Here is a 54,931-nt window from a genome sequence, read left to right as displayed (position 1 = left end):
CCTTGGATCATGTTCTTCATCGCCGCGCTGCTCACTTCGGTGGGAGCGGTCAGCCCCGCGGCGGTGGCCATCATCGCGCCGATCGCGCTGGGCTTTGCCGCCAAGTACGGCATCAATCCACTGCTCATGGGACTCATGGTCGTGCACGGCGCGCAAGGCGGCGGCTTCTCGCCGATCAGCATCTACGGCGGCATCACCAACAAGATCGTCGCCAAGGCCGGCCTGCCGCTCAACGAGTTGGCGACCATGCTCGCCAGCCTCGGTGTCAACCTGTCCGTGTCGCTGCTGCTGTTCTTCCTCATGGGCGGCATGAAACTGCTGCGCCAGAAGGCCGACGTGACCGGCGCAGTGCCGGCAACGCGCCGCACGGCGCATGCACAGGGCGGAGCGCAAGTGTTCGGCGGCGCAGAGGCCGAATCGTTCGCGGAAGAGCGGCGCGTCGCGACTGCGGCTGGCGAGTCGCTCATGGACGCGGCGCCGGCGGTCCCGGCCGACCAGGGTTCGCGCCTCTACCAGATCGTCACCGTGCTGGGTCTGCTGGCGCTGGCCGTGCTGACGCTGTTCTTCAAGCAGGACATCGGCTTCGTCTCGATCACCATCGGCCTCTTGCTGACGCTGATGGCGCCCAATCTGCAGAAGCGCGCCCTGGGCCAGGTGTCATGGCCCGAGATCATGCTGATCGTGGGTGTCAGCACCTACGTGGGCGTGATGGACAAGATGGGCACGATCGATTTCGTCGGCCACAGCGTGGCCGGTCTTACCTCGCCCATGGTGGCCGCGTTGCTGCTGTGTTTCGTCGGCGCCGTGGTCTCGGCCTTCGCCTCGTCGACCGCGGTGCTCGGCTCGCTGATCCCGCTGGCGGTGCCGTTCCTGCAGGGCGACGCTGGCGTCAGCGCGGTCGGCTTCATCGCGGCGATGGCCGTGTCCTCGACCATCGTCGACGTCAGTCCGTTCTCTACCAATGGCGCGCTGGTGCTCGCCAATGCCAAGGGCGTGGACCGCGACGTGTTCTTCCGGCAGCTGATGGTGTACGGCGCCATCGTGACCCTGGTGGCCCCCGTGGTGGTGTGGCTGCTCTTCGTGGTGCTGTGAGGCGGCGCTCTCATTCGGCCGACATCCATTCAACCCCATCGGACTCCAATGAACTCCAGATCCTGGACCTCCAAGGCCGACGACCGCGCCGCCCGGTTGGCGCGCGCGGCCGCTGCCCTCGGGACTCGGCTCACCGGCAAACGCGTCGAAACGCAAGCGATCGCCACCCTGCTCGAAGCGGTGCTCTCGCCCGGCGACCGCGTCTGCCTCGAGGGCAACAACCAGAAACAGGCCGACTTCCTGGCGCAAGCGCTGGTGCAGGTCGATCCCCAGCGGGTCCATGGCCTGCACATGGTGCAGTCGGTGCTGGCACTGCCCGAGCATCTGGACATCTTCGAGAACGGCGTGGCCGCCCGGCTGGACTTCAGCTTCTCGGGGCCGCAGGGTGCACGCCTGGCCAAGCTGGTGTCGGCCGGCCGGATCGAGATCGGCGCCATTCATACCTACCTCGAGCTTTTTGCGCGCTACTTCGTCGACCTGACACCCAAGGTCGCGCTGGTCGCGGCGCAAGCGGCGGACGCCGAAGGCAATCTCTACACCGGCCCCAACACCGAGGACACGCCGGCCATCGTCGAGGCCACGGCGTTCTCGGGCGGCATCGTGATCGCCCAGGTCAACGAACTGGTCGACGGCAAGACCACGACGCTGCCGCGCATCGACATCCCGGCCGACTGGGTGAGCTTCGTCGTGAAGGCGCCTCGCCCCAATTTCATCGAGCCGCTGTTCACACGCGACCCCGCGCAGATCAGCGAAGTCCAGATCCTGATGGCGATGATGGCGATCAAGGGCATCTACGCCGAGTACGGCGTGCAGCGTCTGAACCACGGCATCGGCTTCGACACCGCGGCCATCGAGCTGCTGCTGCCGACCTATGCCGAGTCGCTCGGCCTCAAGGGCAAGATCGGCAAGCACTGGGCGTTGAACCCGCATCCGGCGCTGATCCCGGCGATCGAGGCGGGATGGGTCGAATCGGTGCACTCCTTCGGCTCCGAGCTCGGCATGGAGGACTACATCCGCGCGCGCTCCGACGTGTTTTTTACCGGCCCCGACGGCAGCCTGCGCAGCAACCGGGCGTTCTGCCAGGCGGCCGGCCACTACGCCTGCGACATGTTCATCGGCTCGACCTTACAGATCGATCTCGACGGCAACAGCTCCACCGCGACGCTGGGCCGCATCGCCGGCTTCGGCGGTGCGCCCAACATGGGCGCCGATGCGCGCGGCCGGCGCCATGCCAGCCCGGCTTGGCTCAAGGCCGGGCGCGAGGCGCGTGCCGGGCGTACCGGCGCCGCCGGCACGCCGCGCGGCCAGAAGCTGGTCGTGCAGATGGTCGAGACCTTCCGCGAGCACATGCAGCCGGCCTTCGTTGAAAAGCTCGACGCCTGGACGCTCCAGGAGCAGGCCGGCATGGCGCTGCCGCCGATCATGATCTACGGCGACGACGTCTCGCACATCCTGACCGAGGAAGGCATCGCCAACCTGCTGCTGTGCCGCAGCGACGCGGAGCGCGAGCAGGCGATCCGCGGCGTGGCCGGCTACACCGCGGTCGGTCTGGCGCGCGACAGGCGCGCAGTGGAGAACCTGCGCGACCGCGGCGTCATCCGCCGGCCGCAGGACCTGGGGATCGACCCTCGCCAGGCCACGCGCAACCTGCTGGCCGCCCGCAGCATGCGCGACCTGGTGCGCGCCTCGGGCGGGTTGTACCAACCACCCAAGCGCTTCAGAAACTGGTAGCAGGAGATCCGACCATGAGCGACGTTCCCGCAGGGCTCGAAACCCTGGACTTTTTCTTCTCCGGCGGCCGGCCGGCCGGCGCCTTCGCGCCGGTGCTGGTCGGCGTCGTCGGCTCCGGCAACCTCGAGGTGATGCTCGAGGCCGCCGACGGCAACGACTGCGCCGTGCGTGTCGAGACCTCGGCGCGCGGCTTCGGGCCGATCTGGCAGGCCGTGATGAACGACTTCCACGCGCGCCATCCGCTGGCAGGCGTGCGCGTCTCGATCAACGACATGGGCGCCACGCCCGCGGTGGTGAGCCTGCGGCTCGACCAGGCCGTAGCCGAGATCACCGGAGGCAAGCCATGATCAGCTATGCCGAATGCTCGGCGCGCGAGCGGCTGGCGCTGCTGCTCGATCCCGGCAGTTTTCATGAGTGGCTGCCACCGAGCGAACGGGTCACCAGCCCGCACCTGGCGCAGCTCGGCGTGCCCTCGGCCTTCGACGACGGTGTGGCGATCGGCCGCGCGACGCTCGACGGCCGCGAGGTCTTCGTGGCCGCGCAGGAAGGCGCGTTCATGGGCGGCGGCGTCGGCGAAGTCCATGGCGCCAAGCTGGTCGGACTGCTGCAGCGCGCCCTGCGCGACCGGCCGGCCGCGGTGCTGTTGCTGGCCGAATCGGGCGGCGTGCGATTGCACGAGGCCAATGCCGGACTGATCGCGGTGTCGGAAGTAATGCGCGCACTGCTCGATGTGCGTGCCGCCGGCATCCCGGTGATCGTGCTGATCGGCGGCGCCAACGGCTGCTTCGGCGGCATGGGCATCGTGGCGCGCTGTGCCGACCACATCGTGATGAGCGATGCGGGGCGCCTGGCGATGTCGGGGCCCGAGGTGATCGAGGCATCCCACGGCGTGGAGGAATTCGATTCGCGCGACCGTGCGCTGGTCTGGCGCACGACCGGCGGCAAGCACCGCTGGCTGACCGGCGACTGTGACGCGCTGGTCGAGGATGACGTCGCGGACTTTCGCGCGGCGGCTGTCGCAGCGATCGATGCGTCGAAGCCATTGACCCTCGCGGCGCTGGAGGAGGAGCACGCGTTGCTCACGGAGCGCCTGCACGCACTGCCCTCTGACACGGTCGGCCGCGATGAAGCGACGCTGCTCTGGAGCGCACTCGGCATCGCCGACGCGCAGCGGGTCCCGGAGCTTCCGGTGGAAGCCGTGCGCGCGCTGCGCGCTTACTAACCGAGGCGCATCACATGCAATGGAATTCCCTTGTCACCCAGCTCTTCGGCTCCTACCACGGCATGCGCGCGGACGGCGACTTTCTACAGGGCGAGGTGATATTCGAAGGCGAACCGCTCACAGTGATCGGCACCACGAATCATGCGCCGATCGGGGTCCGTCTCGCGCTTGCGCAGGCCCGCGTGGTGCTCGACACCATCACGCAGCACGCAGGTCGGCCGATCCTGCTACTGATCGACACCCAGGGTCAGCAACTGCGCCGACGCGATGAATTGCTCGGCATCAACCGTGCGATGGCGCACCTCGGCGCGAGCATCGACCTGGCGCGGCGCCGCGGCCATCGGGTGATCGGCCTGGTGTACGACCAGGCCCTCTCCGGCGGCTTCATCACCTCGGGGTTGATTGCCGACGCCTGCTACGCGCTGCCGGATGCCGAGATCCGGGTGATGCGCATTCCCGCCATGGCACGCGTGACCAAGCTGCCGGAGGACAAGCTTACGGCGCTGTCTCAATCCAACCCGGTGTTCGCACCGGGCGTGCGGAACTACGTGGCGATGGGGGGCGTGCGTGCGCTGTGGGAGGGAGACTTGCAGGCCGCGCTGCACGATGCGCTGGCCCATACGCCGACGCAAGATCGGCGCGCGCAGGACGGCGCCGAGCGCGGTGGACGCCAGCTTGCCGCCGCAGTCGTTAAGCGGGTGCTGGACGCCGCCTGACCGTCGCAAGCGCCATGGTCTTCCTGCGCCGCCACCAACTCGCCCGGCTCTCGGAGGCTGGGTGGACCGCCGTCCTCGCCCGGCCCTGGGACAGGCATGCGCGCGACTGCCTGACGCATTGGGCGACGCATCGACTGCCGCTGGTGGTGACACGTCAGTCAATCGACGCCGCCGCCAACGGATGGATCGCACTGGGTCTGCCGTCGCCTGCGCGTTGGGAAAAGCGTCGGCTGGCGCTGCAGGTGCCGCGCGCTGCGGTGCTTGGCCTTGACGAGTTCCCGCGCCTTGCCGAAATCCAAGGGCTGCTGCCGCCGTCGGCGCGACGCGCGGTGAGCGATCTTGGTGACGAGCTCGACGCGTGCCATGCGGCAGCGCGCGTCTTCGGAAGCTACGGCTGGCAAGCGATCAGCGGTCTCGATCACGTGCGGCCAGACTCCGATCTCGACATGTGTTTGGCGGTCGACGGAGCGGCGCACGGGGATGCTGTGACGCGTGCGCTCCAGTCCTTCGGCACCACACGGCCCCGGCTGGACGGCGAGCTCGTGTTCGGCGACGGCGCGGCGGTGGCGTGGCGCGAATGGGCCGCATGGCGCGCCGGACGCACGCGGGCGGTGATGGTCAAGCGAATGGACGGCGTGACCCTGCAGCGCGACACCGCATGGTGCCAACGTGTCGCATTGCCGGAGTTGGACGAATGACGACCGTTGCGCTTTCATTGCAACCGGATCCGCGGCTCACGCCCGCGGCGATCGGGCGCGCGGCCACGCTTGCGCTGTATGACGAGCTGTCGCTGACACCCAAGCCCGGACTGGTGACATTGATCGACCGCGGCAGCCACGAAGACATGGACGCGCACACCTTCATGCGCAGCCTGTTCGCGCTGCGCCGCTACTTCGCCCAGATCGCCGAAGCCGGCTTCGGCGGCGCAGATTTCGCCCTGCTGGAGCGGTACGGTATTGCCGCGGAAGCACGCATGCTCGCCGCCACCGGTGGCATCAACACGCATCGCGGCGCGATCTTCATGCTCGGCCTGCTGTGCGCCGCGGCGGGCGCCGCCCTGCGTGAGCACGGCGGCGCATTGCATCCACTTCAACTGCGTGATGCGTTGCGCCGGGACTGGGGCGATGCCCTGGCCACGCGCAGCCGACGCCCGCCCACCCTGCCCGGGGGCATCGCCGCACGCCGTCACGGCCTGCGCAGCGCGTCCGAAGAGGCGGCGCTGGCGTTCCCGGTGCTGTTCGAGACGGCGCTACCCGCGCTGAGGGCCGCGCTGGCCCGCGGCCTGACGTCGCAACAGGCTCGGCTCGACACCTTGTTCCACATCATGGCCGTCCTGGACGACAGCAATCTCGCGCACCGCGGCGGCCTCGACGGCCTGCGCCACGCCCAGCGTGCTGCGCGCGGCTTTCTGGATCGAGGGGGCATTGCGCGGCCGGACGGCATTCAGGAGGCGAGAGCCATTGCAAAAGCCTTTGTCGCGAGGCGACTGTCGCCCGGTGGCGCGGCAGACACGCTCGCCGCGGCCTGCTGGATCACTCGCGTGTGTTCAAGCCAATGAGCTTTGCTCTGGTTTTTTCCGGCCAGGGAACCCAGCATCCTGCGATGCTGCCCTGGTTGGCGGACGATGAACACGTGCGCGACACGTGCGCGCGCCTCGGCGTCGACGACTGGCGGCGCGCCCTCGCGGATCCTGACTGGGCAGAGCGCAACGACAACGCGCAGACGCTGCTGACGGGCCTCGCCTTGGCGGCCTGGGGTCAATTGGCGCCACTCATTTCGTCGCCGGCGGCAGTGGCCGGCTACAGCGTCGGCGAGTTGGCGGCCTTCAGTGCGGCCGGCGTGATCGAGCCCGCCACGGCTGCGGCCCTGGCGCCCCTGCGGGCCGAGGCCATGGATCGGTGCGCTGCTCGCGTGCCCGGCGGGCTCCTCGCCGTCAGCGGTATTTCCGAGCCGGAGCTCGAGCGGCTGCGCGTCGAGGCCGGCCTTGAGCTCGCCATCCGCAATGGCGGCCCGAACGCGATCCTCGGCGGCCCGCTGGTCGCGTTGGAAAACGCCGAACGCATGGCCCTGGCCGCCGGCGCGCAGTGCACGCGCTTGCGGGTCAATGTGGCATCGCACACGTCCTGGATGCGCGATGCAGCAGAGAGTTTCTCGCCCACGCTGGCGGACGTGCCGTTTCGCGCACCTCAAGTCGTGTTGTTCAGCAATGCGGGAGACCGCATCCGGGATGCAGCGTCGGCCCGGGCTGCGTTGGCCGCCCAGATCGCCAGAACTGTTCGCTGGGACGAATGCATGGAAAACGTCATGGCGCGTCAGGTTCGTTGCGTGCTGGAAATTGGTCCTGGCCAGGCGCTGGCGCGCATGTGGAATCAGCGCTACCCCAGCGTCCCGGCTCGCGCTTGCGACGACTTCCGCAGTGCTTCAGCGATTGCAGCTTGGCTGAACAGCCATGCGGACCGATAAATTGGCCAGTCCGCCCGACTTCTTGAATCGAGGCCATAGGAGATCTACCGTGAACGAGAACGATGCAAAGACCCGTCTGTTTCCAGTCCCAGACATGAAGGATGCCCATGTGTGCGGCATGGCCGCCTACGACAAGCTGGTGGCCGAGGCCGAGGCCGACTACAGCGGCTACTGGTCGCGCCTCGCCCGTGAATTCCTGCACTGGAGAACGCCGTTCACCCAAGGACTCGACGACAGCCAGGCGCCCTTCTTCACCTGGTTCGAGGACGGCACGTTGAACGTGTCGTACAACTGCCTCGACCGCCACGTCGAGCGCGGCCTGGGCGACAAGACCGCCATCATCTTCGAAGCCGACGACGGACAGGTGATGCGGGCCAGCTACCGCGAGCTTCTCGCGCGCACCTGCCGCATGGCCAATGCCCTGAAGGCGCTCGGCGTCAGGAAGGGCGATCGCGTCGTCATCTACATGTCGATGGGCATCGAAGGCGTGGTCGCGATGCAGGCCTGTGCGCGCATCGGCGCCACGCATTCGGTGGTCTTCGGCGGCTTCTCGGCGCAAAGCCTGCGCGACCGCATGCAGGATGTCGGCGCGGTGATGGTCATCACCGCCGACGAGCAGCTGCGCGGCGGCAAACAGCTGCCGCTCAAGGCCATCGTCGATGACGCCATCGCACTGGGCGGCTGCGAGAGCGTGAAGAACGTCGTCGTCCATCGGCGCACCGGCGGCAAGATCGGCTGGGATCCGTCGCGTGACCGCTGGCTGCACGAGGAGATGCAGAACCAGGCAGAGACCTGCGACCCCGAATGGGTGGGCGCCGAGCATCCGCTGTTCGTGCTCTACACATCGGGCTCGACCGGCAAGCCCAAGGGCGTGCAGCATTCCAGCGGCGGCTACCTGCTGCATGCGGTGCTGACCACGAAGTGGACGTTCGACCTGAAGCCACAGGACGTGTTCTGGTGCACCGCCGACATCGGCTGGGTCACGGGCCACACCTACATCACCTACGGCCCTCTCGCACTGGGCGCGACCGAGGTCGTATTCGAGGGCGTGCCCACCTATCCCGATGCGGGCCGCTTCTGGAAAACGATCCAGGATCACAAGGTCAGCGTGTTCTACACCGCGCCCACTGCGATCCGCTCGCTGATCAAGGCGGCGGAGGCCGACGAGGCGGTGCATCCGAAGCGCTACGACCTGTCGAGCCTGCGGATCCTGGGTTCTGTCGGTGAGCCGATCAACCCCGCGGCCTGGGAGTGGTTCCACCAGCACATCGGCGGCGGCCGCTGCCCGATCGTCGACACCTTCTGGCAGACGGAGACCGGCGGCCATATGATCACGCCGCTGCCGGGAGCCACACCGCTGGTCCCGGGTTCCTGCACCCTGCCCTTCCCGGGCATCGCTGCGGCCATCGTCGACGAGACGGGCACTGACGTGCCCAATGGCCAGGGAGGCATCCTGGTGGTGAAGAAGCCTTGGCCGAGCATGATCCGGACGATCTGGGGCGACCCGGAGCGCTTCAAGACGAGCTACTACCCGCCCGAACTCAAGGGCTACTACCTCGCGGGCGACGGCGCGATTCGCGATGCAACGACCGGCTACTTCACGATCACCGGCCGCATCGACGATGTGCTCAACGTCTCGGGGCATCGGATGGGCACGATGGAGATCGAATCGGCGCTGGTGTCTTGCACCGATCTGGTGGCGGAAGCCGCGGTGGTCGGCCGTCCCGACGAAACCACGGGCGAGGCGATCTGTGCCTTCGTCGTGCTGAAGGGTCCCCGCCCGAGCGGCGAGGAGGCGAAGAAAATCGCCAATGAACTGCGCAACTGGGTCGCCAGGGGGATCGGCCCGATCGCCAAGCCCAAGGACATCCGCTTCGGCGACAACCTGCCGAAGACGCGCAGCGGCAAGATCATGCGCAGGCTGCTGCGCTCGGTCGCCAAGGGCGAAACCATCACGCAGGACACGTCGACGCTGGAGAACCCGGCGATTCTGGAGCAGTTGGCCACGAGGAACTGAGGGAACTGAGACGGTCGATGTGGCCTTCGGCCCGACCGATGTACCTCTCGACCATATGGCGCGACTTCACCTCGACCCTGCGTGGAAGTTCGCCAACCCATCAATCAACATCCCATGCCCTTCGACAAAGTCTCCCCCGGCAAAGACGCTCCTGAAGCCTTCAACGTCATCATCGAAATCCCGATGAATGCCGACCCGATCAAGTACGAAGTCGACAAGGAATCCGGCGCGATCTTCGTCGACCGCTTCATGACGACCGCGATGCACTACCCGACCAACTACGGCTACGTGCCGCAGACGCTCTCGGGCGACGGCGATCCGGTCGACGTGCTGGTCATCACCCCGTGGGCGCTGGTGCCGGGCGTCGTGGTGCCGTGCCGCCCGATCGGCATCCTGATGATGGAAGACGAGGCCGGCGTCGACGGCAAGGTGCTCGCGGTGCCGACCGACAAGGTGCTGCCGATCTACAGCCACTGGAAGAAGGTCGAAGACGTGAACCCGATGCGCCTGAAGGCCATCACGCACTTCTTCGAGCACTACAAGGACCTCGAAGCCGGCAAGTGGGTCAAGGTGCTGGGCTGGGAAGGCATCGACGCCGCCAGGAAGGAAATCATGGACGGCATTTCCCGAAACATCCAACGCACGCCGGAGACACCATGAGACTGATTTTGTTGGGCGCCCCCGGGGCAGGCAAAGGCACGCAAGCGGCCTTCATTTGCCGGAAGTACGGCATTCCTCAAATCTCGACCGGCGACATGCTGCGCGCCGCCGTCAAGGCCGGTACACCGCTCGGGCTCCAGGCCAAGGCCGTGATGGATGCCGGCGCCCTGGTGAGCGACGACCTGATCATCGACCTCGTCAAGGAACGCATCGCGTTGCCGGATGCGCCCAGGGCTTTCTGTTCGATGGCTTCCCGCGCACCATTCCGCAGGCCGAGGCCATGCGCTCGGCGGGCGTCAAGATCGACTACGTACTCGAGATCGACGTGCCTTTTGCCGACATCATCGAACGCATGAGCGGGCGCCGCTCGCATCCGGCGTCGGGGCGCATCTACCACGTCAAGTTCAACCCGCCGAAGACCGAAGGCAAGGACGACCTCACGGGCGAAGACCTGATCCAGCGCGAGGACGACAAGGAAGAAACCGTGCGCAAGCGGCTCGAGGTCTACAGCCAGCAGACCCGGCCGTTGGTCGACTACTACTCGGCCTGGGCCAAGGCGGACCCGGCCGCAGCGCCGAAGTACCGCGCCATCAGCGGCGTCGGCACGATCGACCAGAAGAACAACATGGTGAACACAGACGATGCACGAGCCTCGATTGAAAACGGCGAGCGAATTGAATCTGCTTACCGCAAAGCAGCCGCCTGTCGCCGACCGTTGATTGCCGCCAACCACTGTCCCTCTGACGCGGACAAGCATCGACTCAGCAGCGCATGGCTGCCGCTCATGCGCCAAGGGCGGCTATTGATGGTAGGGCGCCCCTCAGTGATCTTGATCGAGCGGTCGAGACCGACCCAAAGGAGCCTGTGGCGGCCTTCTGGCCTACAGCGGTCGTTGGCGAGGGCGTTGCATCGGCCGGGATGAGCTCGAAGTCGAACAGCAGCTTTCCGGGTGCCCGATCAAATGGCCTCCTCCCAGAAGCGAGTTGTCGGGAAAGGGTCAGCAAGCTCGCTTGTTGCGAACGTTTCTCACAGCACCGCTGACCCATTGCATGCCCAGCGACACGGGCGAGCGCTCCGCCGGTTTAGAAATTGCGGTGAAGATCGCCCAAGCGGCATCTGCCTCGGCTGGCACCATCCTTGGCGAAACGCCTTGGGTCGAAAGAGCCGGCTATAGCAGAGGTCGCTCCCGCTGGGGAATTCATGTCTGTGATGGCTGTCGTAGGCGCTCAAGGGGTCGCGTAGTTCCTCTTTCGTAGCAAGTCCGCGAAAGCTGTGCGGTGCTACCAGGAAGCGTCCCGTTAAGTCCGTGCGCCCTCGTCTTAGCAGACTGACCTTGACCTTCCGGTCGAGGTTGGGATGCGCGAAGATGATTGTCACGCACACGACGCGGCGACAGATATGTTTACTATCCTGAACTATACTCTGATCAATATATTGACCATAATTTAGTAAAGTAAATTATACTTTCTGCACCATGCCTATCCTCAACGAACTCGCCACACTGGTGAAACGCCAGCGCGCCGAGATGGGCCTGACGCAGGAGCGCCTGGCCGAGCTTGCCGGTCTTTCCAGGGTAACCATCAACCAACTCGAAACCGGAAAAATTGGCAACCTGAGCCTTATCAACGCAGAGCAGCTCGCCAACGTTGTTGGCTATGGGTTGGGTGTGATCGGTGTGCGCAAGGCCAAGGATGACGTTTCCCAAGCATTGGAAATCGCTGCGAAGACGGCAAGCGTCAGCTACACCGATCCAATCCCGCCAGAAACGCTTCGATTGGCCATCCTGCATGGGGTTGTTGCTCCGAATTACATTCCGCAGTTGAGGGTGCTCCTGGACGAGGCCCCGGTGGGCGTGCTTTCGGACATCACGAGGCAACTCGAGCGAGAAGACGGTGTGCGCCCCCGGTCGACGTGGCAAAAAATGCGCCAGTTGGCGGCTGCCCTGGGTTGCACACGAGGAATCTGGTCGTGAGTGCCCCAGACTTCACGCGCCCGGGAGTCTGGCAAGAGTTGCTCGCGCAAGCGCTGCAACTTACCGATCACCTGGCCGATGTAGTGCGCAACCCAACCTGGAGTTTCGGTGGCGGCACCGTTCTCATGCTGCGTCTGAATCACCGCTTCAGCAAGGACATCGACCTGTTTGTGCCCGACCCGCAGTACCTTGGTCACTTCTCCCCTCGCCTCACAGACGTCGCCGAAGCCCTGACCACGGAGTACGAGGAGGCTGCAGAGTACACAAAGCTGTTCCTGCCGGCGGGCGAGATCGACATCGTCGTGGGCACTTCGCTGACCGACAACGCCTGGGACGCCGTGCAGTACCAGGGCCGAACCATACGCGTGGAATCCTGCGCGGAAATCGTCGCCAAGAAGATGCATCACCGCGGAAACTTGGCCAAGGCGCGAGACCTTTTCGACCTCTGCGCCGTCGCAGACATGGAGCCGGAGGCGATTGAAGTCGCGCGACCGTTCTTTGTGAAGCACGGGAAAGCATTCCTGCAGCGCCTGCGGGATTACAAGGACTTGGCGAATGACGAGTTCGACAAGATCGACCGGCTCGCGTACGACCGATCGTTTGACTACTGCTTGGGGCGTGCGGAAGGCCTATTGGCCAGTCCAGGATCCGGGCGGCCTTGAGTTCGCCGACACCCGGCACCTGATGCGTTCGACCACAGCGAAAAGCGTCGACACGCCGGCGCGCTCGAGCCGGGCGGCGAGCGAAGGATGGAGCCAGGCCGCAACGCTGTCGCCCTAGCCGCGGATCCTGCCCACCGGGCCCTCGCGCCGCTTGCAGTTGGTGGTCGATGACTCGGGCGTGACGCTTGGCCCCCCTTGACCTCTTCTTGGCCAAGTGCGTTGCGAACCGAGAGAAAGACCGGAATTTCAATCGTGCGCTGCTTGCGTCGGGCATCGTGAAGTTCGATGAAGCGGTCCAACGGGCTTCGTTGTTGCCGGTCAGCAAGGATGCCCAGGAAAGGGTCGTGGCGCTCATCCATCGGCTCGCAGCGTAGGCCGGTGTCAAGGTGCCCTAGGACAGCTGGCCCTGAAGTCGACAGCCTGATGTCCGGGCGGGTCGCAGGCCTCAGTCGGTACTCTGGAACGACCCGGATAAAATAGTTGGTGATGACGACCTCCGTGACCACGAACAAGCTTTCCAACGACGGCTTCCGCTATGTCAAGAAGACCGTCGGGACCATCATCGACACCCCCCGCGCCGAATCCATGATGTCGTGCTTCCGCTGCGGCAAGTTCAAGCTGCGTAACCTTCTGGTCTCCAAGCGATTTCTCGGCAAGAACATGCTGGTGTGCGCAGAGAAGTGCACGGGTTAATTCCTGCGCGGCGACTCGCTCAATAGCAGCCCGGGTACACGGCTGGTTGACGGTCGAGCGTTCAGTTCCCTTGCTCGACGGCAGTGCCCTTGAGCTCCTGCCCAACCTCCTCGCACCGACGGCACAACGCCGACAAGAGCGACAACCGGTCATGTAGACGGCATCGCGGGCAGAGACCGCGGCTCGTTCGGCGAACACGGACTCCGACCGACGCGCCCGCAGCCACCCCGACGCGTGCGACACCGAAGAAATCCCTCATCTCGTCCGGCATCACCAGGAAGAGCTCCTCTGAGCAAGGCAGTGTGACCTCCAGCTCAAGCTGGGCTGCGCTCTTCAAACCGTTGGCCAGACCCGCCTCCACATGTTGGTGGACCCGGTGTTTGACACCGCTCAGCTGTTCGTAGGCCGCCCGCAACTCGACAGCTCGCTCCACCTTCGGCATTTGCAGTCCCTCGAGCGTCAGAAGCAAGGCCGAGGCCTCGGCACAGCCCATGGGCTTGCGGACCAACTGGAAGACCTCTTCAGCCGTGAATGGCAGCACCGGCACCAACAGCCGCATGAGCGTGTCCAGCACCCGGCCGAGCACAAACTGCGCTTCACGCCGGCGGGCAGAGTTCGCGGCGTCACAGTAGAGCGCATCCTTGACGGCCGTGAAGTAGTCGCTTGAGACCGCGTCGGCGTACTGCATCAGGGCAGCCGTTGCACCTGCGAAGTCGTAGCGTCCCGCGGCGGCCTGCACCGTGGCCACGAGCTGTTGGAGTTTGACGAGCTGCAGCCGATGCATCGAGTGCGTGAGCTCGACCGGCGCTTTGAACTCGAAGTCGACCAGGTTCTGCAGGCAGAACCGCAGCGTGTTACGCAGCTTGCGATAGCGCTCCACGGTACGTTCGAGCGACTGCGGGGATAGCTTCAGCTCCTTGGTGAAGTCTTGCTGCAGGGTCCAGAGCCTGAGCACGTCAGGGCTGTATCGCTTGAACATCTCGTCCATCGGCAGATAGTTCTTGCTCGACTTCGAATACTTGCGGCCGTGCTCATCCACGACAAAGCTATGGGTGAGCAGCGCCTTGTAAGGCGCCGGCCCGCCTGCGGCCACCGCTGTGAGCAAGGACGACTGGAACCAGCCGCGGTGCTGGTCAGAGCCCTCCAAGTAGACGTCCGCCGTCCTGCCAAAGCGTTTGCGCATCACGAGCTCGTGAGTCACGCCACTGTCGAACCAGACATCGAGGGTGCGACGTGGTCCGTCCGCCTGCCAGGCCTCGACGCCCTCCTCCACCACCCGCGCGAGCAGCGCGGCGTCCACTGCGTTGCCCGGGTCTGCAAGGGGTGTGCCCCACAGGCGATTGCGCGACAAGCACCAGGACGTCCGCGACCGCAGCATGCTCCCAAGCCGCTCGCGCGCCGTCTCCGGTACGAACTGCACCTCCTTCAACGCCGCGAGGGCGCGTGGCCCCACTTCCGCCAGTTCAAGAAACCATTCCTCTGATGCCTTGAAGAAGACGGGCCGCTTGTGCCGCCAGCAGTGCGGGTACTCGTGCTGGAGGCTCGTGCGGGAGTGCACCAGATCGCCCACACGCGCGAGGACGTGGTCCGACCCTTCGCGCAAAGTCATGCCCGCCATGTCGCCGTGCAGGAAGCGGCCACCCTCGTCGACGTAGTGCTCAACGCCCAGCCCGTGAGCTTCTCCGACTCGGAAGTCGTCCATCCCAAAGGCTGGCGCCAAGTGCACCAGGCCGGTTCCGCTCGACGTCACATAGTCCGCCGCCAGCAGGGGCACGAGGTCGCCCGTGTAAGGGCTGCGCGCGCGAAGGCCGTGCAGGTCGACGGCCACGCCCGTCATTGCTTCACCTGGCGGCTGTGCTCGGACAAGGGTCCTGCCGCCCTCCTCGACCGCTGCGTAGTCGAGCGCGGGATTGAAGGCCACCGCCTTGTTGGCAGGCAGGGTGTAGGGCGTGGTGGTCCACACCTGCAAGAACGTGTTTTCCTGTCCCTCCAGGGCGAAGAGGACCACCACGCTGTCTGATGTCCGCTCCTTGTACTCGACCTCCGCTTCGGCCAATGACGATGCGCAGTCCGGGCACCAGTGCACCGGACGCAGACGCTTCACCACCGACGGCAGCGCGCTGAAGAGGCGCGACGCGCCGGCTTCGAATTCGGGGTCGAGCGTGAGGTACGGCTGCTCCCAATCGGCTGCGACGCCGAAGGTGCGGAACTCGGCCGTCTGGCTGGCCACCTGGCCCTCGGCGTAGGCTCGGCACGACTCGACAAAGTCGCGCGTGTCGGCTTTGGAGTGCCCGAGCTTCTCCACTTCGAGCTCCACGGGGAGCCCGTGGCAGTCGAAGCCCGGCACATAGGGCGCGAAGTAGCCATCCAGGCGCTTGAACTTCACCAGGGCATCCTTGAGTGTCTTGTTGACGAAGTGACCAAGGTGCAGGGCACCGTTGGCATAGGGCGGCCCGTCGTGCAAGAGGAAGGTCGGCCGCTCCCCGGGGCTGCGATGTAGCGCATCGACGGTGGCGGGCGCGCCCCACAGGGCGAGATAGGAGGATTTGTCCGAGTGCACTTGCGCGAGCTCGAACGACGACTTGAAAAGATTGAGGCTGTACATGATTTCGGGTCCAGAAAAGCAAAAAGGCAGCGAGGGTGAGTCGCTGCCTTGGGAGGTCGAGGTCGAAAGTGGGGCTAACCGCCCAACGTAATTCGCCCCCGGTGCTCGTTGGCAGCGGAGGTCGGAATAATCGGCATGGACCAGTGCTTGGACACGGTGAAATCGGGCGATGAGTTTGGGTCAGACGCGTTGTATCGCGTAGCCATTCTAGCGGGACGCCATGGTGCCGCGCAAATGCGCACCCCGAGCCCCTTCGGCCCTATCCGTACCCGGAACCCGATCGACTTCATCGCGAATTTCACGGGTCACAGACAAATACATGGGTTCTTGTCGCTACTTGGGCTGCATCATTTTCTTGATCTCGTCCACGTGCTCGGCGGCACGCTGCGTGATATGGGCCATCGCATCGGACTGAGAGCGGCGCGCCATCTCGGCGAGTTCTTTCATATCGGCGATCGTCTTTTCGAATGCGCTGCGAACCACTTCAGTTTGCTTTGCCGGGTCTATGCCCCCGCTGGTAGCGCCCTTGGCAACTTCCTGCACGACTTGCATCGCCTCGGCCATCATTTCGCTTTGCTTGCGGACCATGGCCTGCATGGATTCATAAGCGGCCTTGTTGGCCTCAACCAATGCTTCCACATCCTTGCGTCGCGCCTCGACGATGGCCGTCATGTCGACGCCCGGCATCTTCAACTGCTCGAGCATTTTCTTCATATCGCCAAACGGATTGATCTCTGTTGCCATAGCGTCTCTCCTGGTGATGGGGCCGGAACAAAACCTGCGCCGGCGCAGCATCATTGCATATGGTGGCAGCTGTGGCATCCCCCGTCCGCCTACGGTGTCGTGCCGCTCTCCGCTGCACCCGCGGCGTTCGACGGGCCGAACGGCTACGCGCGCAGCAACACGTTCAGCTGATCCACAATCTCGGCCCAATCGGCGTCCTCGCCGATCTCTTCCCGCAGGAACTGCGCTTGCCCAGGAGTCCAGAACGGAGCGTCCGCCAACTCGATCTCGCCGCGCAAGGGCCGATGCCTTGAGATGAATGAATCAATCTCGGGCTGAGTGCTTGGCAACCCAAGCTGACGAAACAGGTTCGGGAGGCTGTGGTCGGTGAGGTCCATTGACGGATTCTCCATCGAACGCGCATCTCTGATCGCGTCCAGGTGTGCCATTTCGCTCGACGGCAACCCTGGTTGTTGCAGCTCGAAGCGCGACGTGGCGTCCATGACATACGACCAATGCCAGGCTTCCTTCTCACTCGACCAATGTGATCGCAACGTCGTGACCGTTGTAGTGGAACTCGGTCTCCAGCTCCGCCATGGGCTCCTCCACGGGATTGAGCCCACAAGTATGACCTTCGCGACCATGGCGCGCGGCCTGTGCGGCCGCCATGGTCAGATCCGGTGCACAGGCGCAGCGCGTCCGCCCGCAGGGGTCCTGGACGCAGATCCGCAGGGGTCCCGCCAGTGCTCAGGCGACGATCCGGGCCTTGCAGTTGAGCGGCGCGCACGAGACATCACGAAGGCGGATTGACTGCCCGAAAGGCGCGCCACCTCATCTGTGACTATCGTGCGCCCACCACTGCTTCAAGCGGCGCAGCAGCTGAACCGGACGCTTGTCCGCTCGAACGCGGCTCAGGTGCTCGCGATAGAGCGCACGCTGGGTAGTCAGTGCTGCCCGGAGCGCGCCAAGATTGTCCTCTGTGTACAGCCAAACGCCTTGGAGCACGAAGTTGCCGGGCTTGCTCGAGTCCGGCTTCGGTCGAACATGGACGTCCGTGGCGCCGATGCTTCGCAACAGGTCGGATCGGGCTGCGGCAACCATCATGCCCTCGCCATACATCTCTATCTCCCGCGTCAAGGTAAAGCACACGGTCTGGATGCTAGGGAAGCGCTCAGCCAGAAACATGGTGACCTCGACCAGCAAGAGCGGGCCGAAGTTGCGTTGCTCGCTGCCCAAAGCCGGCGAAGCCAAGAAGCGACTGACGTGAACATCCGACCTGTCGGCGCTGACTTCGATCGGATCGAGCGAGCCAAGAAAGCGACCCCGGTCATAGACGAACACGGGTTCGCCCAGTTCATAGTTCGACAGGTCCGGGCCCGCGAGGTGCAGTTTCTCAAAGATCAAAATTCATCAGGGTCGATTTCAAGTCATCCGGCGGCTGAAGGTCAAACCGAGGATGACACATCCTCTCTCGGGCAGGTATCGCGCGTTTCGGTGATCAAGGCGGACAATGTGCCCCACTTCACGTTCGGGCCGAGATCGTTATAGAGCATAAGCACCGGCAACGCCAACGAGCCGCCTCGGTTTAGCAATATGCACCGGGCCGCCGACGCCGATCTTGTTGAAATCCGCATTCGTGCGAACCCAGCCAATCTCCAATTTGGCCGAAGCCTCGTCCCTTTCCCCGCGGCGATGGCCGCTTGAACGGCCATGCCTCCGGCATCACCCCGTACTGTCAGCGCTATGGCTGCGAGACGCGACACGCATAGCTTGACTGGTCCACGGCCGACTGGCCCAACCGGGCCACCACCGCCTTGTAGTACTCGATGCCCATCAAGGCGCTCGGGCCCGATCGGCCGCGTTCTCGCGAATGATCAGCTTGCCGCCGCGCGCAAAGAAGGCCGACAGATCCGTGATCGCGCGCCTCGATGGCGGCATGCGTTCCAAAAAAGCATTGGGGTCTTTGATATCCCTGAGCAAATGGCGCGACACGGCACCCGCGTGCCTGCCGCGCCGACCGCGCCAAGGACGCCCCTCGGCTTGCGGCGACCGCACTGCGCTTCAGCGAGCATGCGGTCTGACCCGGTCGAATTGCCAGCAGGGCTGCGCGCGTACAGCTGCGCTTCATTGAGGCCTTCGAAGCGGTTCTCCGTCTTGGCCTGGTACATGGGTGTCACTCGTTCAAGCGCTCGCCGTCGGGCAACCTCACCGATCACCTTCTGCTAGCCTGAGGGCGATGGATGGACCTTGTCCAACTCGGCGGCGATTCGGCATGTGGACTGCGGTCTGCGCAGCTCTCGCCGCTTCCGGCATGGCCAGCTGCAGCTATCTCCCGCGCGCCACCGTGGTCCCCATGTCCACGCGACTGGACAAGAGCAATTGCACGGCGGATGCCCGGACTCTCCTGGTCATCCTGCCGGGGCGCGGCATGAACTTGCGCGAGTTGGAGAGGGAGGGCTTCGTCGCGGCGGCCCGCTCGCTCGGGCTCGCAGTCGATGTACTGCGCGCCGACGCACATCTGGGCTATTACAGGGACCGCAGCATCCGCGAGCGCCTGCGCACCGACGTCATCGCGCCCGCGCAGGCGAAGGGCTACCGGTCAATCTGGCTGGCGGGCATCTCGATGGGCGGTCTTGGCGCACTGCGATATGCCGAGGCGCACCCTGCAGACGTGGCCGGGATCCTGGCGCTCGCGCCCTACCTCGGTGAGCCGGAAATGACCCAGGCGATCGTCGACGCCGGCGGTCTGATGCAGTGGAAGGCACCGGTCGGCCCGCTCCTCGACGGGGAAATCGCTCCGCAGGCCTGGCGCAGCGTACGGAGCGTCTTGCTACGGGGTGAAGCATCCGCACGACCTCCCCTCTACCTTGGCTACGGGCTCTCCGACAGCCTCGCGCCCAGTCACCGCGTGCTTGCGCAGGTGTTGCCGCCTGGCCGAGTCTTCACCGCACCGGGCGGGCATGACTGGAAGCCGTGGCTGGGCTTGTGGCAACGCATGCTCGCAGCGTCGGAGCTGCCGCGCTGCTAACCCACCGGAAGGCTCAGGGCTGCGCGAATCTGCAGAACAAAGCCGCACCCCGCTCGTTGCAGCTCATCTGCGCGAGGATGGGAGGTTCTGTGAGTTTCAGGGCGGCGCACGTGGGCGCAGCCCCCCAGCACGGCCACGCGCTTCATCCCCTTCTGATACACCAGCAGCTCGCCTGGCACAGGGTCAGCCTCGATGTCCTCGGGGTGCGTCTTTTGTCGCTCTCGCCGGCAGCGGCAAATGATGGCGAACACATGCGGAACATACTGTATGGGCGCATGGGGTTTCCGGTTAGCTCCAGTGAACGGACAAGAACTGGATGCGCATCCATGCTTCAGCGCCAAACGCAAGTCGGATGCGGATGGAAACGACCGCCATTGACCGCCCGCCCCTTGCATACTATGGTGCGCTCGCGACCGGCACTGAGCGCGAGCCGCACCAGCAGGTCGGAGGTGTCTGCGCTGAAAGCAAGCGGGGGATGAACAAATGTTTGTCGACCTCTCTCACGTATTCCACGACGGGATGCCCGGCGTCCTCTTCAAGGGTGAGAACGGCGAAACAGTCGAACTCACGGCGCACATTCGACCCTACATGACGCATGCGCAGTCGCTCCCCCACTACGAGAACAAGGCCTCGTTCGAGATCTCTGACGTGGCATTCCAAAGCTCCGTCGGCACGAAGATGGATGCCCCGCGTCACCGTTTCGAAGGCGCGAACGATGTCGCTTCCATCGAACTCAGCCGCCTGATTCTGGACGGCGTAGTCATCGACGCCCGGCACACGGGTCCCAGGCAGCAGCTGAGGTTGACAGACCTGCAGTTTCCCGAGCATCTCGCAGGCCGGGCAGTGCTGGTGAACTTCGACTGGGATCGCCATTGGGGAACGGAGACCTACCGATTGCATCCGTTCGTCTCGCATGAAGTGGTGACCTGGCTCTGCGATGCGGGAATTGCCCTTTTTGGGGTGGACTGCGCGAACGTCGACTCCACGCAGGATCCAGAACGTCCAGCACATACCCGGTTTCTAAGGCAAGGCATCCTCATCGTGGAAAACCTCACCGGACTGTCGCGCCTGCACGGCGCGGCGTTCCGCTTTTTCTCCATCCCGCTGAAGGCGAGGGACGCGGCAGCCTTCCCGGTCCGTGCTTTTGCAGAGGTGCGTGAATAAACACAGGCGAAACCGCATCTTGTCACGGGCTGGTGAGCGCAAGCTGCGTCGACCCGCTGCAGCTGGAGGACATTGCCGCGGACCTTTGGCGCGACGCCCGTCTGCGCGCCATGACGCCGGCCGAAGCTGCCGAAAACTGGCTCGAGCCGGTAGCATGTGCCGATGGCCATCCTCGTCGGCACAGCCTCCTGGACTGACAAGACGCTGATCGACTGCGGGCGCTTCTACCCGAAGGAAGCGAAGACGCCCGAGGCGCGTCTGCGCTACTACGCGTCGCTCTTTCCTTTGGTCGAAGTCGATTCGAGCTACTACGGGATCCCCACGCCGACCAACGCCCACAACTGGGCCGAGCGCACGCCCGAGGGCTTCGTATTCAACGTGAAGGCCTTTCGCCTGTTCACCGGCCACCAGACCGACCCGAAGGTGCTGCACAAGGACATCAAGGAGGCGCTGGGCACGAGCCAGACGCTGTACTACCGTAGCACGCCGCCGGAGATCCGCGCCGAGCTCTGGCGCCGGTTCGTCGATGCAATCACGCCGCTCAAGGCGGCAGGCAAGCTCGGCCTGGTCCACTTCCAGTTCCCGCCCTGGCTGATGTGCAACCGCGAAGGGCATGCGCATGTCGAGCACTGCATCGAGCAGATGGAGGGGCACACCTGCAGCGTCGAGTTCCGGCACAAGTCCTGGTTCGACGAGGCGAGCCGCGCCGGCACGATCGACTTCTTGCGCGCGCTCGGCGCCGTGCACACCATCGTCGACGGGCCGCAGGGCTTCGCCAACAGCGTGCCGCTGCTGGCGGAAACCACGAACCCCGACTACGCGCTGGTGCGCTTGCACGGCCGCAACGTGGACACCTACAACATCAAGGGGGCGTCTTCAGCAGCCGAGCGCTTCGACTACGACTATCCGGACCAGGAACTGCGCGAGATCGTGATCGAGGTGGTGCGGCTGGCCTACAAGGTGCGAAACACGCACCTGATCTTCAACAACTGCGACGAGGACAAGGGCCAGCGCAACGGGCTCACTTTCCTGAAGATGCTGCTGGCGCACGGTTGAGCGAGCCAGGGCGATGGGGCGTCGGCTCTTGATCCTGGCGTAACACCGGTGCCTCATGCTTGGAGGTGACAGTCGATCGGCGCTGGTAGAGGATGCTTCGGCGCCCACCCATTGATGGGTGGGTCCTCGATGCCGGCGACTGTCGCGACCTATGGAGTGCAAATGTAAAAGGCGCATCGCAGAAATTCGCCAGTTCTCGCGAGTCCTCGTGAGCTTCGTGGCGCTCACGCGATCACTGTGCGGCGACAGCGATGCCGCGGATCTGCCCTGCCCTCGCCGCGGACACCGGTCGAGGATAGCGCGCAGGCGCAAAGCGCTGCAGCAGCCGCGCCTCGCGTCCGCGCGCCGACGCCAGGTTGGCGAGCTTCACATGGCCGAATCCCCGGATTGCGAGCGGTATGGCGGCAATCTGCGCTGCGAGCGCCTGATTCTCGGGTGAGAGCTCGGCCACCAGCTCGTCCAGCCGCGCCTCGAACTGGGCGATCAGGCTGCGTTGCAGGCGACGCTCCTGCGTGTAGCCGAAGACATCGAAAATGCCACCGCGCAGCACCTTGCCCCGCGCGAGCCACGTCATGGACGACTTCTCATACTCGCCCCTTAATTCACGATTCTTCGATCGCCTTGATGTAGTCCATGATGTCAATCGCCGGCATCTCCAATGCCTTGCGACGATCTCGCTCCGGCAAGGTATCGCGCACGAAGTCGATCTGCTTCCAGTTGGGAAACGGCGTTTCCCGCCCTGGCGCGGGCACGAACGGCGAACTCGAGACTCGCTGAAGCTTGGGGATGTATCGAGGACAGTTCAGGAAGATCTCGCTGACGGCAACCCGGACCACGAACTGGGCTTCCGGGTACTCGGAGATCAACAGGTCATCCCTCATCACGGACGCCTCTCCGCTGATCCGCAGGCGGTTGGGCTTCTCGAAGTCGATGAACAGGATGCCGACCTTTGGATTGGCCAACACGTTGCCCATGGACAGGTACATGCCGTTCCCATCGTAGCAAGGGAAGGCCAGAGTCCGTTCGTCGACCACCTTGACGAAGCCCGCCGGACCGGCCTTGAAGGAGCAGCTTGGCTTTCCCGAGCCATCGGCCGTCGCGAGAAAGAAGAAATCCTTCGTCGCGATGAACGCGGTGTCCAGCGGGTTGAAGGTGTCGTGCAGGTTGTGGGTCTCGATGACATCCGCCAGCCGGCGCGTGTCGAACGCGTCCTGCAACTGGCGCTGTTGGTCGTGATAGATGCTCATGCGGTACTCCGCTCAGGCGGACAGGGCCTGCGCCGCGGCGGGTTCCGCCACGGGGGTGGCCTCCGTCATCTCAGCCGCGGGAGAAGTCTGGACCACGACGGCTTCCCGCCGAGTCTTGTTCAAGAGCAGCTGCGTCACGTCGGGCCGCGCGTAGTGGCCGCTGGGGTCGGCGGCCGCCTTGGCCAGTGAGATCAGCCCGAGGTCGATGTCCGCGACGACGAAACCCTCCTCGGTCTCGGCCAGGTTCGTGCCGAGCGGAGAGCCGTCCGGCCCGTAGATGCGCGCGAAGCCACCACCGGCGAGCAGCAGCTGCTTCTTCGTCGGGTCGGTGCACAGCAGGTCGACCATGGGGCTCGATACCGTGGCGCATGGCGCGATCACGAAGCACTGGCCCTCGGCGGCATAGAGCTGGCTGGCGCCGTTGTTGACCTCCGGGCCGAGCGCGTAGGCGCCGCCCCGATAGAGGGAGAAGCTCGGCCAGGCGGCGCAATGGATCTGCTCGTTCTGCGAGTACATGGCGTACTTGGAAAGCGGCTGCAGATGCTCCCAGCAGCACAGTGACCCGATGTTGCCGATCTCTGTTTCGCACACGCTGAGGTCGGAGCCGTCGCCCTCGCCGAAGACGGTGCGCTCGACGTGGGTGGGCTTGAGCTTGCGGCGCGTCTGCACGACGTTGCCCTTGTCGTCGATCAGGAACTGAGCGATGTAGAGGCTGCCTCCGGCCTTCTCGCTGAAGCCCGACGAGATCCAGATGCGATGCTTGCGCGCGGCGTCCCTGATGCGCTCGAACTCGGGCGATCCGATCACCAGCGAGTTGTCGTGGTAGCGCTGCACGAACTGCATGCCCCAGGCCGGCGAATCCAGCCAGATCCACCAGGGGTAGCCCGGCAACCAGGTCTCGGGGAATGCCAGCAGCTGGATGCCATCCTTCGCCGCACGGCCCATCAGGTCGATGGTCTTGTCGATCGTCGCGTCGAGGTCGAGGAACACGGGGGCGGCCTGGACCGCGGCGACGCGTAGCCTGGGGTGGGTCTTGCTTGCCATGATGGAGAACTCCGGTGGATTTCGTGCGTGGTGCCCAAGGGCTGAGGGGTTGTCCCCGCCTTGTCAGCAGGTTGACCGAAGACTAGGGCGGCTTCGGCTTTGACGCTTGTCCAGGCGTTGCAGCGTTCTTGTCTAAAAATCGCGCATCGTCGGATTTCGCTGCTGGCACATCCGGCACAGAATGCGGCCGATCAACACCCCTCCGTCGTCGCCGCAGCCGCTTACGTATGGCGGCTGGCTCATGACCTGATCGACCAAACGCTCGAAGGGCGCGATGCCTGTGGTTGCTTCGCAGCGGCCGAACACCTTGGCGCGATGCACGCCCAACGCCGCCAAGTACGCCCAGGCGCCGGCGCGTTCGTACTCGTGCTCCACGCGCATTGACTTTCCCGCCTCGGTAGGCAGGCTCGGATGCATGCGCAGCCGAGCCTGGATACTGGTCTTCTCGTCGGTAGAGATGACGAACTCGTCCTTGCGCAGTGACTGCCCTTGCCAGCGTCGCTCGTACAGATCCAGGATGCGGCCGGCCTTGGCATGGAAGTCCGGGTCCCGCGCAAAGATCCAGCAACGGTGCCGCCAAGGGCGAATCGCGTCCTCGTGCAACCAACGCCAGACCGTGCTGTCGCTGATGCGCGCCACCAGGCCCGAGCGCTGCGCGTGTCGCGCCACGTCGGCGACGCTCAGGCGCGACAGCGGCAAGCCCAAGGTGGCCGGCAACTCGCAGGCGAGCGCCTTGATCTCAACCGTGACCTCTGGGAGGAAAGACCCGAGGGCGGGCGGGCTCTCTCTTCGAGGCCCGCCAATCGCTCCTTGAAGAAGCGCTGGCGCCACTGACTGACCACCTCGCGCCGGGTGTCCAGCCGCGCGGCGATCTCGTCGTTGTCCAAGCCGTTGGCGGCCATCAGGATCATCTTGGCTCGAACAACTTCGAAATACGGCAACGCATATCTGGTTGCACGACGATTCAACTCGGCCGACTCATCCAGCGTCAACTCGATATGGAACGGACTCTTCCTTGGCATATGCAACCCCTGGTCGAAGGATTGCACAAGACGCCATACGCGGCCGAACTTATCAAGAATATACGTGGCCGCATTTATGAAACTGCCTACTTAGTCAGGCAATTGCTGGAGTTCGGCCAGCGTCGCTCGCAGGGTGCCCAACGCTTTCACGGCGGCAGCGAACTCGCCCACTTCCACGCCCTGATCGCTCAAGCTCTGTAGCACGAACTGCTCAAAGGCGTCGCCGGTCTTTCCCTCAAGCAACTGGTGATCTTCGAGGATCACATTTCCAAGCAACAGCAGCTCTGCCAGCGCGCGAGCAGGCCGGCGATGGGAACGTTCGAACTCGACTCGCAGGGCTGCGATCTCATCACTGGTGGCCGTCATGAGCGTAGTTTGCCCCAGCCTTCCGCCATTCTCCAAACGAGATATTCCGCAAGCGGTTCGCACCAGCTAGCTGGCAAAGGATGTACTGACCTAGGCCGGAAGTGCAGCGGACAAACACCATCGCTCGAAACATACTTTCCTATCCAAGTCCTGATCGGGCCGGCGGATGGAAACTGGAAAGCTGCTCGCGATTGTGGAGGTTGCACAAGCCAGACGGTTTGCATGTCAGGCCGCAGGCTGTGGCCGCACTGTTTTTCGGCAGCTTTACGTCGTCCACAGCGAGGGAATCATCGTCCTGGGCGCAGGCTGCTATCGAAAGATGCTCGGCACCGAAGTCTCAGCTCGGCCGCTGCATGGGACGCCTGATGTCCGCCGTCTCACCGAGCGGGAGTGCAGCTTGCTCGCGGAGAATCCAGCTCAGCTGATGGCGGAGTTCGACGCGGGACACGCATCCGCCTTCGGTGCTCTCTCGGCGCGTCCGAGCCCGCGCGAGGCCACCCCGCGCGCGCGAACTCCTCGCTTGCCCATTTGGACCAGACGCCAGTTTGGTGCGCAGGCGGAGAAAGAGGTTGAAGCGCAATACGGGCGAAGCTCGGACCTCAAGGGCTGGCGTTCGCTGGTCGACCTCCGCATCAGGGAGCTCGCGGACCGGGTCACCGCGTCGAAGGCGTAGCGGCCCAGCAGGTGCTTGGGTGCAGATCTGACTCAAGGATGGCGGGTGCCGCAACCCTCCATGGCTCAAGCTGTCGATCGGCGGCAAGGATCGAAGGCCGTGGCGTTGCGCATCAAGGACTTTGGAGCAGCTCTGCCAAGCTACTTTGAACGCGCTGGGCAACACACTTTGAATTTTCCGGTGGGTTTTTCACCCATCTTTGAATTTTCCGGGGCCGCGAGGGGATCACGAGCCGCCGCCGGTTAGGTCGCAACCGCCGGTTGGGGCCCAAAGGAGCCCGTGGCGATTTTCTGATCGACCGACAGCTCCACCTTGGAACCGGTCGTTGGCGACACGATTCAACTATCGAACTGCTCTCCTGTGATCCAACAGGCCGCGTGATGCCTGTATGCCCCTTCTTAAAACGCGAGCGCTAGCATCCCGGCACCGCAGACGAGCAGAGCGACGCCGATCGCGTAGCCGAACCAGTGTCCCGCAGGGACAGTCTTTTCGCACAGTACGAACAGCGCGAGGCCCGCAATCCAGTAGAGGTTCATCACGCCGCCGAAAAACATCAGCCCCATCAGGAGCCAGCAGCAGCCGACGCAGAAGGCGCCGTGCAAAAGACCCATGCATAGCGCGCCACGGGCGCCCCGCCGCCAATGGGTACTGAGGAATGCAAGCGGCGATCGGCATTGGCGAAGGCAGGCATGCTTGATCGGGGTGAGTTGGTAAACGCCGGCGGCGAACAGCAGGAAGCCGCCCAAGGTCGCGTTGGTCGCGACGAGCGTCGGTGAAAGGACACCGGTGAGCTCGAACCCCCACTGCACGATGACCGCGACCAGGCTGAAGCCAGCCCAGGCGGCGAGATAGCCAAACGCGAAAATGCTCGTCGCGACGTAGGGATGGCCGGTGTCGCGCTGCCTGCGATTGACCGTCGCAAACAAGAGGATCACCGGCGCCGCGCTAGGCAGCATCATCGCGACCATCATGACCCACCACATGAAGAACATCAGGACTGCATAGCCGGGCGTCCAGGCCGCGCGCGTCATCATCGCCATGCCGGCCATACCCCCTTCGGACATGCCCCTTGCCATCCCGAGCTGCGACACGCGGGTCATCTCGAAAGCCGACATGCCCATGCCGGCGCCGGCCAGCAGATACGCCCACGACAGAGCGATAACCGCAGTCAGCGCGGTAACGACGACCAGGCGATCGCGCCTGACCAATGCCTCGAGTGTGGCGTTGATGGGGCCGTCCTTACTCTTCACCCGATCGTATGGAGGTCACGCGTCAAGCCATGCTGTGAGCCTTGATCTTTCGCGGACCAAGCCATGCTGGTTGAAGTGGTGAACACAATAGTGCGCCCATGAATCTTCGAACGCCATCTCCATGTCGCCCGTCACCGAGGTCGTCCCCAGCCCGATCTCTGCGTAGGTGAACTCGAAGCTGCCACTCGGACGCGCCAACGCAATGTGGAACGGTTCACCGTTGAACTCGTTGATGATCGGTCTGCCACTGCTCTGCATGACGCCCGGGATGTCGACCCTTGCAGTTCTGAGTTCCAGGTTCGCTTCGAGACTGATCGGCAGGAACAATGTCCTGCAAAATTCCGAGCATGTGGACGCAAACACGGCGAATAGATTGCTCGACAGTTCGCATGCCCCACCCGAGATGATCGTTTCAAGTGCTGCCCGTTGAGCTTCATCCGCACGTTCGTCGATGACGATCTGGCGTTTTCCGTTTCCGTCCTTGATCTCGCCGGGCCACTTGTACAGCGCCGCCCAATGCAGCCCCGCGAGCGGCGTATCGTTGAAATGGCCTTCAACGACTTTGCCGACGAAGGCCGACTGGCAATATCCATGTGTACTCGGCAAGTTGAATTGGCAACCGCAATTCACGGCGCAATTGCAGTTGTCATAGGTTTCGCTCTTGAATAGCCATTGATGGGTCATCTCGAAAGCCATGATGCTCAGCTCCCGTTCGCCGGAGCGATGTTCTGGTTGATGTGGAAGAGGTTGTCCGGGTCATAGGTCGCCTTCACTGCGGCGAGCCGCTCGTAGTTGGCGCCATAGTTTGCGGGCGCACGGTGATCGTCGTCGCCCGACATGAAGTTGACGTAGCCCCCGTCGCCGCCCGAGTGGGGATGAATCGCTGCGTAGTAGTCTTTCACCCACTTGATGTTGGCCTCGTTGTCGGCCGGGTCCGACCAGATTCCCAGGATCAGCGGGACAAAGCTCTTGTCCCGGTGACCGAACGCGGTCTCGTTGGCGCCGACCCGTTGCGCCGCACCGTTGATCGGCTGGAGATGCATGCTCGAGCTGATGTGCGGTGTCCTTTTCCCATGCTCGACGTGAGCAGCGATCGCCGCGTCGGTGAGCTCGGTGATGAAGTCTGCTTTCCAGTAGTACTGCATGCCCTTCGGGACCAAGAAGTCGAAGGCGCTTTGCAGGGCCGGGTACGGCATCACGCCGAACTGCTCCGCCTTCACTTCGGCAGCGTCGCGCAGTGGCTTGAGTACTCGCTCGGCCTCCTCGTGTGGACCGTTCCAGCACGTGACCAGTACACAGAACAGATCCCCGACCCGGTTCTTGGGGATAAACGGCAGGTCAGGGGCAATCTGCCAGCCGAAGAAGCAGCCGAGCTGTTCGGGCGCATCCGCAATGTATTCGCGGTAGCACTCCAGGACCGCCGCGGCATCGTCGAACTCGTAGAACAGCGGGCCGCCCACGATGTCGCCCACCTCGTGGAGCTGAAACACGAAGCTGGTGACGACACCGAAATTGCCGCTGCCCCCGCGCAGGGCCCAGAACAGGTCTTCGTTCTGGTAATCGCTCGCGGTGACCTGCCGGCCGTCGGCGAGAACGACATCGGCTGCCAGCAGGTTGTCGATGGAGAGACCGGCGCCGCGGGTCAGGTAGCCGATGCCGCCGCCCAGCGTCAGGCCGCCCACCCCGGTCGTGGAGATGACCCCGCCGGGCGCGGCCAGGCCGAACGGGTAGGTCGCGTGGTCGACATCGCCCCACGTCGCGCCGCCCCCGACCCGGGCGATCTTCTTGACCGGGTCGACCCGCACGTTGTTCATCCTCGACAGGTCGATGACCAGGCCGTCGTCCACCGTGCCGAATCCGGGAACGCTGTGGCCCCCACCGCGAATGGCCGGGTCCAAGCCGCCGTCGCGGGCGGCAGCGACCGCGGCCATCACGTCGGCCGAATCCACGCAGCGGATGACGGCGCGGGGCCTGCGGTCGTGCATGGCGTTGTGGACAGCACGGGCGTCGTCGTAGTCAGAATCGGACGGGGTGATGACGAGGCCGCGTACCGCTTCGGTCAATGCCTTGATCGTGTCGCTCATTGGGCGCTCCTGCAGCTTCGTCTTACCGAGGTTGCGCCCGCAGGCGTTCCCGAATCGTTCCCTCTCAGCCGGACTCGCTCAGAAGGCCGGTGGCTGCCCGGAACGCCGGGAGATCACGCATCGGGAGACGCTTCCCCAGGAGCTCAGCGATCGGGCATGCTTCGGGCGGTAAGCTTCAAATCGGTGAAGATCACCAAATGGGAGTACGGATCGCGCCATGCTCAACACGCTCGAACAGGGTCGCGCGGCGTATCGCCGTCGCGCGTGGAGTGAGGCCTATGGGGCACTCTCGCTTGCGGATCAAGCCCGGCCGCTCGATCACGACGACCTCGAGCTGCTGGGGACCTGTGCCTACTTGACCGGTCGCGACCAGGATTTCCAGAGAGTCCTGGAGCGGGCACATCACCTGAACCTGTCCGCCGGCAACCAGGCACGAGCGGCACGCGCGGCATTCTGGTTGGCCCTGACAGCTCTCCTCCGGGGCGACAAGGGGATCGCGACCGGATGGCTCTCGCGCGCGGGACGATTGATCGAATCACGCGACTGCGTGGAGCAGGGGTACTTGCTGCTGCCGCTCGCCGAGCAGCATCTCGCCGAACGCAACGGCGCCGCCGCCCACGCCGCCGCGAGCCGCGCCGCCGCCGTTGGTCAGCGTTTTGGCGATGCTGATCTGGTTGCTTGCGCCCGTCACCTGCAGGGACGTGCTCTCCTCGACAAAGGAACGGTCAATGCTGGCCTCGCGTTGCTCGACGAGGCGATGCTTGCGGCAATGACCGGAGAACTATCGCCCATCTTCACCGGTTTGATCTATTGCAGCGTGCTCGACGCCTGCCAGAAAGTGTGCGCTCTGAGCCGTGCTCGCGAGTGGACCGCCGCGCTCTCCAAATGGTGCGAGCAGCAGCCGGACATGCTGGCGTTCACGGGCACGTGTCTGGTTCACCGAGCCGAGATCCTGGAGTTCGAAGGAGCCTGGCCGGACGCACTGTCGGAAGCCACCCGCGCTTGTGAGCGTCGCGCGCCGACCGACCGACAACCGCCTGCCGCAGCGTTCTACTTGCAAGGTGAGATTCTTCGGTTGCAAGGCAACGTTCCCGCGGCCGAAGAGGCGTACCGCAACGCAAGTCGGTGGGGATGCGAACCGCAACCCGGACTGGCGCTGCTCCTCATGGCCCAGGGGCGGTGGGACGCTGCGTGCGCGACGATTCGCCGCGTCGTAGACGCGACGACCGATCCATTCGAGCGGGCGAAGCTGCTACCCGCCTACATCGAAATCATGCTGTCCGGGTCTGCAGTAAAGGAGGCCAGCTCCGCATGTGCTGAGTTGGAGGAGCTCGCCGAGACCATCGACACAGACGTCCTGCACGCGCTCGCCGCGCATGCCCGCGGTGCCGTCGAGTTGGCCGACGGCGATGCCCGGACAGCGATCGCCCCTCTACGTCGCGCGTTCCAAATGTGGCAGCAGCTCGGGGTGCCGTACGCCGCTGCTCGCGTTCGCGTGCTTCTCGGAGGAGTGTGCCTGTCGCTGGGCGACGCCGAGACAGCTGGACTCGAGCTTGGTGCCGCCAGGGCGGTCTTCCACCAGCTCGGGGCCTTACCCGATCTCGTCCGGCTCGATGCAATCGAGAAACAGACACGCAACCATCGGCCCTTGCTGACGTCCCGCGAGCTTCAGGTGCTTCGGCTGATCGCCGCCGGGAAAACCAACAAAGGCATCGCGTGCGAACTGTCGCTGAGCGAGCGGACAATCGACCGACACGTGAGCAACATCCTCACCAAGCTCGGCGTTCCCTCGCGTGCGGCCGCCACCGCCTACGCCTACGACCACAAGCTCTTTTGATCGCCGACAGTCCTGGCGCAAATTACCCACCCGAGGAATCGGGCGGAGTTGGGTGATTTCGCCGAAGCACCACGGCGGGCATGGTGGCAGATTTGGTCGGTAGAGGAACGACAGCGCGGACCACATCCGGCAGTGTCGTTCGTGCTACCGATTTAGAAAGGAGGATTGCCATGAGTACCAGTGTCGACATCGTCCGCAACGTTTACGACCTCTTCCGTAGTGGCGACATCCAGGGTGTCCTCGCCAATTTTGGAAACGACTGCGAGGTCGAGTTCTTGGGTGCCAACAACATCCCGTTCGCCGGTAAGTACATGGGAGCCCGAGGTATGGGCGAAGCGCTTCAGAAATTCGCCGACACCTGCGAGATTATCGAGTTCGGTCCCGACGAATTCCACGCGGACGGCGACTTCGTGACCGTTCTTGCCCACGAACACTGCCGTTGCAAAGCGACCGGACGCGAGTGGCGGACGCGCCTGGTCGAGACGTTCGTCGTACGCGAGGGCAAGATCCGGAACTTCCTCTGCATGTACGACACGGCCCGGGTCGCCGCAGCCTACCCCCAGGGCGCGACCGCAACGTAGGAAATGTAATGGCTGGAGATCTTCCACTCTAGAACTCAACCGGACTCGCGCAGAAGACTGGTGGCTGCCCGGAACGCCGGGAGATCGTGGCCCGATGGAATGGTCTCAACGAGGTCCGCGAGCTGCTCCCGCAGCGCCTGATCGGGAAATCGACTGGCCAAGGAGTGCAGCGCTCGAAGCTCCAGCCAGCCCGCCCCTTGAGCGCTGCCGATCTCGATGGCACGGCGCAGAGAAGCGGCGGCGGTTTCGCTTTCTCCGCTGCGATAAGCCAGCTCACCGTCGACTCGCCACAGCTCGGCCTCGAGATAGCGCTGGTTGCAGCGGTGTGACCACAAGAGCGCCTCGCGTGTGGCGGCTCGTCCCTGGTGGAACTCGCCGAGCATGCCGCGAGCGCGGGCGAGGAGAAGGAGTGTGTAGGTCAGGTGGAGGGTCTCCCCTTCGGCACGCGAGCGCGCCGCCGACCGCACGATCTTCTCGATGCCCTCAGCCGATCCCTCGCACACGTCCAGCCAGCCCCGAAGCGCCTCCAGGACGGCCATGAGGTAGCGCTCCGAAAGACGCTTCCACAGAAGGTCGGCCTCCGCGAGCAGCTCGGCGAGGCGGGAGAGATCTTCGGATTCGGCCGCGAGGATCGCCGCGTAAGTGATGACGTACGCCAACGTCATCAGATGATCGAGATCCACCGCGATCTCAAGTGCAGATCGAGCTGTGTGGCCGGCCCTGCCGGCATCTCCGGCCCACAGCTCGACGAGGGCCAGCCGTACCAGGCAAACCGCCTTCGGGTCCTGGGCGTACAACGCCAGATGCTCGTCGCGACGGGACACGTCATAGGCTTCGATAGCGCCATCGAGATGGTGGCGGGCTCCGGCCAGATCGCCCCGCCAGAACGCGCTCACGCCGAGGAGATATCGGCCCTCTGTCCTGGCGATCGGATCATGACTCTCATGCTCGAGAAGGGCCCGGGCGAGTTCATCGCAATCGTCGAAGCGGCAGCCCTGCAGCCGGGCGAGGCCGAGACCACGCAGGATCGGCGGCGCCACGGGTCTGTGAAGCTTGCGGCATAGCGAAAGGGCTCGCTCGTAGAGTTGGTGCGCACCCTTGGAGCCGTAGCCGTCGAGGGCAACAAGCGGGGATCCGAGGGCGATCCGGATATCGAGCTCGAGCGCGTCGCGGTCGGGTGACGGTGGCAGGTCGGCGAGCAGTGCGAGCGCTCGCTGAAACATGGTGACCGCTTCTTCGAGGGCCGACACGGCCACCGCTCGGCGCCCCGCCACGCGGTAGGCATCGATGGCCGCATCCACCATGCCGGCCTGGTCGTAGTGTGCGGCCAGCTGCGGGCTGGCCGCGTCGATGTCGCCGTGGGGCTCGACCGCAATCGCCTCGGCGACAGCCCGGTGGAGTTGGCGTCGACGAGCCGGGCTGAGCATCTCCAGCGCGACCGCACGAAGCTTGTCGTGACTGAAATCGTACGTGAGCCCCTGATCGCGGATGATCCGTCGACGCCAGAGTTCGTCGACGTGATCGATGAGATCGCGCTCATCGATGCCAGTGGTCGAGACCATCAGGCCGACCGAGAAGGGCCGGCCGATGACGGCCGCCACTTCGGCCAGTCGCCGAGCGCCGTCAGTGAGTTGGCCCAGCCGGGCGCGCAGCACCGCCCGCATCGTCTGTGTGAGCACGGCTTGACTTCCATCAGAGGAGATCCCGGCCCGAAGAGCCTCGATGACAAAGAGTGGATTGCCTTCGGTCTCGCTCCACAGTCGTGCCGCCAGCTTCGGATCGATCGTGTCCTCGGCGCGCAGCCGGGCAGCGAGCGTCGCCGTGGTCGCTTCGTCGAGTCGGTCGAGTGGCACTGTCGTCACTGCCTGGTCGTGGCCCAACGCGTCGACGAGTCCAACGAGGGGATGATGCTGTGGGATCTCCTCCGAGCGGACAGAACCGACGATGAGGACCGGTGCCGTCTGTCGGGAACGGATGATGAAACCGATCAACTCGATGGTCTCGGCGTCACACCACTGCAGATCGTCGATGATCAGCAGGCGCGGGCGGTCGCCGACGACGATGGCTCGGGTCACGGCATCGAACAACCGATGGCGCTGAGCCGGGTCGCCCGACGGGCTCCGTTCAGAGGGCTCCGAAACGTCGCGGAGCTCGGGCAGGAGACGAGCGAGCTCGGCACTCCAAACCGTGTCGAGCGTGTCGATGTCGCTTCGCAGAGCATCCGATCGGAGCAGGTCGACGACGGGACCCCACGGCAGTCTGCCCGCAGCCTCGTACGCACGAGCCGATGCCACCACGTGTCCCTCTGCTCGAACTCGGCGGCCGAGTTCCAGTGCGAGACGGGACTTTCCGATCCCCGGTTCCCCGGTCACCAACAAGAGATGTGCGCGACCCTGCCGCGCGGTGTTCCATGCCTCGTAGAGCTGGTTCCACTCGAGGTCGCGGCCGACGAAAGGCGATTCGGCGACGGGTAGGTCCTTGCCCTGCACTTCGTCACGGTTGAGTGTGCCAGCCCGCAGCGCTCGGACCATGGCCCCGATCGCCTCGCCCGGTGCCACCGCGAGATCGCGCTCGAGCACCTCCGCGTACCGATGGTAGGAGCGCAGCGCCGCGGCTCTATCGCCGAGCGCGAGATGTGCTTCCATCTGAATTCGAACGGCCGCTTCGTCGGTCGGCTCCAGGTCGATGATGCGTTGGGCATGCCTGATCGCGGCGTTGTGGTCGTCGCGCCTGGCAGCCTCTTCTGTCAGCCGCACGAGGGCCCCATACGCCTGCGCTCGAAGTTTCGCTCGCTCATCCAGAACCCAGTCGTCATAACAAGCCGGAAGGAGATCGCCCGAATAGAGGCGCGCGGCGAGCTCGAAATCACCGGCCGCCATGGCATCCTGGAACCTCAGCACGTCGACCTCGCCCGGTCCACTCGGAATCCACCGCACAGTCTCGTTGTCGATCTCGACGAACTTACCGATGTCGGGAAGGGAATGACGGAAGTCGTGCAGCAGCTTTCTGAGGTTGGTGCGCGCCTGACGTTCGTCGGAGTCTGGCCAGAGCTCGAACGCGAGTCGTGAGCGCTGCTGCGCGTCTCTGCGTAACGCGATCAACCCCAGAAACCGTTGCAAGCGAAGAGAGTTGAAGGCGCGAAGACGCCGGCCGTCCAGGATGATCTCGACTGCACCAAGAAGTCGGACCTGTAACCGCGTCGGCCGTTCGCCACCGACCCCGCTCGTGTCACCCGGCATATGGCTCCTCGTGTGGCGGTCCAGCTTTGAAAGCAGCGCCAGTTCGATCCTTTGAACAGCAGACACAGGGTCGGCCCTCCATGCCTGCCGGCATCGCAAGGCGCGAACGACCGCTTCGGAGATTTTGTCACTGCGCTCGGTCACCGAGCGACGTCTGCTGTACCTTGGGACCGGTCGTTGGCGACACGATTTTCTTGCTGGGTGAGCGACCGGAAGTGGCCGACTGCCGTCCCAATGCAGTCAGCACTGGTGACAGATTTTGGCACCAGCGTGAATGGCCAGCCGGCACCGCTGGGTCCAGCAGGTCGTCCTTCAGTGGCGCTCAGCGAGCCGGTCCAAGGTGTCCAGATCCTCGGCGGTCAGGACGAGCGCCGCACCTGCGAGGTTCTCCCCGAGATGCACGATCGAGGACGTGCCCGGAATGAGCAGCACGTTCGGCGAGCGGCGCAGCAGCCACGCGAGGGCGACCTGCATAGGCGTCGCGCCGAGCCGCGCGGCCACGTCGCTCAGCGCGCTCGACTGCAGCGGCGTGAACCCACCCAGCGGGAAGTAGGGCACATAGGCCGTGCCGCTGGCGGCGAGCTGGTCTATCAAGGCGTCGTCGTCGCGGTGCACGAGGTTGTAGTGGTTCTGCACGCAGACGATCTGCGTGATCGTGCGGCCCTGCGCGATCTGCGCGGGCGTGACGTTGCTCAGGCCGATGTGGCGGATCAGTCCGCGGTGCTGCAGTTCGGCCAGCGCACTCAGTGGCGCCTCGATCGATCCTTCGGCCGGGCCATGGACGTCGAACATGGCGCGCAGGTTCACGACCTCGAGTACGTCCAGGCCGAGGTTGCGCAGATTGTCGTGCACCGCGCGTTCCAGGTCGCGGGCGGAAAAGGCTGGGTTCCACGATCCGTCGTCCCCACGCACGGCGCCGACCTTGGTGACGATGACCAGGTCGTCGCGATAGGGATGCAGCGCCTCGCGGATCAGCTGGTTGGTGACGTGCGGCCCATAGAAGTCGCTGGTGTCGAGATGGTTGACGCCCTGGGCCAGGGCCTCGCGCAGTACTGCGAGTGCGGCGTTGCGGTCCTTGGGCGGGCCGAAGACGCCGGGACCGGCGAGTTGCATGGCGCCGTAGCCCAGGCGATTGACGGTGCGATGGCCCACGCGGTAGGTGCCTGCGATGTGGATGTCGATCATGGAGCAAGTCCTTCAAAATAGTGGAATGCCTCGAATCTAGGATTGCGGGCACTGCGCGACAATCCATCGCAATCTGCACAGGCCGTGCGGAAATCTGGACAGTCGATGGACGATCTCGCAGACCTCAACGCCTTCCTGGCGGTCGCCCGCGAGGGCGGATTCCGCGGCGCCGCGCGCGTGGCCGGCACCAGCGCATCGCGCATGAGCGACGCGGTCCGCCGGCTCGAAGCCCGGCTGGGCGTTCGGCTGCTCCATCGCACCACGCGCACCGTCGCGCCGACGGAGGCCGGAGCGCGCCTGCTGGAGCGGCTCACGCCGGCGCTCGGCGAGGTGCGCGCGGCGCTGGACGCGGTCAACGGGTTCCGCGACCGGCCGGCCGGTCGCCTGCGGCTGAATGTGCCGGTGAGCGCCGCGCGGCTCGTGCTGCCACGGATCGTGCCGCCCTTCCTGGCGAAATACCCGGACATCTGCCTCGAGGTGGTCGCGGAGGACCGCTTCGTCGATGTGCTGGCCGAAGGCTGCGACGCGGGCATCCGCTACGAGGAACGGCTCGAGCAGGACATGGTCGCCGTTCCGATCGGCCCGCGTGTGCAGCGCTTCGCGGCCGCTGCCTCGCCGGCCTACCTCACCCGCTGTGGCCGCCCCGCGCATCCACGCGAGCTGCTCGAACACGCCTGCCTACGCGGGCGCTTCGCAAGCGGGGCGATGAACGCGTGGGAATTCGAACGCGACGGCGAGTCAGTCAAGGTCGATCCGAAGGGGCCGTTGATCGTCGGCATTGGCGCGACCACCGACCTCGCGGTGGACGCGGCCGTGGCCGGCAGCGGGATCGTCTACCTGTTCGAGGACTGGCTGCGTCCCTACGTCGACCGCGGCGAACTGGAGCCCGTGCTCGAACGCTGGTGGCCGAGCTTCTCAGGACCCTTTCTCTATTTCCCCGGCCGCCAGCACCTGCCGGCGCCGCTGCGTGCCTTCGTTGACTTCGCCAGGGCGATGCAGCCCTGGACCTGAGCCTGCGGGCTGCGCCGCCGAAGGGCCTGGCCGCATCCTGCCACATGCGCGTCATCGCCGGCGGGGGCAAACCGACCGCCTCAACCGCCCTGTGGGACAGCAGCTCAAGGGGAACGGTTCTGTTCGGCGCCTCGGTCGCCTTATGAACAGCGTTGCACGTCAGCTTGCAATATAGCTACGCTGTATGTATAATATATATACACGAGACCCATCCGCGGAGCCGCCATGCCTGCCACCACCAGCCATCAGCCACTTAAGCTGAATTTCAAAGACGACACGCTGACTACCGTGTCGAGAGACGCGCTGCGGGCGCTGGCCAAAAAATTGGGCTTCAACGAAACCCAAACCGTCCTGTACGCACTCGCTAGACTGCGAGACGAGGTTTTCTTCGAACAGGACACTGAGAAATTGATGCCACTCACCAAGACACAGCACCAAGCCATCGCGAAGGCCGAACCAAAAAGGAGAGGTAAGGTCATCGACTCGCTGCTGTGAGCAGGAACTACTGGAAACCGCGGCCCAAACTCGGCGACATTGTTGAGTGCAGCTTTCCGCAGGAAATGGGCGTGCCAGGCCCCAAGAACCGCCCGGCCTTAGTGCTTCAAGTCGAAGAGGCGACCGATGACCCGGCCGGTTCTGTTGTGGTAGTCGCATACGCCACATCCCAGAACACCACAGCGGTGTACCCGGGAGAGTTCGTCATTGAGGCCAGCGCAAAAACGGGCTTAACCAAGGCAACCAAGTTTGACCTGGTCAATCATCACCGGCTTTCCTTTGATGACGCCTGGTTCGCGCCCGCGCCCGGCAAGACGCCAAGATACCCTCGGCGCGGGCGGCTTGACCTTCAGGATGCCATAGTGAAGCGCAAGCTTCAATCAGCAATCATGGAAGCCAGGAATCAACCCAAGAGCTTCTGAGATGTCTATCGCATCTTTGTAAGTCAGCGTCGGCTCAGCACCCTCTTGACGGCAACTCCCGTCTGATCGAGACGGCGCTCAGATGTCGAGCACGTGGCGCAGCATGTGGAACGGCACGCGCCACGATTGGCCGTTTCCGGTGTCGACAGTGGCCGTTCGTTGGTTGATGCGAACGACGGTGCCCACTTGGGGTTGGAGGTACTTGTCGTCGAACGAGACCTTCTCGCCGCCGCGGAAGTCGCTGCGGGAGGCTTTGATCGGCGGCGGCGTCGCCGGTGCTGCTGCCGCTGTCGCTTGCGGGGTCACGAGCGGCGGTTCGATAGCCGTATAGGGCAGCTTCCACTCGCGCCGCGTGCCTTCTTCATGCAGCGTGACCTGCGTGTCCTTCATCGCCACGACCTTGCCGTTGCGCATCTGACCGTCGCGCCAGTCGAGGAAGCGCACGGTCTGTCCCAGGTTCATGTTCGTGCGCACGGCGATGATCCGGCGCGGATCGGCCAGCAGGCGCTCGATGATGGTGCTCAGCTGGAACAGCTCCAGGCTGCTCGCGCGGTTGAGCGCATCGATCAGCTTCGGGTCGGTGCCTTGCAGGATCACTCTCGTCTTCCTTCGTTGCGCAGCCTGGTGGCGTGGTTCAGGCTGCCAGTCGTTGCTCAACGTGGTGCCCGCCGATGTTCCACGGCAGCAACTCGTCGATGCGGTTGATCGGATGATCGGCAATGCGTGCGAGCACGTCGCGCAGATACCCCTGCGGATCGAGCCCGTTCAGCTTCGCCGTTTATGCCGCCCGCGGAACTATGCCGAGCGGGCTCGTTTGCCCCAGGTTTCTCCGTAGCCGGCCTGTGATCGGTTCGGCATAGTTCATCGTGTGCTCCGTCCACAACAACGGAGAACAAGATGATCATTGCGGAAGAGTACTTGAACAGGAGCCGGCTGTTCCGGCGCCTCAAGAGCGGCGCTCACGGACAGCTCGTTGAGCTTTACGCGGCGCGTCTCGTCGAGGTCGGGCTCGCTGGCCACGGCACTTGGCGCTGCCTCAACGTGGTCGGCGATCTCCTGGCTTGGATGGCAAGCCGCCGGACCAGGCTGACCAACCTCGATGAGCGCGTGGTGGAGCGCTACCTGCTGCACCGAGGAGGCAAGCAGACCATCCAGCCGGGCGACCGGGCAGCGCTGAAGCGGTGGCTGTTGATTCTGCGCACCGCCGGCACGATCGCGCCGGCGGCGCTACCAGCGAACACCCCGCAAGAGCAGATCTTTGCCGAGTTCAGCGACTGCGACTATCTGCGAAGCGAGCGCGGTCTGGCAGCGAGGACTATCGTGCGCCATCTGCCTGCGATCCGCCGGTTCCTGCGTGAGGTTTGCCCCGCCGGCGCTACCGACCTCGGCAAGATCCGCCAGGAGGAGGTGATCCACTATATCGAGCGTCACGCCCAAGATTGGAGCCCGAGCTCCGGCAAGGGCGCCGCCTTGCCCCGGAACGACGCCGCCCCGAGGGGCTCGACCGGAATGCGTCCACCGAGTGCCATGCAGGTTGCCGGGTCGATCAGGATCGTCCGCTTCGCAAGCTTGGTGTGCGCCTCGAGCCGCGCGGCAAGGTTCACCGTGTCGCCGATGCAGGTGTAGGTCGCGCGCTGCTGCGTGCCGGTGTAGCCCGCCACCATTTCGCCGCTGGCGATTCCCACGCCGATGCGGATCGCAGGCTTGTCCGCAGCGATGCGCTCTGTGTTCAGCAGCTCGATCATCTCGACCATGTCGAGCGCCGCGCGCACCGCGGCCGCGCTGTGGTCGGGCGGCGGCAGCGGCAGCGGGGCGCCGAAGATGGTCATCAGCCCGTCGCCGTCCAGCGGCGACCTGCGCTGAAAGCGAAAAAGCCACACGGTCGCCTCTGGGACCGCTTCGAGTTTTTCAACAGAATTCTGCGGCGAGCTGACGATCGACAGCCCCCACTTCTACGGCGGTGCGGCGTAGTCGACAATGGGCCGCCCTCCGCAACCCCTGGAGTCACTCATGTCGCCGATCAGAAGCCTCGTCTGCGCCGCGCTGCTCGCCACCGCAACGCTCCTGTCGGCCTGTGCCACGCATGGCGCGGCAACGAGCCCGGCGACGACGAGCGTAGAGGCGAAAGCGTCTCCTGCGCTCGTGCCGTTTGCGTCCGATGAAGGCCTGGCACGTCTTGGCCGCTCGGGCGCAAAGATTGATTTCGCGGCGCTCGCCAACCAATTTGAAGCCCAGTACAACGGCACTTTCTGCGGGCCCACCTCGGCCGCGATCGTGCTCAACGCCGTGCACAGCAGCAGTGCCGACCTGCCACGCGACCACACGCGGCTGCGCAAGGACGATGTGCAGTTCATGCGAGCCGGCGCCGATCCGATCGTCCCGCGGTTCACGCAGGACAGCGTGATCGACAGGGGCCCCAAGACACGTGCGCAGGTGCTTGGCGAGCCGATCACCATTGGCGGCAAGCAGGTCAAGGATTTCGGCTACCAGCTGCGCCAGTTTGACGCAATGCTGCGCGCAAACGCGCTCGTCACCAGAGTTGTCGTCGTTGACGATGCGCTTTCCGAGCAGGCCATCCGCGCTGACCTGGCAAACAACCTCGCGCGCGGCGGCGACTACGTGATCGTGAACTACAGGCGTGAGGCCGTGGGCCAGAAGGGGGGTGGCCACATCTCGCCGCTCGGCGCCTACGACGCTGCGTCAGACTCGTTTCTCGTGCTCGATGTCAACCCGGCTGTAGCGGGCTGGGTCTGGATGCCGACGGCCACGCTGGTGAAAGGCATGCGCACTTTCGACACGGTGGAGAACCGTGGCTACGTGCTGGTCCACGCGCCATAAGCCCTCGGGCAACGCGAAGAAGTGTCGCTAGCTCATGTCCGTGCGTCAGGTGGCTCAGTCGCCATTTTCTGGCACCAGTGGCCGCGGTCCCCGCTCGCGCATTGACCAACCCACCGGCACGGTTCCCTGCCTGCCGCTCTGTGACCAGCTCGATCGCCATCGCCTCTGCGGCAGACGAGCCCGCCATCTCGTGGGCACTTGTCGCGCCCCCCGACAACGATCGCCAGCGACTGCACCGGCGCCCTTGCCTTGATGCAGCTCATGAAATATCGGATCGACCGCGCCTAGACTGCGCGCAGACCTCCGCCGCGCGGCGCGGGATGGCCCAGGAGCCGAATTTGCTGACCGCTTACATCACTCACCCCGACTGCGCACGCCATGAGATGGGCGCCGGCCATCCGGAATGTCCGGAACGGCTTTCGGCCATCCACGACCGGCTTCTGATCAGCGGTCTGCTCGACTACATGGTCCCGTACGACGCTCCGCTCGCCACCGATGATCAACTGGGGCGGGCACACTCGCTCGCCCATGTGCGCGAACTTGCTGCGGCTTCGCCGGACGAAGGGCATCACCAGGTTGACCCCGACACCAGCATGAACCGATACACCATACAGGCTGCACGGCGCGCGGCGGGCGCCTCGGTTCTGGCTTGCGACCTGGTTCTTTCGGGCAAGGCGCCCGCGGCGTTCTGTTGCGTCCGGCCCCCGGGCCATCATGCCGGGCGCGCCGCCGCCATGGGCTTCTGCTTCTTCAACAACGTGGCCGTCGGCATTCGGCACGCGCTCGATGTGCACGGCCTGCAGCGCGTGGCGCTGATCGACTTCGACGTCCACCATGGCAATGGCAGCGCCGACATCTTCAAGGGCGACGAGCGTGTGCTCATGTGTTCCATATTCGAAAAAGGGATCTATCCTTTCTCGGGCGAGGAAGACGAGGGTCCGAACATGATCAACGTCGGCCTGCATTCGCGCTCGGGCAGCGACGCTTTCCGCGCAGCGGTCATCCACCAATGGCTGCCGGCGCTCGAGGCCTTCGCCCCCGAGCTCATCTACATCTCCGCCGGCTTCGATGGCCACCGGGAGGACGACATGGGAAATCTGGCGCTGGTGGAAGGCGACTACACATGGGTGACGCAGCAGATCATGGCCGTCGCGCAGCGCCACTGCCGGGGCCGGGTCATCTCCTGTCTCGAAGGCGGCTATGCACTGAGCGCGCTGGCGCGCAGTGCCGCGGCGCATGTCAAGGTCCTGATGGGTGCAGACTAAGGTCATGGACATGCACTACCTCACGCCGCTGCTGGCGCCGGGCTCAGTCGTTGTCTTCGCGGGCCACGCCGAAGACCCGGTAGGCCAGACTTCGCACGCCCGGGCCGTGCGCGAAGCGCTTCGCGCAGACCGGTTCAACGGAACGCTGCAGTTTCTGGACGTCCGCACCAGCGGCACGCTGGGGGATCTGGCGCAGACGCGCTCCGATCTCGCGATCATCGCGCTGCCCCCTCAGGAGATCGCCTCTGCGCTGGAGGTCGTCGGCCGCATCGGCTGCCGCGCCGCGCTCGTCATCTCCAACGGCATCGCCGCCGAGCAGGCTGCGCAGCTGCGAAAGATCGCGCGCCGCGACGGCGTTCACCTCCTCGGTCCGAATTCGCTCGGCTTTCAGCGCCCCCTGTTGACGCTCAATGCCAGCACGGCCGGCCCGCTGGCCAAGGCCGGCCCGCTCGCGCTGGTGTCGCAGTCGGGCGCCCTGACGGCATCGATGCTCGATTGGGCGCGCGAGAACGCGGTCGGGTTCTCCAGCGTCGTTTCGCTCGGCCGCCATACGGCGGTGGACATCGCCCAGGTGCTGGACTTCCTGGCCAACGATGCCGCCACCCACAGCATCATCGTCTACCTCGAAGGGATCTCCAGCGCACGTCGCTTCATGAGCGCCCTGCGGTCGGCCTCGCATGCCAAGCCGGTGGTGGTGCTCAAGGCCGGTCGCAAGCCCGCCGGCAACGAAGCTGCGCACACGCACAGTGGCTCGACCGTCGGCAGCGACGATGTCTTCGACGCTGCGCTGCGACGCGCCGGTGCGGTGCGGGTGCGCTCGTTCGTCGAACTGTTCTCGGCCGCCAAATGCCTGGCCTCGCGCTATCGCCCGGTCGGCCGGCGCCTGGCCATCGTCACCAATGGCGGCGGCCCGGGTGTTCTGGCGGCGGACTGGGTCAACGAGATCGGCCTGCAACTCGGCAAGCTGTCACCCGACTCGCTCAAGACGCTGCAGCCCCGGCTGCCCGCGTCGGCTTCGCTCACCGATCTGATCGACCTTTCGGAGGAAGCCGAGCCGGCGCACTTCCGGGCCGCGGTCGATGCGGCCGCCGCCGACCCGCAGATCGACGGCGTCCTGGCAATCTTCTCGCCCAAGACAGGGGCCGATGCGGTCGCGGTGGCGCGCGTGCTGGCCGACATCCCGCGGCCGATGAGCAAACCGCTGCTGTCATGCTGGATGGGCGACGCCTCGGTCGGCCCCGCGCGTGCGGTGCTGGGGGAGGCCACCATCCCGAGCTTCCGCACGCCGGAAGCGGCGGTTGGCGCATTCGGCAACATCGCGGCTTTCTATCGGAACCAGGCGCTACTCCAGCAGACCCCGCCGCCGCTGTCGGCGCTTGCCAAGCCGGATATCGAGGGTGCGCGGCTGCTGATCGAGAGCGTGCTGGCAGAACGGCGCAAGGTACTGACCGAGATGGAGTCGAAGACCTTGCTGTCTTCCTTCCATATCCCGATCACCCGCACCTTGCTGGCGCGCAGCGCCAACGAAGCGATGATGATCGCCGCCCAGCTGGGCTTCCCCGTCGCGCTCAAGATCGATTCGCCCGACATCAGCCACAAGTCAGATGTGGAGGGCGTGGCGCTGAACGTCATGAACGGCGCCGGTGCACGCGACACGTACAGCGACATGATGGAACGCGTGGCGCGCCTGGCGCCCGACGCGCGCATCAACGGCGTGACCGTTCAGAAGATGGCCACGGCCCGGCGCGGGCGCGAAATCCACGTGGGCCTGGTGACGGACGATCCCTTCGGCCCCGTCATCGTGTTCGGCGCAGGCGGCACCATGATCGAGCTGCTGGACGACCGTGCCATGGAGCTGCCGCCGCTCAACCAGTTCCTGGCGCGCCGGCTGATCGAACGCTCGCGGGTCGCCGAAACCCTGCACGAATGGCGCGGGGCCGCAGCCGTGGACATGGAGGCGCTGGAACAGGTGCTGCTGCGGGTTTCCGAGATGGTGTGCGAACTTCCCGAACTGCGGGAGATGGACATCAACCCGATCATCGTCGACGAAACGGGCGCAGTGGCGGTCGATGCTCGCATCGTCGTCGACAGCACGCCGCAAGGCGCGAGCGGCCTCATCAACAGCTACCAGCACCTGGCCATCCTGCCCTACCCTGCGCGCTACCAACGCGAGTGGCCTTTGCCCGGTGGGAGCACCTACACCGTGCGAGCCGTTCATCCCGACGACGCGCAGATGCTTCAAGCCCTGGTGCAGCAGCTCTCACCCGAAAGCCGCTGGTTCCGGTTTGTCTCGCGCTTCCACGAGTTGCCGCCGTCCATGCTTTCGCGCTTCACCTTGATCGACTACGACCGCGAGATGGCGCTGGTCGCAGTGGTGCGGGAGCGTGGCGTCGCGGACGATGGCGCGGTCCTCGAGACCGAACGCATCGTGGGCGTGTCGCGCTACATCACCAATCCAGATCAATCGAGTTGCGAGTTCTCGTTGGTGGTTGCAGACGACTACAGCGGCAAGGGACTGGGATCACGCCTGTTGGAGGCAATCATCGATGTGGCCCGCGACAAGGGCCTTTCGGAGATCGATGGGCTGGTGCTGAGCAACAACGCCGACATGCTGAAGCTCGTGAAGAGGTTGGGTTTTTCGATCAAGTCCTTTGCCGAAGATCCGGACTTCAAACTGGTGAGTCGGGCCTTGTGACTCGATCTCGCTGAGCTTCAATGCGCCGACGGCTGCTGCGGCTCGGACCGAACGGGGTTGCGCGGAGCTCTGTGATCGCGTCTGCGCGTTGCCGTTTGCAGGATCGAATCGCGAGTTCCGCAGATGCAAGGCAGTTCGCGCGCCGTCACGCCGACCGAAGGCGGCTTTGCAGTGCGAGAGCAGTCAATCGCCTCTGGTCTGCGAATCACCGACCCGGCCAGGAAAGAGTCCTTCAGGACCGGCTCCTTCCCGGCGAACCCCGCCCGAGGGAGGACTGCGCGGCGAATCGCGTGTGCGCCGGTACGTGCATGCTCGGATCGCCGGGCAAGATTTGCGGACGGATGGCCCGACTTGATTCACGTCGCGCTTCGATCATTGACGCTCCTTCAACGAACATTGAAAGAGGCCATCATGCAAAGCGCCCCCTCCGCGAACCATTACTCGAAGGTCATCGCGAATTCCAAACGCGTCCGCTGGGACATCGACAACGACGTCATCCGTCGCCGGCGATTCGATCTCGAAAAGACGTTCCTGCCCGCCGGCCTGTCTCTGGTGAACGAGCTGGATTTCATGACGTCCGATGACCGGCGCCTGCTGAGCCAGGTGCAGGGTCGAAGCTACGCCTACATCTTCGGCCTGGTGGAGCGTTTCATCGGCGCCAAGGTGCTCGAGATCAGCCGGCAGCACGCGCTCGGCAACCAGGTGGCCCTGGAGGCCCTGGTCCGCATGGCCGACGAGGAGCTGAAGCACCAGGAGCTGTTCCGGCGCATGGAAACGATGATGGCCGCCGCCATGCCGGCGGGATACGTGGCAACGGCCGAACCCAACGCCGTCGCGACAGCCGTGCTGAGCAAGAGCACCTGGTCGGTCCTTGCGCTGACACTGGACATCGAGCTCTTCACGTTGGCCCACTATCGCGCCAGCATCGAGCCGCAGGACGACCTGTGCGAGCTGTGGAAAGACGTCTTCCTGGCCCACTGGAAAGAGGAGTCGCAGCACGCGGTGCTGGACGAGCTCGAGTTCCTTCGCGAGGACGCGCGCCTGAACGCCGCCGAACGCGACGCGGCCGTCGGCGACCTGATCGACCTGGTCGTGGCGGTCGACGGCATTCTCCTGGCTCAGGCGCGCGCCGATGCGACCTACTTCGAGTCGATCGCGGGCAAGCGCTACGCCGATGCGCAACGCACCGTCATCGGCGAGGGGATCCTGAAGGCGTATCGCTGGCAGTACATCGTGTCGGGCGTGACGGAGCCGCGCTTTCAGAAGGTCTTCTTCCGCGTTCTCGATGACAGGCAGGCTGCCCGGGTGAGGGATGCGCTCCAGCCGCTGCTCTATGCGGTGCCCGCCCGATCGCCCGCGCTGCCCCGCCAGTAGGGCATCGCCATGCCCACCAGGGCATGCAAGTGGAGGCCGAGAACATGCTGCCCGAGCTGATGCTGCTGGGTTTCGCCGCCTGGACCCTGGTCCTCCTGCTCGCCACCGTGGGCGCCTACCGATTGAGCCGGGTCCTTCGTGGTCGGGCGGGAATGAGCGAATTCAGGGCCGACCATGTCGAGGGGCAGGACTGGTACCTGCGCTCGATGCGCGCACATGCGAACTGCGTCGAGAACCTGCCGGCTTTCGCAGTGCTGGTCTATGCATTGCGCACCTTCGGCATCGCCGATCCGACGGTGGATCCCCTGTGCGTCGTCATCCTGGCGGCGCGGATCCCCCAGTCGCTGGTCCACGTCTGCTTCGCCCAGACGGATCGAGTCGTGTCGGTGCGCTTCGCATTCTTTCTTGTTCAGTTCCTCAGCTTCTGCGTGCTGATCGCACTGATCGTTTTCCGTCGTTGACCTCAGTCGGACTCTGAAGGCTGTTCTCGCGGCGCCAGGATGCCGGGGGCATGCCGAACTCGCGCTTGAAGGCGCGGCTGAAGGCGGCATCGGTTTCGTAGCCGACTTCCAGCGCGATATGCATCATGCTCAAGGCGTTGCGCCGCAGCAGGTTCGACGCGAGCGCCATGCGCCACTTGCCGAGATATTGGATAGGGGGCTGTCCGACATAGTGGGTAAATTTCTCGGCGAGAACCGAGCGCGATGTTCCGGCCTCGCGCGCAAGGCTTTCGAGCGTCCATGGATACGCCGGCTTCTCGTGCATGAGGGCGAGGCATTTACCGACGACGCGATCACGCAAGCCCGCGAACCAACCAGTCTGGCCCTCGGACATCTGGGAGATGTACCGGCGCAATGTCTCGACCACCAGCACCTCGGACAACTTGGCCAGCACGCCTTCGCCACCGGGTTGCGTGGAAGTGGCCTCCGCCACCGCATAAACGAAGGAACGCTCCACCCAGTCGGTCTTTTCGTCCCTCCTGAGGCTGACCGTCAGCACTCTGGGCAGCGTTGCCAGGACCGGCCGACACAGGATGGGATCGCATGACAGATAGCCGCAGATGAAGCGGGTTGGCTCGCCGCCGCCGCCCAGCTGCAGTTCGTCGGGCCTCTCGCGCAACAGCGCTCGCACATCGAGCAGCGGCCCGGGCTCGTCCATCCCGGACGAGGCCATCGTGTGGGCATCGCCATGCGGAAACAGGATGATGTCTCCGGCTTGCAGGTGAAGCGGCGGCATGCCGTCGAGTTTCACGGTGCACGAACCGTCCACAAAGAGATGGTAGAAGAGCAGACGCTGGGATCCCGCGTTGACCTGCTTGGCCACCGCCTCCGCTTCCGGGGAAGCAAAACACCATGGTGCGGTGAATCTGGCGTTGAAGAAGATCGCGCTGTTGAACTGCAGGATCTTCAAGACCTCGGACAAGGCATCCATATCGACTTCGCCTCCGCAGGAGCGTCGCCATTTGACCACTTTCACCCGCGCTTCGCGGAGTCCAATTTCAACGAGCTCGGCATCGCGGCCCCGAGGTAGTTGGCGCCGACCGGCATGAAGACCACCAGCGCCCACAGAAAAACCGCGGCCTTGACGAGCTGCGCCCTACGCATGGACCGGATCGGCGGCACGCGACAAGTGCGAAAGAGGACGCAGGAACACGACCCCGGCCGCGGTCATCATCGGAAAGGCGATCGCGCTCAGCACCGCGTATTCGTTGCGCCGCGCCGGGCCGGCGGGAACCCAAGGCGCATCGCCGAGCGAGGGATGGCACACCAGCACGTCGCCCGTGCGGCAACAGTCGATCCACTGCTGCAGCCGCCCGCGGTAGACGTCGGAAGTGCCCGTGAAATCGTAGACGCCGAGCAAGGCGCGACTGGTCGGGATGCCTCGGCGCGCCGCGAGCGCGAGCAGCCTCGCGCCGCCGAGCGCGAAGACGATGTCGGCCTTGGTCTTCGCGAAGCGTCGCGGTGCGGCCGGCGCCGTGCTGCGGACCCATGGCGCCTCCGTGCCGTAGCGGCTCGCGATCTCCTCGGTCAGCACATCGCTCACCACCGGCAGTTGATGGACATGCCGGTGCCCGTCCACGAAGGCAGGCGGACGGCCGAGCCCGTCTTCGAAGCGCGCCAGCTGGTCCCTGATCTCGGCCCGCACGGCCGAAGGGCGAAGCAGGCGCAGATGGCTTCGGACAATCAATCCGCCCAGCCCAGGCTCGGACTGCCGGCCTTCTGGCGGAGGGCTCAGATCGAGATGGAGTCCGACCTCGATGCAGGACGGCTCGATGCCGCGCAGGCCGCGCAGGCCCACGGCCCATGCATCGCGGCGAACCATGCAGGAGATGGCGGAAATCTTGTGTCGCCCCGCCAGTTCGAGCACAGCCGAGTTGATGCCCTCGGTCATGCCGAAGTCGTCGGCACAGACGCAAAGGTATCGAAGTGCATGTTCAGTCATTGCGGCGCGGCGGCTCCGGGTTCGTCAAGGCAGCGCCGGTCGCGCGTTGCGCTTCCGGCAAATCGCCACACGGCCGCCTCCCTGCTCACGGCGACCAGGCGGGCCTGCGCCAGCCATGGGTGGGCCAGCACGGCGTTGGACGGCCCGATCAGCCAGGTGGCGCGAGGCACGCACAGCGCATCATGAAGACGGAAGGTGTCGACCAGCAGCGTCGACCCGCGTTCGGGCTCGAAGCGGGCGGCGTCGTGGAGTTCCTTGCGCCAATCGTCGCGCCGCTCCACGACGGCCGGCGTCCAGTCGGTCGCAACCATGACCGGTTGTCGCAGTGCCCAGTTGAAGGGCAGTTCGTAGTAGTAGGCATCGAGCATCAGCACCTGGTCGCCCGGCGCCACGGCAACACCTGCGGGAAGGCGCAGGCGATGGCCGGGCTGCACGACATACACACCCACGAAGGCGATGGATGCCAGGCAAAGAAGGCCGGACAGCGCGGCCGTCCAGCCCAAGGGCCGCGACAGCGGGCCCGGGCCCTTCATCGCGGCCGGCACGGCCCGCGCGATCAGGTACGCCAACGGCGGCAAAGCGGGCAGCACATACCCGATCAGCTTGGAGCGCGGGATGGAAAAGAACAGGACGATGCAGACGCACCAGATCAGCATGAGCCAGTCCACGTCGGACAGCAGCGTCCTGCCGTCTCGCGCGCCGCGGCGGGCCAGCGCCAGCCAGCCGATCCACGGCAGCGACAGCCCCGCGATCACCGGCAGGTAGAACCAGAACGGGTGCTCGTTGTTGAAGCCCGAGGCGGCGAAGCGCCTGAAATGCTGCGTCACGACGAAGTAGTCGAAGAAGGCCGGATAGCGCATCTGCATCACCACGAACCAGGGGCCGGCGGTCGTCAGGAACAAGGCCCACCCGGGCGGCCAGGCCATCAGCCAGGCGGCACGGGTTCGGCGCGTTGCCACGCACCAGGCAAGGAAGACCGCGCCGGGCAGCACCATGCCGATCAGGCCCTTGGCGAGCACGCCGAGCGCTGCAAAGAAGAAGGCGCCGGCCAGCGCCCCGCGCCATGCCTCGCCCTGCGCCTTGGACAAGCTCGCATGCGCCGCCAGCAGCACAGTGGCGCTGATGCAGCCCGCCACCAGCATGTCGAGGTTGGCGAACTGCGCTGCGACATAGAAGAAGGGCATCGTGACCAGCACCAGCACGGAAAGCTTCGCGCTCGCCGCATCCGCCCAGCGGCGCAGGAACAGCAGCAGGCCGAGCGCCGCGACGGCCGCGCCGAGGATCGAAGGCAGCCGTGCCGGCCATTCGGAGGGGCCCAGCACCGCCATCGCCGCGGCGCCGATCCAGTAGAAGAGCGGCGGCTTGTGAAAGAAGGGTAAGCCGTCGAGCCGCGGCACCAGCCAGTCGCCGCTGCGCAGCATCTCGAAAGCCACGCCTGCGTAGCGCCCTTCGTCGGGCGCCATCAACGGCCGGAACCCGGCCGTGACCGCCAACCACAGGACGAAGGCCGCGAGGCCGGCAGCGGCGTGCAGAAGGGCCCTGGAGTCACGGGACAGCCTCATGACTGCTGCCCGTCCAGGCCGTGGCCCAGATCCTTCTTCACCACGTAGAGCGGCCGTCCCTTCACTTCCTCGAAGATGCGCGCGACGTATTCGCCGACGATGCCGGTCGAGATCATCTGGATGCCGATGAAGAACATCAGGCTCACCACGATCGTCGTCCAGCCCGAGACGGCATTGCCTATCAGCAGGTGTTCGACGACCAGGTAAATGCCGTAGGCGAAAGCCGGTACGGCCAGCATGAGACCGACCACGCTGACCACCCGCAGGGGCCAGGTGGTGAACGAGGTCAACCCGTCGACGGCAAGATTGAACAGGCGCATCGCGTTGAAGCTGCTCTCTCCCTGCCCCCGCGGGCCGGGCGTGTAGGGCAACGCGACCGCATTGAAACCGACCCAGGCATACAGACCTTTCATGAAGCGGGTGCGCTCCGGCAGGCTCAGCAAGGCGTCCACCACCTTGCGGTCCATCAGGCGGAAGTCTCCGGCGTCCCGGGGCAGTTCGAAGCGATGGGACGAATTCACCAGCTTGTAGAACAGGCTTGCGCCCCAGCGCTTGAGCCTGTGCTCGTCGCTGCGCTCCTGCCGCACCGTGTAGACCACGTCGGCGCCGCCCTGCCACCGGGCCAGCATGTCTGCAATCAGCGACGGCGAATGCTGCAAGTCGCCGTCGAGCACGACGACGGCGTCGCCGCAGGCCGCCTCCAGCCCGGCGGTGAGCGCGGCTTCCTTGCCGAAGTTGCGCGACAGGCTGATGCACCGGAAGCCCGAGAGCTGGCACCAACCCTCGGCCACCGCGACCGTGCCGTCGGTGCTGCCATCGTCGACCACGATGATTTCCCAGGCCAGATGCGTGGCCCACAAGGCCTCTTCGAGCCTCGCAAGCAGTTCGTTGAGATTGCCTGCCTCGTTGAAACAGGGGATCACGCAGGAGATGCTGCGACCCGTCGGCACACGCACCCGGCGCTCGCCGCGCGCGGTGCTCTCGTCTTGCTGGGGACGCTCGATGTCGAGAATGTCCCCCGTCGTCTGCACGGGGCCGTTCATGGCGCGTCTCCTCTCAGGCGAGCGGCTGGTCGGCCTTGGAGGCCGGCGCCCGCGCGTGCAGGTCGTCGCGCGCGATCCTCGGCGCGACATGGCGCCGCCAGAGCCGCTGGACCCCGACGAAGACGCCCGCCATCACGACGGCCAGCAAGAGCCCGGCCACGATGTCGGCCGGGAAATGAACCCCGACGTAGACACGTGCCCAGCCGGTGATCGCGGCCACGGCCGCCATGCCGATGCCCAGGTCACGAAGCCGGGGACGCAGCAGAAACATCAGGGCGACCGTGAACATCACCGCGGCGTGCGCACTCGGCAGCGACCCGCGTGCGCCATGGGGGAAGTAGGCCGGGCTCAATCCCAGCATGAAAGGACGCGGCAGATTCAGCGACGCAGCGATGGCGTGCGCGATCACCGCGGTGGCCGCCGCAAAGGCCAGCGTCGCCATCACGTAGCCGCGTTCCGACGGCCGCCGCCAGGCGGCCCATCCCATGAGGGCCATGCCGGCCCAGGCCCCGCCGAGCGCGATCGCCGACGCCAGGGGCAGGAGCCACGAACTGGGCTCGTAGCCTGCAGCCATCCATTGAAACAGAGCGAAATTCAGCGCCTTCATACGAGCTCCCGCAATCGGCGAAACAAGAAGCGGCTGTGCGACGACGCACAGCCGAACGCACGGCGCCGCGCGGCGTCGCTCTCAGCTCGCAAGGGGAGGCGCAGTCTCCGGCGGCCTTCTCAGCCAGAGCGTGGTGGGCGGGGGCGCACCGCTGACGTTGGGCACCGGTTCGGGAACGAGGCGCTGGGCCGGTTCGACGACCAGGACCGCGGCCACCGTCAAGGGCAACAGGAGGAGCAGCCGCGCTCTCAGGTTGTTGATGCCGTGCTGCAGCGCATCCGGCAGATCGATGTTCGCCGCCGAGGACACGAACAGCGTGGTCTCCCGGTCGGTCGGATGGTCTGGGCGGTTGTCCGGTTCGAATTGCGTCGACGCGCTCGCGCTGCGGATGCGGAATCCGGGCTCGTCCTCCCACCCGTCGTGGCGAAAGTGAACGGCGATGAAGGGCTGGATGGCAGCGAGCAGCACAGCGAGAAAACACCACTCCACGCTGCGTGTCGCAACGAAATGACGAGAGCGCGTGATCGGCATGGCGCCACTCTAGGGGGCGCTTGTGAAAGCAAGCTGAACGCTATCTTCAGCTTTGTGTTCCCGCACCGCAGACCTGATGCGCGCGGGTGTTATTGAGAGCAAGCTCGCTGAGCTTGGGCGCGATGCGCAACGTGCTGAGCGCACTGGTAAGTTGTAGGTACGCTCCCCTTGTTCGCGTGAGCCTTTTCCGCGTTGTGGGCTGCTGCCACGTCGAGCGTGCGGAATGGCCAGCGCGCCGACCGCTTCATGCCCAAGGAGATGCTGATCAATGAACGACGCCATCGCATCTGAGGACATCACGACGCGATGCGGTCGCGATTCCGGTCGACTTCGCGCCGTGAGGTCTACCCGCCGGGCGTTTCGCGCCTCTCCCCCGGTGAATGATTTCGCGCCGACTGGTGAGCAGGGGAGCAAGTTGCTGAGGCCTACGCACCGAGCAGCCGGCGCGCAAGCACCGACTGCATGTCCCTCCGACCATCTGTCAGGTAGATGACGACCTGACCGCCGGTGACGCGGTAGATCACGCGGTAGGGCTTGAAAGAGGCTTGGCGGTACTCTTTGATGCCCAGCGCGATCAGTTCCTTAGGATAGCTGCCACGTTGTGGCAATCGCGACAAGCTCTCCACAACCTTCATCAACTGGTCCAACACGTAGTTTGCGTTGGCAACGCAATCGAACTCTGCGATGTAGTCGTATATCGATTCCAAGTCCTGCTCGGCGCCCTTGGTGAGCAGGACTTCGAACTTCGACGGCGCACCTGCCATCAGTCGGGGGCACGCTTAGCACGTAGACGGGCAACGACATCAACCACAGGCTTCAGCTTGCCGGCCGCCACTTCCTGATTGCCCAAGGCGAGGACTTTCAGCAACGCTAGCGTCTCTTGGGTCTCCTCAAACGAGGCCACGTCCTGCAGGACAGCCTTGGCTTCACCATTCTGGGTGATGACCAGCGGCTCACGTTGCTCGGCGAGATGTGTCAAAACCTCGGCAGCGTTGGCCTTGAGGTAGCTTATTGGTTTCACTTGAGATGAGTACCGCATGTCCTTACCTTGATCGGATAGGACCAAATATAGTCTTTATATGGACTCAAGGAAAGGTGCACGGATCGACCTCGCCACTGCCGCCCTGGGACCGAGGATCAGAGATGGCGGGCCACAAGCACTTCACGTTGGGCATCAGCGCGCCGCATGGCCTGATCGCGGGATGGCTATCGAACGTGATCGCCGAATTCATCAAGCGCTACCCCGACGTATACGTCAGCCTTTCATTCACCAACAATGCCGTCGATCTGATCGCGGAAGGTATCGATATCCACCTGACCGGCGGACGCATCGATGACATGAACCTCATCGTTCGGCGGCTGGCGCAGTTCGACATGGTGGTCTGCGCCTCGCCCCGCCTACTGGGCCAAGCGCGGCATTCCGCAGACGCCGAAAGACCTGAGCCGGTACGAGGTGCTGAGCTTCGCGGCCATGCCCACCACGCACCTGCCCCTTCGAGACCACGGGTCGGCAGTATGAGGTGGCGGTGCACAGCCGCATGGAAGCCAACGATCCGATCGCGCTGATCGAGCTGGCGCTGCGCGGTGCTGGCGTGGCCTACGTGCCGGAGCCGCTGGCGCAGTCGCATCTGGAGCGCGGCGCGCTGGTACCGGTGCCGCACGAGCACATGCGCAGCGACCACTGGGTCTACGCGGCCTATTCGCAGCCCCGCCACAATAGCGCCGCGATGCGCGCGATGCTCGATTTCCTCGAACAGTCGACGGGTTCGGCCGACGGCCTGCCGCAGTAAACCCGCTCGGTTGCTTCAACGCCTGCAACAGCGTTTGTCGGAGACCTCCCCGAGCCGCTCGGCGCCCGTTCATCCGCAGAAACGCGTTGTCAGAGACCCGGGTTCCCGGGTGTCTTCGCCTGCGGCGACGCAGCGCACACGCTCGGCGACGTGGCCGTCGGAGACGGCGCAGCGACGTGCGGCTCTGCACACAGGTCACTGGTTCCCGGGCTCTCAGCACCTTCGCGAGACGCCCCTCATCCCGCGCTGCGCTGCATCTCCCGCGCAGTCTCCCCCACAACGCCCCTCAACGACTGCACCACCGGATGCCCCTCCAGCTCCTTCAGCGTGAAGAAGCTCACCGGCGGCAAGTTCCAGCTCAACCGATAGGGCAGCGCCGCCAAGTGTCCCGCGCGCTCCATCTCGGCCACGACGTCCCGGGCCAGGATGGCGATCGCGTTCGGCTCCGTCCTCAGCACCATCTCCATGCTGCGGATCGACGTCGTCTCCAGCATCGGCACCGGAGGCTGCACGCCGGCGCCCAC

57 protein-coding genes and 3 pseudogenes (2 of these 60 running past the window's edge) are annotated in these 54,931 nt (G+C 65.0%); 30 read left to right on the top strand and 30 right to left on the bottom strand.

Going from position 1 to position 54,931, the window contains the following annotated elements:
- From ACSQ9I_RS33380 to ACSQ9I_RS33320, 13 genes and pseudogenes are all read left to right on the top strand, one after another.
- Positions 1-1,092, top strand: the 3' portion of a protein-coding gene (locus tag ACSQ9I_RS33380; protein WP_436316287.1) for an SLC13 family permease. Its footprint begins 282 nt before the window's first position; the window shows 1,092 of its 1,374 coding nt (coding positions 283-1,374); its start codon lies beyond the left edge, outside the window; it ends in the stop codon at positions 1,090-1,092.
- Between the two features lie 48 nt (positions 1,093-1,140).
- The gene (mdcA, locus tag ACSQ9I_RS33375; RefSeq protein ID WP_436316286.1) at positions 1,141-2,823 is read left to right on the top strand and encodes a malonate decarboxylase subunit alpha; all 1,683 of its coding nucleotides are present in this window, start codon (positions 1,141-1,143) and stop codon (positions 2,821-2,823) included.
- 14 nt (positions 2,824-2,837) lie between these two features.
- Entirely contained in the window at positions 2,838-3,170 is a 333-nt protein-coding gene (gene mdcC / locus ACSQ9I_RS33370; protein ID WP_436316285.1) for a malonate decarboxylase acyl carrier protein, read from the top strand.
- Entirely contained in the window at positions 3,167-4,045 is an 879-nt protein-coding gene (locus ACSQ9I_RS33365) for a biotin-independent malonate decarboxylase subunit beta (protein WP_436316284.1), read from the top strand. The genes mdcC and ACSQ9I_RS33365 overlap by 4 nt, the downstream gene beginning before the upstream one ends.
- Positions 4,046-4,059: 14 nt before the next feature.
- Entirely contained in the window at positions 4,060-4,761 is a 702-nt protein-coding gene (gene mdcE, locus ACSQ9I_RS33360) for a biotin-independent malonate decarboxylase subunit gamma (protein ID WP_436297595.1), read from the top strand.
- 14 nt (positions 4,762-4,775) lie between these two features.
- Positions 4,776-5,459 (top strand): malonate decarboxylase holo-[acyl-carrier-protein] synthase, encoded by a 684-nt coding sequence (mdcG, locus tag ACSQ9I_RS33355; RefSeq protein WP_436316283.1) that lies wholly within the window; start codon positions 4,776-4,778, stop codon positions 5,457-5,459.
- Positions 5,456-6,319 (top strand): triphosphoribosyl-dephospho-CoA synthase MdcB, encoded by an 864-nt coding sequence (gene mdcB / locus ACSQ9I_RS33350; RefSeq protein ID WP_436316282.1) that lies wholly within the window; start codon positions 5,456-5,458, stop codon positions 6,317-6,319. Before mdcG ends, mdcB begins: the two co-directional genes overlap by 4 nt.
- Positions 6,304-7,224: an acyltransferase domain-containing protein gene (locus ACSQ9I_RS33345; protein ID WP_436316281.1), complete on the top strand. Its 921-nt coding sequence runs from the start codon at positions 6,304-6,306 to the stop codon at positions 7,222-7,224. Before mdcB ends, ACSQ9I_RS33345 begins: the two co-directional genes overlap by 16 nt.
- Before the next feature lie 94 nt (positions 7,225-7,318).
- Positions 7,319-9,241: an acetate--CoA ligase gene (gene acs / locus ACSQ9I_RS33340; protein ID WP_436317099.1), complete on the top strand. Its 1,923-nt coding sequence runs from the start codon at positions 7,319-7,321 to the stop codon at positions 9,239-9,241.
- Positions 9,242-9,355: 114 nt separating this feature from the next.
- A complete protein-coding gene (gene ppa, locus ACSQ9I_RS33335; RefSeq protein WP_436316280.1) occupies positions 9,356-9,901 on the top strand; it encodes an inorganic diphosphatase in 546 nt (181 codons plus the stop codon).
- A pseudogene (gene adk, locus ACSQ9I_RS33330) lies at positions 9,898-10,517 on the top strand (adenylate kinase); the annotation flags it as partial. The gene ppa and the pseudogene adk, both read left to right, overlap by 4 nt.
- Positions 10,518-11,375: 858 nt before the next feature.
- The gene (locus ACSQ9I_RS33325; RefSeq protein ID WP_436316279.1) at positions 11,376-11,873 is read left to right on the top strand and encodes a helix-turn-helix transcriptional regulator; all 498 of its coding nucleotides are present in this window, start codon (positions 11,376-11,378) and stop codon (positions 11,871-11,873) included.
- Positions 11,870-12,535 carry a nucleotidyl transferase AbiEii/AbiGii toxin family protein gene (locus tag ACSQ9I_RS33320; RefSeq protein ID WP_093110458.1) on the top strand — a complete coding sequence of 222 codons (666 nt, stop codon included), beginning with the start codon at positions 11,870-11,872 and terminating at the stop codon, positions 12,533-12,535. The genes ACSQ9I_RS33325 and ACSQ9I_RS33320 overlap by 4 nt, the downstream gene beginning before the upstream one ends.
- On the opposite strand, the pseudogene ACSQ9I_RS33315 reads toward ACSQ9I_RS33320, so the two are convergent.
- Positions 12,503-12,601 (bottom strand): annotated as a pseudogene (locus ACSQ9I_RS33315) (hypothetical protein); the annotation flags it as partial. The gene ACSQ9I_RS33320 and the pseudogene ACSQ9I_RS33315 overlap by 33 nt on opposite strands.
- 420 nt (positions 12,602-13,021) lie before the next feature.
- Here ACSQ9I_RS33315 and ACSQ9I_RS33310 point away from each other — a divergent pair.
- Positions 13,022-13,228 (top strand): hypothetical protein, encoded by a 207-nt coding sequence (locus tag ACSQ9I_RS33310; protein WP_436307111.1) that lies wholly within the window; start codon positions 13,022-13,024, stop codon positions 13,226-13,228.
- A gap of 61 nt (positions 13,229-13,289) precedes the next feature.
- On the opposite strand, the gene ACSQ9I_RS33305 is transcribed toward ACSQ9I_RS33310, so the two are convergent.
- The 5 genes from ACSQ9I_RS33305 to ACSQ9I_RS33285 all read right to left on the bottom strand — a co-directional run bounded on the left by ACSQ9I_RS33305 (position 13,290) and on the right by ACSQ9I_RS33285 (position 17,960).
- On the bottom strand, positions 13,290-15,833 hold the full coding sequence (locus ACSQ9I_RS33305) for an isoleucine--tRNA ligase (RefSeq protein ID WP_436316278.1): 2,544 nt from the start codon (positions 15,831-15,833) through the stop codon (positions 13,290-13,292).
- A gap of 333 nt (positions 15,834-16,166) precedes the next feature.
- Positions 16,167-16,577, bottom strand: a complete 411-nt coding sequence (phaP, locus tag ACSQ9I_RS33300; RefSeq protein ID WP_436316277.1) for a TIGR01841 family phasin — start codon at positions 16,575-16,577, stop codon at positions 16,167-16,169.
- Positions 16,578-16,720: 143 nt separating this feature from the next.
- Positions 16,721-16,954, bottom strand: coding sequence for a DUF2789 domain-containing protein (locus tag ACSQ9I_RS33295; protein WP_436317098.1), 234 nt, complete (start codon positions 16,952-16,954; stop codon positions 16,721-16,723).
- Between the two features lie 133 nt (positions 16,955-17,087).
- Positions 17,088-17,225, bottom strand: a complete 138-nt coding sequence (locus ACSQ9I_RS33290) for a hypothetical protein (RefSeq protein ID WP_436316276.1) — start codon at positions 17,223-17,225, stop codon at positions 17,088-17,090.
- Between the two features lie 162 nt (positions 17,226-17,387).
- Positions 17,388-17,960, bottom strand: a complete 573-nt coding sequence (locus tag ACSQ9I_RS33285; RefSeq protein WP_436316275.1) for a hypothetical protein — start codon at positions 17,958-17,960, stop codon at positions 17,388-17,390.
- 949 nt (positions 17,961-18,909) lie between these two features.
- Here ACSQ9I_RS33285 and ACSQ9I_RS33280 point away from each other — a divergent pair.
- The 3 genes from ACSQ9I_RS33280 to ACSQ9I_RS33270 all read left to right on the top strand — a co-directional run bounded on the left by ACSQ9I_RS33280 (position 18,910) and on the right by ACSQ9I_RS33270 (position 21,804).
- Positions 18,910-19,584, top strand: coding sequence for an alpha/beta hydrolase-fold protein (locus tag ACSQ9I_RS33280; protein WP_436316274.1), 675 nt, complete (start codon positions 18,910-18,912; stop codon positions 19,582-19,584).
- A 483-nt stretch (positions 19,585-20,067) separates the two neighbouring features.
- Positions 20,068-20,748: a cyclase family protein gene (locus ACSQ9I_RS33275; protein ID WP_436316273.1), complete on the top strand. Its 681-nt coding sequence runs from the start codon at positions 20,068-20,070 to the stop codon at positions 20,746-20,748.
- Between the two features lie 162 nt (positions 20,749-20,910).
- On the top strand, positions 20,911-21,804 hold the full coding sequence (locus ACSQ9I_RS33270) for a DUF72 domain-containing protein (RefSeq protein ID WP_436296924.1): 894 nt from the start codon (positions 20,911-20,913) through the stop codon (positions 21,802-21,804).
- A gap of 232 nt (positions 21,805-22,036) precedes the next feature.
- On the opposite strand, the gene ACSQ9I_RS33265 is transcribed toward ACSQ9I_RS33270, so the two are convergent.
- The 6 genes from ACSQ9I_RS33265 to ACSQ9I_RS33240 form a co-directional block, all read right to left on the bottom strand.
- Positions 22,037-22,378: a DUF6537 domain-containing protein gene (locus tag ACSQ9I_RS33265; RefSeq protein WP_436316272.1), complete on the bottom strand. Its 342-nt coding sequence runs from the start codon at positions 22,376-22,378 to the stop codon at positions 22,037-22,039.
- A 28-nt stretch (positions 22,379-22,406) separates the two neighbouring features.
- The gene (locus ACSQ9I_RS33260; RefSeq protein ID WP_436316271.1) at positions 22,407-23,021 is read right to left on the bottom strand and encodes a pyridoxamine 5'-phosphate oxidase family protein; all 615 of its coding nucleotides are present in this window, start codon (positions 23,019-23,021) and stop codon (positions 22,407-22,409) included.
- Between the two features lie 42 nt (positions 23,022-23,063).
- Positions 23,064-24,095, bottom strand: a complete 1,032-nt coding sequence (locus ACSQ9I_RS33255; RefSeq protein WP_436316270.1) for a carbon-nitrogen hydrolase family protein — start codon at positions 24,093-24,095, stop codon at positions 23,064-23,066.
- A gap of 132 nt (positions 24,096-24,227) precedes the next feature.
- Complete coding sequence (locus tag ACSQ9I_RS33250; RefSeq protein WP_436316269.1) at positions 24,228-24,812, bottom strand: hypothetical protein; 585 nt, start codon at positions 24,810-24,812, stop codon at positions 24,228-24,230.
- A complete protein-coding gene (locus ACSQ9I_RS33245) occupies positions 24,776-25,117 on the bottom strand; it encodes a helix-turn-helix domain-containing protein (RefSeq protein ID WP_436317097.1) in 342 nt (113 codons plus the stop codon). The genes ACSQ9I_RS33250 and ACSQ9I_RS33245 overlap by 37 nt, the downstream gene beginning before the upstream one ends.
- Before the next feature lie 90 nt (positions 25,118-25,207).
- Complete coding sequence (locus ACSQ9I_RS33240; RefSeq protein WP_093110472.1) at positions 25,208-25,483, bottom strand: hypothetical protein; 276 nt, start codon at positions 25,481-25,483, stop codon at positions 25,208-25,210.
- Between the two features lie 166 nt (positions 25,484-25,649).
- On the opposite strand from ACSQ9I_RS33240, the gene ACSQ9I_RS33235 reads away from it, so the two are divergent.
- Positions 25,650-26,156, top strand: coding sequence for a hypothetical protein (locus ACSQ9I_RS33235; protein WP_436316268.1), 507 nt, complete (start codon positions 25,650-25,652; stop codon positions 26,154-26,156).
- Between the two features lie 398 nt (positions 26,157-26,554).
- Here the strand turns inward: ACSQ9I_RS33235 and ACSQ9I_RS33230 are convergent, their stop codons facing one another.
- The 3 genes from ACSQ9I_RS33230 to ACSQ9I_RS33220 are packed head-to-tail and all read right to left on the bottom strand — an operon-like array spanning position 26,555 to position 29,490.
- Positions 26,555-27,406, bottom strand: a complete 852-nt coding sequence (locus ACSQ9I_RS33230) for a DUF2182 domain-containing protein (RefSeq protein WP_436316267.1) — start codon at positions 27,404-27,406, stop codon at positions 26,555-26,557.
- A 15-nt stretch (positions 27,407-27,421) separates the two neighbouring features.
- The gene (locus ACSQ9I_RS33225) at positions 27,422-28,102 is read right to left on the bottom strand and encodes a DUF1326 domain-containing protein (RefSeq protein ID WP_436293108.1); all 681 of its coding nucleotides are present in this window, start codon (positions 28,100-28,102) and stop codon (positions 27,422-27,424) included.
- Between the two features lie 5 nt (positions 28,103-28,107).
- Positions 28,108-29,490 carry an FAD-binding oxidoreductase gene (locus tag ACSQ9I_RS33220; RefSeq protein WP_436293109.1) on the bottom strand — a complete coding sequence of 461 codons (1,383 nt, stop codon included), beginning with the start codon at positions 29,488-29,490 and terminating at the stop codon, positions 28,108-28,110.
- 217 nt (positions 29,491-29,707) lie between these two features.
- On the opposite strand from ACSQ9I_RS33220, the gene ACSQ9I_RS33215 reads away from it, so the two are divergent.
- Positions 29,708-31,327 carry a LuxR C-terminal-related transcriptional regulator gene (locus ACSQ9I_RS33215; RefSeq protein WP_436293110.1) on the top strand — a complete coding sequence of 540 codons (1,620 nt, stop codon included), beginning with the start codon at positions 29,708-29,710 and terminating at the stop codon, positions 31,325-31,327.
- Positions 31,328-31,497: 170 nt separating this feature from the next.
- On the top strand, positions 31,498-31,908 hold the full coding sequence (locus ACSQ9I_RS33210; protein ID WP_436293111.1) for a nuclear transport factor 2 family protein: 411 nt from the start codon (positions 31,498-31,500) through the stop codon (positions 31,906-31,908).
- 35 nt (positions 31,909-31,943) lie between these two features.
- On the opposite strand, the gene ACSQ9I_RS33205 is transcribed toward ACSQ9I_RS33210, so the two are convergent.
- Positions 31,944-35,291 carry an ATP-binding protein gene (locus ACSQ9I_RS33205; RefSeq protein ID WP_436316266.1) on the bottom strand — a complete coding sequence of 1,116 codons (3,348 nt, stop codon included), beginning with the start codon at positions 35,289-35,291 and terminating at the stop codon, positions 31,944-31,946.
- A gap of 168 nt (positions 35,292-35,459) precedes the next feature.
- Positions 35,460-36,332 carry an aldo/keto reductase family oxidoreductase gene (locus ACSQ9I_RS33200; protein ID WP_436316265.1) on the bottom strand — a complete coding sequence of 291 codons (873 nt, stop codon included), beginning with the start codon at positions 36,330-36,332 and terminating at the stop codon, positions 35,460-35,462.
- 105 nt (positions 36,333-36,437) lie between these two features.
- Between ACSQ9I_RS33200 and ACSQ9I_RS33195 the strand changes: the two genes are divergently transcribed.
- The 3 genes from ACSQ9I_RS33195 (at position 36,438) to ACSQ9I_RS33185 (ending at position 38,260) form a co-directional block, all read left to right on the top strand.
- The gene (locus tag ACSQ9I_RS33195) at positions 36,438-37,343 is read left to right on the top strand and encodes a LysR family transcriptional regulator (RefSeq protein ID WP_436316264.1); all 906 of its coding nucleotides are present in this window, start codon (positions 36,438-36,440) and stop codon (positions 37,341-37,343) included.
- 225 nt (positions 37,344-37,568) lie between these two features.
- On the top strand, positions 37,569-37,838 hold the full coding sequence (locus ACSQ9I_RS33190; protein ID WP_436316263.1) for a hypothetical protein: 270 nt from the start codon (positions 37,569-37,571) through the stop codon (positions 37,836-37,838).
- Positions 37,835-38,260, top strand: coding sequence for a type II toxin-antitoxin system PemK/MazF family toxin (locus tag ACSQ9I_RS33185; RefSeq protein ID WP_093110896.1), 426 nt, complete (start codon positions 37,835-37,837; stop codon positions 38,258-38,260). Before ACSQ9I_RS33190 ends, ACSQ9I_RS33185 begins: the two co-directional genes overlap by 4 nt.
- 78 nt (positions 38,261-38,338) lie before the next feature.
- Here the strand turns inward: ACSQ9I_RS33185 and ACSQ9I_RS33180 are convergent, their stop codons facing one another.
- From ACSQ9I_RS33180 to ACSQ9I_RS33170, 3 genes and pseudogenes are all read right to left on the bottom strand, one after another.
- Positions 38,339-38,857 carry a hypothetical protein gene (locus ACSQ9I_RS33180; RefSeq protein ID WP_436316262.1) on the bottom strand — a complete coding sequence of 173 codons (519 nt, stop codon included), beginning with the start codon at positions 38,855-38,857 and terminating at the stop codon, positions 38,339-38,341.
- Between the two features lie 37 nt (positions 38,858-38,894).
- Positions 38,895-39,038, bottom strand: a pseudogene (locus tag ACSQ9I_RS33175) (transposase domain-containing protein); the annotation flags it as partial.
- Positions 39,039-39,687: 649 nt separating this feature from the next.
- A complete protein-coding gene (locus ACSQ9I_RS33170; protein ID WP_436316261.1) occupies positions 39,688-40,089 on the bottom strand; it encodes an adenylate/guanylate cyclase domain-containing protein in 402 nt (133 codons plus the stop codon).
- 181 nt (positions 40,090-40,270) lie between these two features.
- On the opposite strand from ACSQ9I_RS33170, the gene ACSQ9I_RS33165 reads away from it, so the two are divergent.
- The 5 genes from ACSQ9I_RS33165 to ACSQ9I_RS33145 all read left to right on the top strand — a co-directional run bounded on the left by ACSQ9I_RS33165 (position 40,271) and on the right by ACSQ9I_RS33145 (position 46,893).
- Positions 40,271-41,098, top strand: coding sequence for a phytochelatin synthase family protein (locus ACSQ9I_RS33165; protein ID WP_436316260.1), 828 nt, complete (start codon positions 40,271-40,273; stop codon positions 41,096-41,098).
- A gap of 338 nt (positions 41,099-41,436) precedes the next feature.
- On the top strand, positions 41,437-42,363 hold the full coding sequence (locus ACSQ9I_RS33160; protein WP_436317096.1) for a histone deacetylase family protein: 927 nt from the start codon (positions 41,437-41,439) through the stop codon (positions 42,361-42,363).
- A 4-nt stretch (positions 42,364-42,367) separates the two neighbouring features.
- The gene (locus tag ACSQ9I_RS33155; RefSeq protein ID WP_436316259.1) at positions 42,368-45,058 is read left to right on the top strand and encodes a bifunctional acetate--CoA ligase family protein/GNAT family N-acetyltransferase; all 2,691 of its coding nucleotides are present in this window, start codon (positions 42,368-42,370) and stop codon (positions 45,056-45,058) included.
- A gap of 411 nt (positions 45,059-45,469) precedes the next feature.
- Entirely contained in the window at positions 45,470-46,432 is a 963-nt protein-coding gene (locus tag ACSQ9I_RS33150; protein WP_436316258.1) for a hypothetical protein, read from the top strand.
- Between the two features lie 44 nt (positions 46,433-46,476).
- Positions 46,477-46,893 carry an MAPEG family protein gene (locus ACSQ9I_RS33145; protein ID WP_436316256.1) on the top strand — a complete coding sequence of 139 codons (417 nt, stop codon included), beginning with the start codon at positions 46,477-46,479 and terminating at the stop codon, positions 46,891-46,893.
- On the opposite strand, the gene ACSQ9I_RS33140 is transcribed toward ACSQ9I_RS33145, so the two are convergent.
- From ACSQ9I_RS33140 to ACSQ9I_RS33100, 9 genes are all read right to left on the bottom strand, one after another.
- Positions 46,850-47,863, bottom strand: coding sequence for an AraC family transcriptional regulator (locus tag ACSQ9I_RS33140; RefSeq protein WP_093110500.1), 1,014 nt, complete (start codon positions 47,861-47,863; stop codon positions 46,850-46,852). The genes ACSQ9I_RS33145 and ACSQ9I_RS33140 overlap by 44 nt on opposite strands.
- Before the next feature lie 41 nt (positions 47,864-47,904).
- Entirely contained in the window at positions 47,905-48,036 is a 132-nt protein-coding gene (locus ACSQ9I_RS33135) for a hypothetical protein (protein WP_436316255.1), read from the bottom strand.
- Complete coding sequence (locus tag ACSQ9I_RS33130; RefSeq protein WP_436316254.1) at positions 48,029-48,874, bottom strand: ChbG/HpnK family deacetylase; 846 nt, start codon at positions 48,872-48,874, stop codon at positions 48,029-48,031. The genes ACSQ9I_RS33135 and ACSQ9I_RS33130 overlap by 8 nt, the downstream gene beginning before the upstream one ends.
- Positions 48,871-50,436 (bottom strand): glycosyltransferase family 39 protein, encoded by a 1,566-nt coding sequence (locus ACSQ9I_RS33125; RefSeq protein ID WP_436316253.1) that lies wholly within the window; start codon positions 50,434-50,436, stop codon positions 48,871-48,873. Before ACSQ9I_RS33125 ends, ACSQ9I_RS33130 begins: the two co-directional genes overlap by 4 nt.
- Positions 50,433-51,479: a glycosyltransferase family 2 protein gene (locus ACSQ9I_RS33120; RefSeq protein WP_093110503.1), complete on the bottom strand. Its 1,047-nt coding sequence runs from the start codon at positions 51,477-51,479 to the stop codon at positions 50,433-50,435. Before ACSQ9I_RS33120 ends, ACSQ9I_RS33125 begins: the two co-directional genes overlap by 4 nt.
- 13 nt (positions 51,480-51,492) lie before the next feature.
- The gene (locus ACSQ9I_RS33115; protein ID WP_436316252.1) at positions 51,493-52,086 is read right to left on the bottom strand and encodes a phosphatase PAP2 family protein; all 594 of its coding nucleotides are present in this window, start codon (positions 52,084-52,086) and stop codon (positions 51,493-51,495) included.
- 81 nt (positions 52,087-52,167) lie between these two features.
- A complete protein-coding gene (locus ACSQ9I_RS33110; protein WP_436316251.1) occupies positions 52,168-52,617 on the bottom strand; it encodes a hypothetical protein in 450 nt (149 codons plus the stop codon).
- Positions 52,618-53,042: 425 nt separating this feature from the next.
- A complete protein-coding gene (locus ACSQ9I_RS33105; protein ID WP_436316250.1) occupies positions 53,043-53,381 on the bottom strand; it encodes a type II toxin-antitoxin system RelE/ParE family toxin in 339 nt (112 codons plus the stop codon).
- Positions 53,381-53,656, bottom strand: coding sequence for a type II toxin-antitoxin system Phd/YefM family antitoxin (locus tag ACSQ9I_RS33100; protein ID WP_436316248.1), 276 nt, complete (start codon positions 53,654-53,656; stop codon positions 53,381-53,383). The genes ACSQ9I_RS33105 and ACSQ9I_RS33100 overlap by 1 nt, the downstream gene beginning before the upstream one ends.
- Before the next feature lie 104 nt (positions 53,657-53,760).
- Here ACSQ9I_RS33100 and ACSQ9I_RS33095 point away from each other — a divergent pair, with 104 nt between their 5' ends.
- Both ACSQ9I_RS33095 and ACSQ9I_RS33090 read left to right on the top strand, forming a co-directional pair.
- Complete coding sequence (locus tag ACSQ9I_RS33095) at positions 53,761-54,183, top strand: LysR substrate-binding domain-containing protein (protein WP_436316247.1); 423 nt, start codon at positions 53,761-53,763, stop codon at positions 54,181-54,183.
- Positions 54,156-54,407 carry a LysR substrate-binding domain-containing protein gene (locus ACSQ9I_RS33090; RefSeq protein ID WP_436316246.1) on the top strand — a complete coding sequence of 84 codons (252 nt, stop codon included), beginning with the start codon at positions 54,156-54,158 and terminating at the stop codon, positions 54,405-54,407. The genes ACSQ9I_RS33095 and ACSQ9I_RS33090 overlap by 28 nt, the downstream gene beginning before the upstream one ends.
- A 236-nt stretch (positions 54,408-54,643) precedes the next feature.
- On the opposite strand, the gene ACSQ9I_RS33085 is transcribed toward ACSQ9I_RS33090, so the two are convergent.
- Positions 54,644-54,931: the 3' portion of a LysR family transcriptional regulator gene (locus ACSQ9I_RS33085; RefSeq protein ID WP_436316245.1), read on the bottom strand. 684 nt of this gene lie beyond the right edge of the window; only the last 288 of its 972 coding nucleotides appear in the window; the start codon falls outside the window, past its right edge — the gene reads right to left on this strand; the stop codon is at positions 54,644-54,646.

The organism is Variovorax sp. LjRoot84 (assembly GCF_964254305.1).
In the GTDB taxonomy this organism is placed as follows: Bacteria; Pseudomonadota; Gammaproteobacteria; order Burkholderiales; family Burkholderiaceae_C; genus Variovorax.
This window is presented reverse-complemented; position numbering and strand designations above follow the sequence as displayed.

Bases quoted from the DNA above. Each gene is read 5' to 3' on its own strand.
- mdcA (WP_436316286.1), top strand. From the start codon at position 1,141: ATGAACTCCAGATCCTGGACCTCCAAGGCCGACGACCGCGCCGCCCGG.
- mdcC (WP_436316285.1), top strand. From the start codon at position 2,838: ATGAGCGACGTTCCCGCAGGGCTCGAAACCCTGGACTTTTTCTTCTCC.
- ACSQ9I_RS33365 (WP_436316284.1), top strand. From the start codon at position 3,167: ATGATCAGCTATGCCGAATGCTCGGCGCGCGAGCGGCTGGCGCTGCTG.
- mdcE (WP_436297595.1), top strand. From the start codon at position 4,060: ATGCAATGGAATTCCCTTGTCACCCAGCTCTTCGGCTCCTACCACGGC.
- mdcG (WP_436316283.1), top strand. From the start codon at position 4,776: ATGGTCTTCCTGCGCCGCCACCAACTCGCCCGGCTCTCGGAGGCTGGG.
- mdcB (WP_436316282.1), top strand. From the start codon at position 5,456: ATGACGACCGTTGCGCTTTCATTGCAACCGGATCCGCGGCTCACGCCC.
- acs (WP_436317099.1), top strand. From the start codon at position 7,319: ATGAAGGATGCCCATGTGTGCGGCATGGCCGCCTACGACAAGCTGGTG.
- ppa (WP_436316280.1), top strand. From the start codon at position 9,356: ATGCCCTTCGACAAAGTCTCCCCCGGCAAAGACGCTCCTGAAGCCTTC.
- ACSQ9I_RS33325 (WP_436316279.1), top strand. From the start codon at position 11,376: ATGCCTATCCTCAACGAACTCGCCACACTGGTGAAACGCCAGCGCGCC.
- ACSQ9I_RS33310 (WP_436307111.1), top strand. From the start codon at position 13,022: ATGACGACCTCCGTGACCACGAACAAGCTTTCCAACGACGGCTTCCGC.
- ACSQ9I_RS33305 (WP_436316278.1), bottom strand. From the start codon at position 15,833: ATGTACAGCCTCAATCTTTTCAAGTCGTCGTTCGAGCTCGCGCAAGTG.
- phaP (WP_436316277.1), bottom strand. From the start codon at position 16,577: ATGGCAACAGAGATCAATCCGTTTGGCGATATGAAGAAAATGCTCGAG.
- ACSQ9I_RS33295 (WP_436317098.1), bottom strand. From the start codon at position 16,954: ATGGACCTCACCGACCACAGCCTCCCGAACCTGTTTCGTCAGCTTGGG.
- ACSQ9I_RS33290 (WP_436316276.1), bottom strand. From the start codon at position 17,225: ATGGCGGCCGCACAGGCCGCGCGCCATGGTCGCGAAGGTCATACTTGT.
- ACSQ9I_RS33280 (WP_436316274.1), top strand. From the start codon at position 18,910: ATGTCCACGCGACTGGACAAGAGCAATTGCACGGCGGATGCCCGGACT.
- ACSQ9I_RS33275 (WP_436316273.1), top strand. From the start codon at position 20,068: ATGTTTGTCGACCTCTCTCACGTATTCCACGACGGGATGCCCGGCGTC.
- ACSQ9I_RS33270 (WP_436296924.1), top strand. From the start codon at position 20,911: ATGGCCATCCTCGTCGGCACAGCCTCCTGGACTGACAAGACGCTGATC.
- ACSQ9I_RS33265 (WP_436316272.1), bottom strand. From the start codon at position 22,378: ATGACGTGGCTCGCGCGGGGCAAGGTGCTGCGCGGTGGCATTTTCGAT.
- ACSQ9I_RS33255 (WP_436316270.1), bottom strand. From the start codon at position 24,095: ATGGCAAGCAAGACCCACCCCAGGCTACGCGTCGCCGCGGTCCAGGCC.
- ACSQ9I_RS33245 (WP_436317097.1), bottom strand. From the start codon at position 25,117: ATGCCAAGGAAGAGTCCGTTCCATATCGAGTTGACGCTGGATGAGTCG.
- ACSQ9I_RS33240 (WP_093110472.1), bottom strand. From the start codon at position 25,483: ATGACGGCCACCAGTGATGAGATCGCAGCCCTGCGAGTCGAGTTCGAA.
- ACSQ9I_RS33235 (WP_436316268.1), top strand. From the start codon at position 25,650: ATGGAAACTGGAAAGCTGCTCGCGATTGTGGAGGTTGCACAAGCCAGA.
- ACSQ9I_RS33225 (WP_436293108.1), bottom strand. From the start codon at position 28,102: ATGGCTTTCGAGATGACCCATCAATGGCTATTCAAGAGCGAAACCTAT.
- ACSQ9I_RS33220 (WP_436293109.1), bottom strand. From the start codon at position 29,490: ATGAGCGACACGATCAAGGCATTGACCGAAGCGGTACGCGGCCTCGTC.
- ACSQ9I_RS33215 (WP_436293110.1), top strand. From the start codon at position 29,708: ATGCTCAACACGCTCGAACAGGGTCGCGCGGCGTATCGCCGTCGCGCG.
- ACSQ9I_RS33210 (WP_436293111.1), top strand. From the start codon at position 31,498: ATGAGTACCAGTGTCGACATCGTCCGCAACGTTTACGACCTCTTCCGT.
- ACSQ9I_RS33200 (WP_436316265.1), bottom strand. From the start codon at position 36,332: ATGATCGACATCCACATCGCAGGCACCTACCGCGTGGGCCATCGCACC.
- ACSQ9I_RS33195 (WP_436316264.1), top strand. From the start codon at position 36,438: ATGGACGATCTCGCAGACCTCAACGCCTTCCTGGCGGTCGCCCGCGAG.
- ACSQ9I_RS33190 (WP_436316263.1), top strand. From the start codon at position 37,569: ATGCCTGCCACCACCAGCCATCAGCCACTTAAGCTGAATTTCAAAGAC.
- ACSQ9I_RS33170 (WP_436316261.1), bottom strand. From the start codon at position 40,089: ATGACCATCTTCGGCGCCCCGCTGCCGCTGCCGCCGCCCGACCACAGC.
- ACSQ9I_RS33165 (WP_436316260.1), top strand. From the start codon at position 40,271: ATGTCGCCGATCAGAAGCCTCGTCTGCGCCGCGCTGCTCGCCACCGCA.
- ACSQ9I_RS33155 (WP_436316259.1), top strand. From the start codon at position 42,368: ATGGACATGCACTACCTCACGCCGCTGCTGGCGCCGGGCTCAGTCGTT.
- ACSQ9I_RS33150 (WP_436316258.1), top strand. From the start codon at position 45,470: ATGCAAAGCGCCCCCTCCGCGAACCATTACTCGAAGGTCATCGCGAAT.
- ACSQ9I_RS33145 (WP_436316256.1), top strand. From the start codon at position 46,477: ATGCTGCCCGAGCTGATGCTGCTGGGTTTCGCCGCCTGGACCCTGGTC.
- ACSQ9I_RS33140 (WP_093110500.1), bottom strand. From the start codon at position 47,863: ATGGATGCCTTGTCCGAGGTCTTGAAGATCCTGCAGTTCAACAGCGCG.
- ACSQ9I_RS33135 (WP_436316255.1), bottom strand. From the start codon at position 48,036: ATGCGTAGGGCGCAGCTCGTCAAGGCCGCGGTTTTTCTGTGGGCGCTG.
- ACSQ9I_RS33130 (WP_436316254.1), bottom strand. From the start codon at position 48,874: ATGACTGAACATGCACTTCGATACCTTTGCGTCTGTGCCGACGACTTC.
- ACSQ9I_RS33125 (WP_436316253.1), bottom strand. From the start codon at position 50,436: ATGAGGCTGTCCCGTGACTCCAGGGCCCTTCTGCACGCCGCTGCCGGC.
- ACSQ9I_RS33120 (WP_093110503.1), bottom strand. From the start codon at position 51,479: ATGAACGGCCCCGTGCAGACGACGGGGGACATTCTCGACATCGAGCGT.
- ACSQ9I_RS33115 (WP_436316252.1), bottom strand. From the start codon at position 52,086: ATGAAGGCGCTGAATTTCGCTCTGTTTCAATGGATGGCTGCAGGCTAC.
- ACSQ9I_RS33110 (WP_436316251.1), bottom strand. From the start codon at position 52,617: ATGCCGATCACGCGCTCTCGTCATTTCGTTGCGACACGCAGCGTGGAG.
- ACSQ9I_RS33105 (WP_436316250.1), bottom strand. From the start codon at position 53,381: ATGGCAGGTGCGCCGTCGAAGTTCGAAGTCCTGCTCACCAAGGGCGCC.
- ACSQ9I_RS33100 (WP_436316248.1), bottom strand. From the start codon at position 53,656: ATGCGGTACTCATCTCAAGTGAAACCAATAAGCTACCTCAAGGCCAAC.
- ACSQ9I_RS33095 (WP_436316247.1), top strand. From the start codon at position 53,761: ATGGCGGGCCACAAGCACTTCACGTTGGGCATCAGCGCGCCGCATGGC.
- ACSQ9I_RS33090 (WP_436316246.1), top strand. From the start codon at position 54,156: ATGGAAGCCAACGATCCGATCGCGCTGATCGAGCTGGCGCTGCGCGGT.